We start from the raw sequence: 41,249 nt of genomic DNA on the forward strand, positions 1-41,249 counted from the left end.
ACCCGGAAGCTAAGCCTCTCAGCGCCGATGGTACTGCCCCGGAGACGGGGTGGGAGAGTAGGACGCCGCCGGACATCCTTTCCCGAACGGGGCCCCAGCCACAGGCTGCGGGCCCCGTTCGCATGTCGCCGCCCTCCGCTTTCCGCGCCGAGAACGGCACCGCTTTCCGCGCCGAAAGCGGAGGGGTCAGCGGCGGGGTTCCTTCGTCGTCGCGCCCACGTTGTCGGCCAGCCAGGCGTTCATCGTCCGCAGCTCCCGCCAGGCGGCGCGCACCTCGTCCAGGGCGCGGCGCCCGTGCAGCCAGTCGGCCGGCTCCCAGTGGCGCGAGGCGTGCAGCGACTTGTGCTTCAGCAGCTCGACGCGCGGGCTGTCGGCCGCATGGCCCGACGGGACCCGCATGAGGCGCTCGCCGCCGATCTCGAAGCCGAGGCCCGCCAGCCGGTCCACCTCCGCCTGCAGGCGCGGGCCCTGCACGTCATCGGCGACCGCTCGCCGGTACCGGTCCACCTGGTCCGACTCCAGCCGCCAGGCCCCGCCGGCCACGTACAGCCCGTCGGCGGAGATCTGCACGTACCAGGAGCCGGCGCCGCGGCCCTCCGGGGTGACCACCGCACCCTGGTGGGTCTTGTACGGCGTCTTGTCGTTGCTGAAGCGGACGTCCCGGTACGGGCGGAAGACCTTCGCCGGACCGAACTCCGGACCGAGCTCCTCCACCAGCGCCAGCAACGGCTTGCGGACGAAAGCGTCGTAGTCGCCCTTGTGCCGGGTCCAGTACGTCTTCGTGTTGTCGGCCTCCAGGCCCTCGTAGAAGACGAGGCCCTCGTCCGGGAACCCCTCGAACGTCACCGGGTCTCCTCCCCGTCGGTGGGGGCGTCCAGCACCGTGTGCCAGCGGACCTCCCGCAGCGGCGCCCCTCCGGTGTCCAGCGTGCGCGCCCAGCCGTGCTCGGCCCACCCGGCCGACTCGAGAAAGCGCGCGGAGACCCGGTCGGCCTCCGGCAGCCACGTCTGCAGCCGGCCCGCACCGGTCGCCCGCGCGAGGTCGGCCACCGCGGCCAGCAGCCGGCTGCCGTGCCCGCGCCGTCCCCACCGCGGCTCCACCAGGAGCGTCACGACCTCGGTCGTCGGTCCGGCCGGGTCGGACGCCTCCCCGGGCGCCAGCTCCGCCGGCCCGTACGCGGCGAAGCCGACGACCTCGTCGCGCTCCAGCGCCACCAGCACGCCGTGCCCCGGCGTGGGCGGTGCGGTGATGGCCGCCCGCCACGCGGCGGCCGCGGCGTCGTCGTCCCACTCGTCCAGCACGGCGAGCGGCAGCACCTCGCGGTACGCGGTCCGCCACGTCACCACCTGCACCCGAGCGACCGCCGCGGCGTCGTCCGGGCGCGCCGGGCGCACCGAGACGTCCGCCGTCCCGGTGAGCCGGGGAAAGGGGGTCGCGGCGTCCACCCGGGCAGCGTAGGACCGCGCGCCGACCGGACGGGACCGTGGTGCTGGAATCGGGTCGTGACGACGACGCCCGAGACCCGCCCGCGGCACCCGGCTCCCGTCCGGTCGGCGCCGGGGTCATCGGGGCGCTGCTCATCGTCTACGTGGTCTGGGGCTCCACCTACCTGGCGATCAAGTACACCGTCGCCGACCTGCCGCCGCTGCTGGCCATGGGCACCCGCTTCCTGATCGCGGGCGCCCTGCTGCTGCTCGTCGTCCTGGCCACCCGCGGCCGGCAGGCGCTGCGGGTGACCCGGGCCCAGGTCACGACCGCCGTCGCGTGCGGCCTGCTCCTGCTGGTCGGCGGCAAACGGCCTGGTCGCCGTCGCCGAGCAGTACGTGGACTCCGGGCTCGCGGCGCTGCTCATCGCCGCGACCCCGCTGTGGGTCGTCGTCCTCCGCGCCCTCTTCGGCGACCGGCCGGCCGCGGCGACCGTCGGCGGGCTCGTCCTCGGCATGGTCGGGGTGGGGGTGCTGCTGCGCCCCGGGTTCGGCGGCGCCCACGGGATCGGCCCGCTGCTGCTGGTCTGCGCGAGCTCCCTGCTGTGGTCGATCGGCACGGTGCTCGCCACCCGCCGCCCGCTGCCGGCCGACCCGTTCACCACCACGGTCGTCGAGATGGCGGCCGGGGGGACGGCGATGGTCCTGCTCGGCTCGATCGGCGGCGAGTGGGGGCGGCTCGACCTCGGCTCCGTGGACGCGCCGTCGTGGCTGGCCTTCGGGTACCTGGTCCTCGTCGGCAGCCTGGTCGCCTACAGCGCGTACGTGTGGCTGCTCGCGCACGCACCCGTCTCCCTGGTCACCACGTACGCCTACGTCAACCCGGCCGTGGCGGTCGGCCTGGGCGCGCTGTTCCTCGGCGAGCCGCTCTCCGCGCCGGTGCTCGTCGGCGGTGCGGTGATCATCGCGGCGGTCGCCCTGGTCATCACCGCGGAGTCCCGCAGCGCCCGGCGGGCGCTCCCGGACCGGGACGAGGGCGCGCTGCCGGTGGAGCTGACCTAGACCCCGACAGGAGGCTGTCGTACCCGCGCGGCAGGATCGGGCAGGTGAGCACCCGACCGGAGCGGCTGCCGGCCGCCCTGGCCCGGCGCATCGCCCTGGCCGCGCAGGGGTTCGCCGAGCCGCGTCCCACCGGCGTCGTCGACACCCGGCAGCTGCGCCGGCTGACCTCGCGGCTGGCGGTCGTGCAGATCGACTCGGTCAACGTCCTCTCCCGCTCGCACTACCTGCCGGCCTTCAGCCGGCTCGGCCCGTACCCGCGGGAGTCGCTCGACGCGCTCGCCGGTCACCGGCGGCACCTCTTCGAGTACTGGGCGCACGAGGCATCGTTCCTGCCGGTCCGGCTGCAGCCCTACCTCCGCTGGCGCATGGCCGCCGCGGAGGAGCACGCGTGGGGGTCCATGGTCCGCATCCAGCGCGAGCGGCCGGGCTACGTCGCCGAGATCCTCGAGCGGGTCCGCGAGGATGGCCCGCTCAAGGCCAGCGACCTGGTCGAGCCGAAGCCCGAGCGCCCCGGGACCATGTGGAACTGGCACGCCGGCAAGGTCGCCCTCGAGTGGCTCTTCTACACCGGCGCCCTCACCGCCCGGCACCGCACGGCCGGCTTCGAGCGGGTCTACGACCTCACCGAGCGAGTGGTCCCCGCCGAGGTGCTCGCCGTCCCCACCCCCGAGCCCGCCGACGCGATCCGCGAACTGGTACGGACGGCGGCGCGTGCCCTCGGCGTCGCCACCGAGCGCGACCTGCGCGACTACTTCCGCCTCAAGCCGGCGCCGGCGCGGCAGGCGATCGCCGAGCTGGAGGAGGCCGGCGAGCTGCTGCCGGTCGACGTCCACGGCTGGGGTGCCCCCGCCTGGCTCGACCCCGGCGCCCGCCGGCCCCGCTGGATCCGCGCCCGGGCGCTGCTCAGCCCCTTCGACTCCCTGGTCTGGGAGCGGCCCCGCGTCGAGCGGATCTTCGGCTTCCGGTACCGCATCGAGATCTACACGCCGGCCGAGAAGCGCGTGCACGGCTACTACGTGCTGCCCTTCCTCCTCGGCGACCGGCTGGTCGGCCGCGCCGACCTCAAGGCCGACCGCAAGGCCGGGGTGCTGCGGGTCCAGGCCGCCTACACCGAGGACGGGGTCGACCGGTCCCTGGTCGCCACCGAGCTGGCCGGCGAGCTGGCGCTCATGGCCGGGTGGATGGAGCTCGACGCCGTCGCCGTCAGCGACCGGGGAGACCTGGCGCGCGACCTGCAGACGGTCCTGGGTCCGGCGGCCGAGGCCGGCTGAGCCCGGCGGGCCGGCCGCTGAGCAACCGGCGCAGCAGCACCTGGCTCACGCCGGCACCGCCCGCACGATGCGCTGGTCACCGGAGACGGTCCGCACGGCGAGCGTGAGCTGCGCCGGCCCCTCGCCGCCGGCACCGTCGTCGAGCTGCGACTCCATCCGGCCGGAGATGCTGGAGAGGTCCAGCCAGACCCGCAGGCCCGGGGCGACCCCGATCGAGACGTCCCCCGACACCGTCTTCACGCCCACCGTGCCGCCGGTGGCCCGCACGATGCCGACGTCGCCCGAGGCGGTGGTCACCGACACGTCCCCGGCCAGGGTTCCCACCTCGACGTCGCCGGAGGCGGTCCGCACCTCGAGCCCGCCGCCGACCGAGTCGACCCGCAGGTCGCCCGACGCCGAGCCGACCGTGGCGCGGCCGGCGACCGAGCCGATGCGCGCGTCCCCGCTGGCGGTCCGCAGCTGCAGGTCGGCGCACGACTCCACCACCGACTCGCCGCTGGCACCGGTGAGCTCCACCCGGCCGAGGTCGCCGCGCAGGTCGACGTCGGCCGACGCGACCGCGACCCGGGCCGCGGTGCCGGTCGGCGCGGTGACCCGCACGGCGAAGGCCGGCGTGCGCAGCAGGCGGCGCTCCGGGACGTGCACCCGCAGCCGCGACCCGACCAGGAACAGGTCGACCTTGTCCACCAGCTCCTCCGCGGCGCTGTCGAGCGGCGCGATCTCGACCACGAACTCGGCGCCGTCCGGGACGGCCTCGACCGTGACCGTGCCGGCGGGGTTGCGGATCTCGACCGCGTGCGGGCCGGCGCCGACGGGGAAGCGGTGCGTCCGTGTCTCCACGGGGTCCTCCGGGGATGGTGGGTGGGGGAGTGGTCAGCTGTTGGCGAAGCCCGAGAAGCGGCGGGGGCCGCGCCCGGACGAGGGGGTGGGGCGGGGCTCGCGCAGCGCGCCGGAGACGGCGCGCACGAGCCAGGCGTTGAGCGAGACGCCGGACGCCGCCGCGGCGGCCTCGGCGCGGGCCTTGAGCGGCTCGGGCAGCCGCAGGCTGATGCGGGCGATGGAGCCGTCGTCGTCGGCGTCGTCCGCCTCCGGCTCCGGTTCCTCGGCGGGCTCGTGGTGCACCGGCGGGACGACGACCACCTCGGGGTCGCGGCCCCGCACCCGGATGTCGACCAGCGCGCCTTCCAGGGCCGCGGTCACCTCGGCCGCCATGTCCGACAGCGCGTCGATCACGGTCAGCCGGACCGCGGGCTCGATCGTGTCGGCGAGCAGCCGGGCCGTCTCGCGGGCCTGCTCGCCGCCGGCGGCCGCCGCCCGCGTGAGCGCGGTGCGCAGGGCGTCGACGTAGTCGCTGAGATCCATGGACGCCATGGTGGCGTCAGTCCCCCCGCACGACGGTGTCGGGACCGGCCGCGTGGCGGCGCCACGGTGACAGCAGCCGGGCGACGTCGCGGTCGTGGTCGCGCCCCGGACGCCGCCCGTGCGCCCGGCGCAGCTGCGCCCGGAGCTCCTCGGTGTACGTCCAGTTCTCCATGGCGTCAGCATGACACCATTTTGACGCCATGACAATGCCATCACGCTGTCACGGTGCAGTCGCGGTGGTTCGCCGTAGGCTCGGCGCCGTGCCACCCCTCGTGCGGCTGCAGGCCCTGGTGATCGCGCAGACGCGGTTCGACCCGCCGGCCGACGTGCCGTGGGCGACCGACGTCCAGGGCGGGCAGGCGCTCGCCGAGTTCGCCGGACGGGCCTGCTACCAGTCGTGGGACAAGCCGAACCCGGCCACGGCCACGAACGAGGGCTACCTGCGGCACATCCTCGAGGTGGGCCACCTCTCCGTGCTCGAGCACGGGACGGTGAGCATGTACCTGACCGGCGTCTCCCGGTCGCTCACCCACGAGCTCATCCGCCACCGGCACTTCTCCTACAGCCAGCTCTCGCAGCGCTACGTGCCCGAGGACGACGCCGGTTTCGTCGAGCCCGCCGTCATCGCCGAGGACCCGGAGCTGCACGAGAAGTTCGTCGCCGCCACCGAGGCCGCGCTGACCGCCTACCGGGAGCTCCTCGAGGGGCTGGAGAAGCGGTTCGCCGACGTCCCCAACGGGACGCTGCGCCGCAAGCAGGCCCGGCAGGCGGCCCGGGCCGTGCTGCCCAACGCCACCGAGACCCGGATCGTCGTCACCGGCAACTACCGCGCCTGGCGGCACTTCATCGCCATGCGGGCCAGCGAGCACGCCGACGTGGAGATCCGCGAGCTGGCGATCGCCTGCCTGCGCGAGCTGCAGGCGGTCGCCCCGCACGTCTTCCGCGACTTCCGGATCAGCCGGCTGACCGACGGCAGCGAGGTGGCCGCGAGCCCCTACGTGGCCGAGGGCTGATCCGCGCCTACAGTCGACCCCCGTGGCAGACCGGACGACCGACACCCAGTACGAGGACCTGCTGCGCCGGGTCCTGGAGACCGGCACCCCGAAGTCGGACCGCACCGGCACGGGCGCCACCAGCCTCTTCGGCGAGCGGCTGCGCTACGACCTCTCCCGCGGCTTCCCGCTGGTGACGACGAAGAAGGTGCACTTCAAGTCGATCGCCTACGAGCTGCTGTGGTTCCTGCGCGGCGAGGGCAACGTGAAGTGGCTGCAGGAGAACGGCGTCTCCATCTGGGACGAGTGGGCCGACGCCGACGGCGGTCTCGGCCCGGTGTACGGCGTCCAGTGGCGGTCCTGGCCCACGCCCGACGGCCGCAGCATCGACCAGATCTCCGGCGTCCTGGAGACCCTGCGGACCGACCCCGACTCCCGCCGCATGGTGGTCTCGGCCTGGAACGTGGGGGCCCTCGAGGAGATGGCGCTCGCCCCCTGCCACGCGCTGTTCCAGTTCCACGTCGCCGACGGCCGGCTGTCGTGCCAGCTGTACCAGCGCAGCGCCGACCTCTTCCTCGGCGTGCCGTTCAACATCGCGAGCTACGCCCTGCTGACCCACATGGTGGCCCAGCAGGTCGGCCTCGAGCCCGGCGACTTCATCTGGGTCGGCGGCGACTGCCACGTCTACGCCAACCACGTCGAGCAGGTGCGCGAGCAGCTCTCCCGCGAGGTGCGGCCGTTCCCGCGGCTGACCGTCGACCCGGCGCCGTCGCTGTTCGAATACGAGTACGCCGACTTCCACGTGCACGACTACGACCCGCACCCGCCCATCCGCGGCGCGGTCGCGGTGTGAGCGTCCGGCTCGTCTGGGCGCAGGACACCGGCGGGGTCATCGGCGCCGGGGGAGCGCTGCCCTGGCACCTGCCCGAGGACCTCAAGCTCTTCCGGGCGCTCACCCTCGGCTCCACCGTGGTCATGGGCCGCCGCACGTGGCTGTCGCTGCCGCCCCGGTCCCGCCCGCTGCCGGGCCGGCGCAACGTCGTGCTCAGCACGACGCTGGACGCGGCCGGGGCCGGCGTGGAGGTCGCCACGTCGGTGGACGAGGTGCTCGCCGCGCACGACGAGCCGTGGGTGATCGGCGGCGGCGGGGTCTACGAGGCGTTCCTGCCGCACGCCGCCGAGGCCGTCGTCACCGAGGTGGCCGGCCGCTTCGACGGCGACACCTGGGCCCCCCGCCTGGACGGCGGCTGGAGCCCGGCGCTGCGGCTGCCGGAGGAGGGCATGCTGCCCTCGTCCTCGGGGCCGGCGTTCTCGGTGTCCTGGTGGCGCCGGGACGGCGCCGGGGACGCGGCCGGTCCGGTGCGGGCGGCGCTGACGGGCTGGCTGGACGAGGTCGCCGCCGGCCGCGCCGCGGGTCGGTAGATTCCACCCATGAGCACCGACCCCGCCCGGCCGTTCGGGCGCGTGCTGACGGCCATGGTCACCCCGCTGACCGAGGACGGGTCGATCGACCTCGCCGGCGCGCAGGAGCTGGCCGCCCACCTGGTCGACCGGTGCGGCCACGACGGCCTGGTGATCGCCGGGACGACGGGCGAATCGCCCACCGTCACCGACGCCGAGCAGCGCGCGGTGCTGGAGGCGGTGCTCGACGCGGTCGGCGACCGCGCCGTCGTCGTCGCCGGGGTCGGCACCTACGACACCGCGCACACCATCGACAAGGCCCGGGACGCCGAGCGGCTGGGGGCGCACGGCCTGCTGGTCGTGACGCCGTACTACAACAAGCCCCCGCAGGCCGGCCTGCTGCGGCACTTCACCGCCGTGGCCGACTCCACCGACCTGCCGGTGATGCTCTACGACATCCCGCCGCGCTCCGTCGTGCCGATCGAGGTCGAGACGCTGGTCCGCCTCGCCGAGCACCCGCGGATCGTCGCGGTCAAGGACGCCAAAGGCGACCTGGGCGCCGTCTCCTGGACCCTCGCCCGCACCGACCTCGCCTACTACAGCGGCGAGGACATGCTGAACTTCCCGCTGCTGGCGATCGGCGCCGTCGGCATGGTCAGCGTCGTCGGCCACGTGGTGGGGCCGCGGCTGGCCGAGATGGTCGCCGCCGTCGAGTCCGGCGACCTGCTCAAGGCCCGGGCGGTGCACGAGCGCCTGCTGCCGGTCTACACCGGCATCATGGGCGGCGGCCAGGGCGTGATGATGGTCAAGGCCGCGCTGCGCGCGCTCGGGCTGCCGGCCGGGCCGGTGCGGCCGCCGCTGGTCGACGCGAGCCCCGAGCAGGTGGAGAAGCTGCGCGCCGACCTGACCGCCGGAGGTCTGACCCTGTGAGTGTCCCGGTGCAGCCCCACCTCGGCCTCCAGGCGCCGCCACCGCTGCCCGACGGTGGCCTGCGCGTCATGGCCCTGGGCGGGCTCGGCGAGATCGGCCGCAACATGGCCGTCGTCGAGTACGACGGCGCGCTGCTGGTGATCGACTGCGGGGTGCTGTTCCCCGAGGCCGAGCAGCCCGGCGTCGACCTGATCCTGCCCGACTTCGGGGTCATCGAGCACCGCCTCGGCGACATCGCCGCCGTCGTCCTCACCCACGGGCACGAGGACCACATCGGCGCGGTGCCCTACCTGCTCCGGCTGCGGGGCGACATCCCGCTGGTCGGCTCCCGCTTCACCCTCGCCCTGGTCAGCGCCAAGCTGCGCGAGCACCGCATCGACCCGGTGCTGGTCGAGGTGACCGCCGGCGACGACCACGTCGCGGGGCCGTTCCACTGCGAGTTCATCGACGTCAACCACTCGATCCCCGACGCGCTCGCCGTCGCCGTCCAGACCCCGGCCGGGACCCTGGTGCACACCGGGGACTTCAAGATGGACCAGCTGCCGCTCGACGGCGTCCTCACCGACCTCGGTGCCTTCGCCCGGCTGGGGCTGCAGGGCATCGACCTGCTGCTGGCCGACTCCACCAACGCCGAGGTGCCCGGCTTCGTCGTCCCGGAGCGCGCGATCGGCCCGGTGCTCGAGGACGTCTTCCGGCGCGCCACCCAGCGGCTGATCGTCTCGAGCTTCGCCAGCCACGTGCACCGCATCCAGCAGGTGCTCGACGCCGCGGCGCTGCACGGTCGCAAGGTGGCCTTCGTCGGCCGGTCGATGGTGCGCAACATGGGCGTCGCCCGCGACCTCGGCCTGCTGCGGGTGGCGCCGGGGCTGATGGTGTCGCTGGACGAGGCGACGTCGATGCCGCCGGAGCAGGTCGTGCTGGTGAGCACGGGGTCGCAGGGCGAGCCGCTGTCGGCCCTGGGGCGCATGGCCCGCGGCGAGCACCACCAGGTCACCATCGAGGCCGGCGACACGATCGTGCTGGCGTCCTCGCTGGTGCCGGGCAACGAGACCGCCGTCTACAAGGTCATCAACGGCCTGGCCCGGCTCGGCGCCACCGTCATCCACAAGGAGACGGCGATGGTCCACGTGTCGGGGCACGCCCCGGCCGGCGAGCTGCGGACCCTGCTCAACGTCGCCAAGCCCCGCTACCTGATGCCGGTGCACGGCGAGTGGCGGCACCTGCGCGCGCACGCCGCGCTGGCCGAGCAGACCGGCATGAACGGCGACCGGGTGCTGCTGGCCGAGAACGGCGTCGTCGTCGACCTCGTCGACGGCAAGGCCGCGATCACCGGCCACGTGCCGGTGGGCGACGTCTACGTCGACGGGCTCAACGTCGGCGACGTGGGGGAGGAGTCCCTGCAGGCGCGGCGCATCCTCGGCGACGAGGGCTTCGTCGCGCTGACCGTCGTCATCGAACCGTCCACGCGGACGATCGTGCGCCCGGTGCACCTGTCCACCCGCGGCTTCTCCGACGACCCGTCGGCCTTCGACGAGGTGCTGGGCCTGGTCGAGGAGAACCTCAAGCGGGCGCTGGCCGACGACGAGGTCGACCCGCACCGGCTCTCGCAGCTGATCCGCCGGACCGTGGGCAAGTGGGTCTCCGACACCCACCGCCGCCGTCCCATGATCATCCCGACCGTCCTCGAGGTCTGAGCACGGGAGACCCCCCGGTCCGGGGCGCGGACCGCTAGCGTCCGGCCACCTGGCCGCTCGCTCGAGGAGGAGCGCGGCCGTCGGGAGCGGGGGACCGCCATGGCTGGGCACGCGACGACGATCCGCAACCACCGGCTGCTGGCCGCGGGCCTGGCGCTCGGGGTCCTCGTGTCCCTGCTCGTCGTCGCCCGGTCCGCCGCGCCCGCCGCGGCCGCTGTCCCGGCGGGTTTCGCGGAGGTGACCGCCTTCCGCGGGCTGGTCAACCCCACGGTGGTCCGCTTCGCGCCGGACGGACGGGTCTTCGTCGCGGAGAAGCGCGGCACCGTCCAGATGTACGACAGCCTCTCCGACACCACCGCGACCCAGGTCGCCGACCTGCGCACCGAGGTGCACAACTTCTGGGACCGCGGCCTGCTCGGGCTGGAGATCGACCCCGCGTTCCCGACCCGCCCGTACCTCTACGCGCTGTACACGTTCGACGGTCCGGTGGGCGGGAACGCGCCCCGGTGGGGCACCGCCGGCTCCGACAGCGACCCCTGCCCCACCCCGCCGGGGCCCACGACGGACGGCTGCGTCGTCAGCGGCAAGCTGGTCAGGCTCACGCTCGACGGCAGCACCACGACCAAGCAGGACCTGATCCACGACTGGTGCCAGCAGTACCCGAGCCACAGCGTCGGCGACCTGATGTTCGGGCGCGACGGCGCGCTGTACGTGACGGCGGGCGACGGCGCCAGCTTCGACTTCGTCGACTACGGCCAGGACGGCAACCCGGTCAACCCGTGCGGCGATCCGCCGGGCGGGGCGATGACCCCGCCGGGCGCGCAGGGCGGGGCGCTGCGCTCCCAGGACCTGCGCACCTCGGGCGACCCGGTGACGCTCGACGGCACCGTCATCCGCGTCAACCCGGACACCGGCGCCGCCGCGGCCGGGAACCCGAACGCCGCGGCGACCGACCTCAACGCCCGGCGGATCATCGCCTACGGCTTCCGCAACCCGTTCCGCCTGGCGCAGCGGCCGGGCACCGACGAGGTGTGGATCGGCGACGTCGGGTGGAGCACGTTCGAGGAGATCAACCGGCTGGCCAGCCCGACCGCGGGCGTGGCGAACTTCGGCTGGCCGTGCTTCGAGGGCAACGGCCGGCAGCCCTCGTACGACGCCGCCAACCTCTCGATCTGCGAGAACCTCTACACCCAGGGTGGCGACAGCAGGCCCTTCTTCGCCTACCGCCACGGACAGCCGCTGGCCAGCAGCGACACCTGCAACACCGCGGCCGGCTCGTCGGTGTCCGGGGTGTCGTTCCAGTTCTACTCGGGCGGGCCCTACCCCTCGGAGTACGACGGCGCCCTGTTCTTCGCGGACTACTCGCGCAACTGCGTCTTCGTGATGACCCGCGGCACCAACGGCCTGCCGAACACCCTGGCCGCGCGGCCGTTCGTCACCCAGGCCGCGGGACCGGTCAACCTGGAGCTGTCACCGAGCGGGGAGCTGTTCTACCCCGGGTTCAACGACGGGACGATCCGCCGGATCGTCTACACCGGCGGGCCGACGTCCTGCCCGGCGGGCCAGTACCTGGCCGAGTACTTCCCGAACCGGACGCTGTCCGGCGGGGCGGTCGCCACGGCCTGCGAGGCGCCGCCGCTCAACCACGACTGGGGCCTCGGCGGCCCGGCCGGGATGGGCACGGACAACTTCTCCGGCCGCTGGACGGGCACGTTCTCCTTCCCGTCCGCCGGCGAGTACACGTTCCGGGCGCTCAGCGACGACGGCATCCGGGTGTGGGTCGACGGGACGCTGCTCATCGACCAGTGGCGCGACCAGGGCCGGACCTGGTTCTCCGGCACCCGGACGCTGACCGCCGGCTCCCACTCGGTGCGGGTGGAGTGGTACGAGGCGAGCGGCGGCGCCGTCGTCTCGCTGGACTGGACCGGCGGCACCGTCGGCTCCCCGCCGGTGCCGCGGATCGACACACCGGCGGCCGGCACGACCTGGCAGGTGGGGGACCAGATCAGCTTCACCGGCTCGGCCACCGATCCGGACGACGGCGCCCTCGCGGCGAGCGCGCTGTCGTGGGAGATGGTCCTGCAGCACTGCCCGTCGGCGTGCCACGCCCATCCGCTGCAGTCGTGGACGGGCGTGGCCGGGGCGTCGATCAGCGCGCCCGACCACGAGTACCCGTCCTACCTGGAGCTCCGGCTGACCGCCACCGACAGCGACGGCCGGACCGCGACCGTCTCCCGCCGGCTGGACCCGCGGACGGTCGCGGTCACCGTCGACTCGGTGCCCCGCGGGCTGCAGCTCACGTTCGGCCAGCGCACGGCGGTCACGCCCTTCACCAGCACGGTGATCGCCGGCTCGACCACGAGCCTGTCCGCGCCGTCGCCGCAGACCCTGTCCGGCACCTCCTACCAGTTCACGCGCTGGTCCGACGGCGGCGGCCAGTCGCACAACGTGACCGTGGGCTCGACGGCCGCCACCTACACGGCCACGTACTCCGCGGTCAGCAGCAGCAGCTGCCCGGGCGGCCAGTACCTGGCGGAGTACTTCCCGAACCGGACGCTGACCGGGACCGCCGCTGCCCGGGGCTGCGAGGCGGCGCCGCTGAACCACGACTGGGGCCTCGGTGGGCCGGCCGGGGTGGGCACGGACAACTTCTCCGGCCGCTGGACGGGCACGTTCAGCTTCCCGACGGCGGGCACCTACACCTTCGCCGCGCTCAGCGACGACGGGATCCGGGTGTGGGTCGACGGGACGCTGCTCATCGACCAGTGGCGCGACCAGGGCCGGACCTGGTTCTACGGCACGCGGACGCTGACCGCCGGGTTCCACTCGGTGCGGGTGGAGTGGTACGAGGGCGGGGGCGGTGCGGTGGTGCGGCTCGACTGGGCGCCCGGCTGCCCGGTGGGGCAGTACCGCGCCGAGTACTTCCCGAACCCAGCGCTCACCGGCTCGCCGACGACCACGCGCTGTGAAGCTGCGCCGCTGGACCGGAACTTCGGCTCCGCGGCGCCGACGGGGACGAGCCTGCCGGCGGACAACTTCTCCGCCCGGTGGACGGGCACGTTCTCCTTCCCCGGCGGCAGCCGCACCTTCACGGCGGTCAGCGACGACGGGGTGCGGGTGTGGCTGGACGGGGTGCTGATCATCGACCGGTGGGGCGGGCCCGGGACCTGGACGACGACCCGCACCGTGCCGGCCGGGCAGCACAGCGTGCGCGTGGAGTGGTTCGAGGGGGCTGGCAGCGCCTACGTCCGCCTCACGTGGTGACGCGACCGCCGACGACCTCGATCGGGGGGATGCCCTCCTCGGCGGGCAGCTCGAAGCCCCACACCTGGGCGTAGAACGACAGCTCGCCGTCGAGGGCGGCGCGGATGTTCTCCGCCCGGCGGAAGCCGTGCTGCTCGCCCGGGAACAGCACGTAGGCGTGCGGCACACCGGTGGCGCGCAGCTGCGCGACGATCGCCTCGGCCTGCGCCGGCGGCACGATCTCGTCCTCGGCGCCCTGGAAGACCGCCAGCGGGGTGTCCAGCCGGTCGACGTGCGTGATCGGCGAGCGCTCGGCGTACACCTCGGCACCCTCGGGGTACGGCGCCACCAGCCCGTCGAGGTACCGCGACTCGAACTTGTGCGTCTCGGCGGCCAGCGCGGCGAGGTCGGCCACCCCGTAGTGGCTGGCGCCGGCGGTGAAGACGCCGGGCCGCAGCGTGAGCGCCGCCAGGGTCGTGTAGCCGCCCGCCGAGCCGCCGCGGATCGCCATGCGGGCCGGGTCGACCCGGCCGGCGTCGGCCAGGAACCGTGCGCAGGCGACGACGTCGTCGAGGTCGACCACGCCCCACCGGCCCTTGAGCGCCTCGCGGTAGCGGCGGCCGTAGCCGGTGGAGCCGCGGTAGTCGACGTCGGCCACGCAGAACCCGCGCGAGGTCCAGTACTGCACCCCGAGGTCGAGCACGGACGACGCCGCCGCGGTGGGCCCGCCGTGCACCACCACGAGCAGCGGCGGCTTCCCGCGGGCGGGTGCGGTCACCTCCGGGTTGGTCGGCGGGTAGACCAGCGCGTGCGCGACGCCGATGCCCGTCCCGCGGTCCTCGGTCGGGAACGTGACGTGCTCGGGGCGGGAGAACCAGGCCGGGTCCAGCCCGAGGTCGCGCGCCGGGCGCAGCACCTCGGCGGAGCCGTCGTCCACGCGGACCCGCAGCACCACCGGCTCCGACGTCGGGCCGCCGGCGACGCACACGACGTCGGTGCCCGCCGCGGTGACCGAGCCGAACGCCGCGTACGGCAGGTCGAGCTCGCGCAGCACGCCGTCCGGGCCGAGGACGCCCAGCCGGTCGCCGCCGTCCCGCCCGAAGGCCAGCGCGATCCTGCCGTCGGCCAGCAGGGCGAAGCGGCGCTGGCCGAACACCCACTGCGGCCCGGCGATGTCGCTGCCGACGTCGAGCACCAGCTCCACGCCCCCGTCGGGGCGCCGGCGGTGCAGCGACCACACGTCGGTGGTGTCGCAGAGGAACCACAGCGAGCCGTCGGGTGCCCACGTCGGCTGCACCACCGAGACGCCCGGGCCGCCGGCCACCACGGTCTCGGTGCCGTCGGGCGCCCGGACCACGAGCTGCGCCGCGTCCCAGGGCATGTCCGGGTGGTCCCAGCGCAGCCAGGACAGGGTCGCGCCGTCCGGCCCGAGGGCGGGGTCGGAGACGAAGTCGGGGCCGGAGACGAGGACCGTGACGGAACCGTCCGCCGCGACCCGGACCACCTCGTTCACCACGTCGGCGGCCGCGCCGCCCGCCGGGTGCGTCTCCCGGACAGCGAGGACGCCGTCGCCACCGGGCAGCACGCGCAGGTCGGCGTAGCGCACCCCCGACGGGACCTCCGGGGCCGGCGTCACGGCGACCGGCCCGGCGTCCCCGGGCGCGAGCCGGTGCAGCCGCTGGTCGCGGAAGTCGGTGAACCACAGCGTGCCCCCGCCGACCGCCCACGCACCGCCGCCGTACTCGTGCACCCGCGTGCGGGCGTTCCACGGGGCCGGCAGCACGTCGGCGCCGTCCCGCACGACCGCCGTCCGGCCGCCCTCGCCGGGGCGGGCCTCGGCCCACCAGACGGCGTCGCCGTCGACCACGACACCGGTGGGCCGGGCCGCCGCGCGGACGACCAGCGCGGAGGTGATGGGCGTCGGCCAGCTGCCGTGGGGGAGGGTCACGGGCCCACGCTAGGTGGCGGACACGACCGCTCGCCTGCCCGGTCGGGGGTCCCGGCGCCATTACCGTCTGACGCATGCCTGCCCGCACCACGCCGAGCCGCCGGCCGGCGTCGTCGTCCCGGGGCCGCTCCGGGTCGACGGCGTCCCGCAAGCGGCCACCCGCCAAGCGGTCCACCGCTGGCACCCGCAGGCCCGCCGCCAAGAAGCAGCAGTCCAGCGGTGGCCTGCTCCGCCTCGTGGGCAGCAGCTGGTCGCTGCTGGCGCGCGGCGCCGGTGGCCTGGCCCGCTCGATCGCCCGGCCGGAGGAGCGCGAGCCGCTCGCCCCGGAGCACCGCCGCGACGGCGTCGGGCTGGCCGTCCTCGGCCTGGCCGTGGTGCTCGGCGCCGCGGTCTGGACCAACGGCATCGGGCCGTTCGGCGCGGTCATCGCGAGCGGCTCGCGCTGGCTCGTCGGGTCGGTCGTCGTCGTCCTGCCGGTGTTCTTCTTCCTCGTCGCGCTGCGGCTGCTGCGCCACCCGGCCAACCCCGAGGCCCGCGGCCGGCTGCTGATCGGCTGGATCTCGCTGGTCGCCGCCGTCCAGGGCACCGTCTCCGTCGTCGGCGACGGCGCGACCGACGGCCCCGCCCAGGGGCGCCCCGGTGCCGGTGGGCTGCTCGGCTGGGCCGCCGGCACGCCCCTGGCGGCCGGCGTCGGCGAGGTCGTCGCCGTGGTGCTGTTCGTGCTGCTCGCCTTCTTCGGCCTGCTCGTGGTCACCGCCACCCCGGTGCACCAGATCCCCGAGCGGCTGCGCGAGCTCGGTGACCGGATGCTCGGCCGCGGCGACTACGCCGACGAGTACGACGAGGACGGGTACGACGACGAGGACGTCGACGAGGTCGAGGAGGAGAAGCCCCGCCGCGGCCGGCGCAAGGCCGCCCCGCTCAGCGAGGACCTGCTCGCCACCGGGCCGATCGATCACGAGGCCTACGCGCAGGCAGCGGAGGCGACGACTACGACGGAGCCGGACTACGTCGCCGTAGTTCCGGCGAAGCCCCGTCCAGCCGCCGTCGACCTCACTCCGCCCCCGGAAGAGCTGCCGCCCATCGAGGAGCCGGAGCAGCTGTCCATCCAGCCGGTCGAGGGCGAGTACGCACTGCCGTCCCTCGGCATGCTGCGCCCCGGTACCCCACCGAAGGCCAGCACGGGTGCCAACACGGTGGTGCAGCAATCCATCAACGGGGTCCTCGAGCAGTTCAACATCGATGCAGACGTCGTCGGCTTCACGCGGGGTCCGACCGTCACGCGCTACGAGGTCGAACTCGGCAACGCGGTCAAGGTCGAGAAGATCACCGCGCTGACGAAGAACATCGCCTACGCGGTGGCCAACGACAACATCCGCATCCTCGCGCCGATCCCGGGCAAGTCCGCGGTCGGCGTCGAAGTGCCGAATGCGGACCGCGAGACGGTCAGCCTCGGCGATGTCCTCCGCTCGCAGAAGGCCAGGCAGGACCCGCACCCGATGGTCGTCGGCCTCGGCAAGGACATCGAGGGCGGCTTCGTCACCGCGAACCTGGCCAAGATGCCGCACCTGCTGGTTGCCGGTGCGACCGGTGCCGGCAAGTCGAGCTGCATCAACTCGCTGCTGACCTCGCTGTTGCTCCGGGCCACCCCCGAGCAGCTGCGGATGATCCTGGTCGACCCGAAGATGGTCGAGCTGACGCCGTACGACGGCATCCCGCACCTGATCACGCCGATCATCACCGATCCCAAGAAGGCCGCCACCGCGCTGGCCTGGCTGGTCGAGGAGATGGAGCAGCGCTACCAGGACATGCGGGCCACCGGCGTCCGGCACATCGACGACTTCAACCGCAAGGTCGAGAAGGGCGAGATCACCGCCCCGCCCGGCAGCGAGCGCGTGTACCGGCCCTACCCCTACATCCTCGCGATCGTCGACGAGCTCGCCGACCTCATGATGGTCGCCCCGCGCGACGTCGAGGAGTCGATCGTGCGGATCACGCAGAAGGCGCGTGCCGCGGGCATCCACCTCGTGCTGGCCACGCAGCGGCCGTCGGTCGACGTCGTCACCGGTCTGATCAAGGCCAACGTGCCGTCGCGGCTGGCGTTCTCCACCTCGAGCATCACCGACAGCCGGGTCATCCTCGACCAGCCGGGCGCGGAGAAGCTCATCGGCATGGGTGACGCGCTGTTCCTGCCCATCGGGGCCGGCAAGCCGCAGCGCGTCCAGGGGGCCTACGTCTCCGACGCCGAGATCGAGGCGGTCGTCGAGTTCACCAAGCGGCAGGCCGAGCCGGACTACCGCGAGGAGGTCTTCACCGCCGCGGCGGGCGAGGCCAAGGAGATCGACGAGGACATCGGCGGCGACCTCGACCTGCTGCTGCAGGCCGTGGAGCTCATCGTCACCAGCCAGTTCGGCTCCACCTCGATGCTGCAGCGCAAGCTGCGGGTCGGGTTCGCCAAGGCCGGGCGGCTCATGGACCTCATGGAGAGCCGCGGCATCGTCGGGCCGTCCGAGGGGTCCAAGGCCCGCGACGTCCTGATCAAGCCCGACGAGCTCGAGGCCACGCTGTTCACGCTGCGCGGCGGTGCCTGACCCGGCGTCCCCGGGTGGGGTGGCGGACGGCGCTTACGATGGTTCGGTGACTTCGCTGCCCCGCCATGCCCGCACCGTGGCGGTGGTGACCCTCGGGTGCGCCCGCAACGAGGTCGACTCCGAGGAGCTCGCCGGCCGGCTCGCCGCCGACGGCTACGAGCTGGTGGACGACGCCGACGGCGCCGACGCGGTGCTGGTGAACACCTGCGGCTTCATCGACAGCGCCAAGAAGGACTCGGTCGACGCCCTGCTCTCCGCCGGTGACGGCGGGGCGCGGGTGGTCGCCGTCGGCTGCATGGCCGAGCGCTACGGCAGCGAGCTCGCCGGCGCGCTGCCCGAGGCCACCGTGCTCGGCTTCGACGACTACGGGCAGATCGGCGACCGGCTCGACGACGTGCTGGCCGGGCGGCCGCTGGTGCCGCACACGCCGCGCGACCGGCGCACCCTCCTGCCGATCAGCCCGGTCGAGCGCACCCGCGCGGCCGAGGTCGCCGCCATCCCGGGGCACGACTGGCTGCGCCGCCGGCGGCTGGCCGGCGGTCCCTCCGCCGCGCTGAAGCTGGCCTCCGGCTGCGACCGCCGGTGCGCGTTCTGCGCTATCCCCACCTTCCGCGGCGCCTTCGTCTCCCGCCCGCCGGCCGAGGTGCTCGGCGAGGCGCGGTGGCTGGCCACCCAGGGCGTCACCGAGCTGGTGCTGGTCAGCGAGAACTCGACCTCCTACGGCAAGGACCTCGGCGACCTGCGGTCGCTGGAGCGGCTGCTGCCGCAGCTGGCCGCCGTCGAGGGCATCGCCCGGGTGCGGGTGGCCTACCTGCAGCCGGCCGAGCTGCGGCCCGGCCTGCTCGAGGTCATCGCCGGCACCGAGGGCGTCGCGCCGTACTTCGACCTGTCGTTCCAGCACTCCTCGCCGACACTGCTGCGCCGCATGCGGCGGTTCGGCGGCACCGACGACTTCCTCGCGCTGATCGAGCGGGCCCGCGCGCTCGCCCCGGCGGCCGGGTTCCGCACCAACGTCATCCTCGGGTTCCCCGGCGAGACCGGGGACGACGTCGCCGAGCTCGAGCGCTTCCTGGTCGAGGGCCGGCTCGACGCCGTCGGCGTCTTCGGCTACTCCGACGAGGAGGGCACCGAGGCGCTGAACCTGCCGGGCAAGCTCGACCAGGACGAGATCGACGCGCGGGTGCGCCGGGTCACCGACCTGGTCGAGGAGCTCACCGCCCAGCGGGCCGAGGAGCGCGTCGGCGAGCGCGTCGACGTCCTGCTGCTGGAGGAGCTCGGCGACAGGGAGTGGACCGGCTCGGCCGCCCACCAGGACCCCGACAGCGACGGCACGACGACGGTCACCGGTGTGCCCGCCGACGCCGTCGCCGGGCAGGTCGTGGCCGCCGACGTCGTCGCCGGCGACGGCGTCGACCTGGTCGCGGCCGCCCTCGTACCCGCCGCCACCCCGGCCGGGCGGTGACCGCGGTGAGCGACGTGGCCCCCGACCCGGCTGCCACGCCGCCCTCGTCCGTGCGCCTGGTGAACCTGCCGAACGCGCTCACCGTGCTGCGGCTGGCCGTCGTCCCGGTGTTCGCCGTCCTGCTGCTGTCCGACCACGGCTCCTCCACCGCGGGGCGCTACTGGGCGACGGTGTTCTTCGCGGCGGCGATCATCACCGACCGCTACGACGGGCTGATCGCCCGCCGCACCGGCCAGGTGACGGAGTTCGGCAAGCTGGCCGACCCCATCGCCGACAAGGCGCTCACCGGCACCGCGCTCATCGCGCTGTCGGTGCTGGAGCTGCTGCCGTGGTGGGTGACCATCACGATCCTGGCCCGCGAGGTCGGCGTCACCCTGCTGCGGTTCTGGGTGATCCGGCACGGTGTGATCGCCGCCAGCCGCGGCGGCAAGGCCAAGACCGTGCTGCAGGCCCTGGCGATCGGGCTCTACATCCTGCCGCTGACCGGCGTGCTGGCCAGCGCCCGCTGGTGGGTCATGGGCATCGCGCTCGTGCTCACCGTGGTCACCGGCCTCGACTACGTGTACCGGGCGCTGACCCTCCGGCGCACGAGCGCCCGCGCGATGGCCGCCGCGGCCGAGCGGCGAGCGGCGAAGGAGAACCCCGGCCCCATCGCCGACACCGCCGCGTGACCGATCTGCGCGCCGCCCGCGTCCACCGCGCGCTGCTCGCGCGGGGCGAGACGGTGGCCGCCGCCGAGTCGCTGACCGCGGGGCTGTTCTGCGCCACGCTCGCCACGGTGCCCGGGGCGAGCGCCACCCTGCGCGGCGGCGCCGTCGTCTACGCGACCGACCTCAAGGCCGTCCTCGCCGGCGTGCCGGAGGACCTGCTCGCCGCGCACGGGCCGGTCGCCCCGGAGACGGCGGCGGCGCTGGCCGAGGGGATCCGCGCGCGCTGCGGGGCCACGTGGGGCGTGGGGCTCACCGGGGTGGCCGGGCCGGACCCGGTCGACGGGCACGACCCCGGGCGCGTGTACCTGGGGCTGTCCGACGGGCGGCACACCGACGTCGTGCAGCTGGACCTGCCGGGCGAGCGGCAGGCGGTGCGCGAGGGCGCGGTCACGGCCGCCCTCGACGGGCTGCTCGCCCGGCTCGGGAACGCCGGGTCCGACCTCGGCGTTACGCCATGAGCGGACGCGGCCCGGTCGGGTGGGTTCCCGGGGGTGGCGCCGCGTACCGTGAGCGCACGGTGCCTCGGCGAGGCACCGCCGCTTCCCACAGGCAGGACAGGAGACGGCCATGACGCTGCTGCGCACCCAGCTCGGGAACACCCTGCGGGGGCACCGGCTGCGCCAGCGCCGCACGCTGCGCGACGTCTCCGGCAAGGCGCGGGTCAGCCTGGGCTACCTCTCCGAGGTGGAGCGGGGGCAGAAGGAGGCGTCCTCCGAGCTGCTCGCCTCCATCTGCGACGCCCTCGAGGTCGAGCTGGCCGACCTGCTCGCCGAGGTCAGCACCTCGCTGCGGCGCGGCGACGGCGCGGCCACCGTCCGCCCGCTGACCCCGTCGGCCGAGCCCGCCGAGCAGGCCGCCGTCCCGGCGCAGGAGTCCCCGGCCCCGGAGCCCGCCCTGGCCCTCGTCGGCGCCGGCTCGCCGGCCCGTGCCACCACCCGCCGCGGGGCGGTCTCGCTCGCCGCCTGAGCGGCCGGTGCCCGCCCCGGGGAGCGCCCGCAGCCGGGCCGAGCAGACCCTCGCCCGCACCCGGCAGGGTCTGCTGGACGGCGCCGCGCGGGCGTTCGCCGACGCCGGCCCGCGGCGGGCGACCATGCAGTCGATCGCGGCCGCGGCCGGCGTCGCCAAGGCCACCCTCTACAACCACTTCCGGACCAAGGACGAGGTCGCCCGCGCCCTGCTCACCGCCGAGCTGGACCGGGTGACCGCGCTGGCGGCCGCGCTGCCGCCGGCCGACGCCCTGGCCGCGCTGGCCGACGAGGCCGCCGGCCACCCGGTCCTGCGCCGGCTGGCCGAGAGCGAGCCGGCGGTGCTGGCCGCGCTGCTGGGCGCCGACGCCGAGCGGTGGGCCGACCTGACCGCCCGCCTGGCCGCCGCGCTGGGCGTGGACGACGAGGGCGCCGAGCTCGCCGGCCGGTGGCTGCTCGGCGTCGTCCTGCAGCCGGGCCGGTCGGGGCTGCGGCACCGCGCCGCCGGCCGCCTCGCCGCCACCCTGGCGCCGACGGCGACGATCAGCTGACCTGATCGTGAGAGCTCCTCCCTCACGCTGCGGCGTGAGGGAGGACCCCTTCGGATCAGGTGACCTGATCGTGGCTCAGCGGGCCGCCTTCGCCGCGTCGAGCTCGGCGCGGGTGGGCGGGTCGGCGCCCACCCGGGTGCAGTTGAGCGCCGCCACCAGCAGCGCGTCGTCGACGATCGCGGTCAGCCGGTCGTCGTCCAGGCCGTCGAGCGCGGCGCGCGCGGTCACGCCGGCCGCGAGCAGCCCGCTGAGCACCCCGGCCGCCAGCGAGTCCCCGGCGCCCACCGTGTCGGCGACGGTCACGACCGGCGGCGTGCGGGACTGCACCGGGCGCCCGGGCCGGGCCACCCGCAGCGGCGCGCCGCCGTCGGTGAGCAGCACCAGGCCGGGGCCGCGCTCCGCCCAGCGGGCCGCCGCCTCGTCCAGGTCGGTGGTGCCGGGCTCGAGCCACGCCAGGTCCTCGGCGCTCACCTTCACCACGTCGGCGCGGGCCACGAGCCGGTCCAGCCGCGCGCGCACCGCCGCGGCGCCGTTGCCGAGGCTGGTCCCCACCGGCCCGTCGGCGAGCATCGGGCGGATGTTCGGGTCGACGCTCACCAGCGTCGCGCCGTCGTCGGCCAGCCGCTCGACCAGCCGCGCGATCGCGTCGCACCCCGGCGGGGTCCAGCTGGAGATCGACCCGACGTGCACGATGCCCGGGGTGTCGCCGTAGACGGCGGCGAGCTCGGCGTCGTCCCACTGCCAGTCGGCCGCGCCGAGCACGTGGAAGCCGTAGTCGGGGGAGCCGTCGGGGCCGAGCCCGACGACGGCCAGGCTCACCGGCTCCGCGGCGGCCACCAGGCCGTCGAGCGCCACGCCGGACAGCTCCGCGTGCCGGCGCAGCGCCGGGGCCAGCGGCCCGGTGCCGAGCCGGGCGAGCAGCCGCACGGGCGCGCCCAGCCGGCCGGCGGCCACCGCGACGTTGAGCGCGTTGCCGCCCGGACGGGCCACGTACCGCGGCGCCGTCCCCTCGGGGCCGGCGTCGCCGGACGGGTCGGGGATCAGGTCGACGACGAACTCACCGAGGACGCTCAGCACCGGGTTCCCAGGAGGCACGGCGCGACCCTAGCCGTGGGAACCCTCGGGGGAGCCGAGCAGTTGCCCGCGGTAGCGGAAGACCTGCGACGATGAACCGGACGACATCTGCTCGTGGTCCGGCCGGACCTCGCGCCGGACAGGAGGAACGAATGCCCAACCCGTTCGTGAAGTTCTGGAAGTACCTCACGGCCTCGGCGAACGCCAAGATCGACGAGAAGGCCGATCCCAAGATCCAGATCGCCCAGGCGATCGAGCAGGAGCAGCAGCGCCACCAGGCGCTGGCCAACCAGGCGGCCGCCGTCCTGGGCAACCAGCGCCAGCTGGAGATGCGGCTGAACCGTCAGCTCGGCGAGGTCGAGAAGCTGCAGGCCTCCGCCCGGCAGGCGCTGGTGCTGGCCGACCAGACCCGCGCCAAGGGCGACGCCGCCAAGGCCGCCGAGTACGAGAACGCCGCGCAGGCGTTCGCCACGCAGCTGGTGGCCGCCGAGCAGGCGATGGAGGACCTCAAGCGCAGCCACGACGAGGCGCTGCAGGCCGCCGAGCAGGCGCGCGGCGCCGTCGAGCAGAGCCGCATGCGGCTGCAGACGACGCTCGCCGAGCGCACCAAGCTCATGAGCCAGCTCGAGCAGGCCAAGATGCAGGAGCACGTGGCCGCCTCGCTCAAGCAGGTCAACGAGCTCTCCGCGCCGGGCAACACCCCGAGCCTGCAGGAGGTCCGCGACAAGATCGAGGCCCGCTACGCCAACGCGCTCGGCCAGGCCGAGCTGGCGCAGACCTCGGTCGAGGGCCGCATGCTCGAGGTGCAGAAGGCCACCCTCGACGTGGCCGGCGCGTCGCGGCTGGACCAGATCCGCGCCTCGATGGGCGGCGGTCCCGCGGCGGTCGAGAGCGGCACCGGGGCCCAGGCCATCGAGCAGGGCACGCCGCCGGTCGAGCAGCCGGCCCAGGCGCCGGTCGCCGAGCCGGCGCAGCGCCAGGATCCGACGGCCTGAGCCGGCCGGGGTGTCCGGCTTCGGCTATCCCCCCGACGTCCACGCGGGCGACGGCGGGGAGGTCAGCGCCGTCCTGCGGCGGGCCGACACCCCGCCGGAGCTCTCGCACGGTTCCGGTGGCGGGGCCTCCTACCTCGCCACCGGGGCCGGCACCCGCGGCGCGTTCGGGCTCTACCGGTGGGACATGGGACCGCGGCCCAGCGGCCCGGCCCCGCACTTCCACCGCAGCATCACCGAGTCCTTCTACGTGCTGTCCGGCACGGTGCGGCTGCACGACGGCCGGGGCTGGGTCGACGCCGGTCCCGGTGACTTCCTGTTCGTCCCCGAGGGCGGCGTCCACGGCTTCCGCAACGAGTCGGGGGAGCCGGCGTCGCTGCTGCTGCTGTTCACCCCCGGCGCGCCGCGCGAGGACTACTTCGAGACGCTGGCCGACAAGGTCCGCCGCGAGGCGATGACCGCCGACGACTGGACGGAGTTCTACCTCCGCCACGACACCTTCTGGGTGGACGGCGGCTAGTCAGCGCACCGTCAGCGGCGGCGGCCGGCCCGGTTCGCCGGTGCGCGCCCGCGGGTCGACCGGCGAGCGGGCCGCCTGGCAGCGGGGGCACCACCAGGTGACTCGCTCCTGCGTCTCGGGCCCCTGCTCGCCGAGCAGGATCGGGGTGCCGCAGCGGCGGCACGGCCGGCCCTTGCGGCCGGCCACCCAGTGGTCCTCGCCGCGGCGGAGGACGCCGGTGGTGCTCTGCTCGGGGTGCTCGCGGTTGGCGAGCATCAGCGTGCGGGCGCGTTCCACGAGCTCCCGCAGGTTGCCGACGTCGCCGACCCGCGCCCACGGGTGGACGCCGCAGAGGAACAGCGACTCGACCTTGTAGAGGTTGCCGATGCCGGCCAGGTTGCGCTGGTCGAGGATGGCGACCCCGACCTGCTCGTCGGGGTCGGCGCGGAGGCGGCGCAGCGCCTCCTCCAGGTCCCAGTCGGGGCCGAGCACGTCGGGCCCGAGGTGGCCGACCAGGGTGTCCTCGTCGGCGGTGGGCACCAGCGTCATGTCGTGCAGGCGGTACCCGACGGCCTCCCAGTCGTCGGTGGCCAGGACGGCGCGGATGTCGTAGGCGGGCCCGCCGCGCCACTTCGCCCCCGGGCGGTACAGGTGCCAGCTGCCGTCCATGCGGAAGTGCGTGCGCAGGGTCCGCTCGTCGTCGAGGCGGATGAGCATGTGCTTGCCGCGCGGCACCACCTCGCGCACGCCGACGCCGGCGAGGTCGACGGCGGCCAGCTGCGGCACGCGGAACTCCCCGCGGCGCAGCGTCGCGCCGGCCAGCGCCTGCTGCATGCGCTTGGCGGCCAGCCAGACGGTGTCTCCCTCGGGCACGTCCCCCAGTCTCCCCGCCGGCCGTCGTCCCTGCTCACGCAAGCTGTGAGACCGCTGACAGCGGGATGACGGCGACCCGTTCCCGCGCTGTCCAGCGACGTGGACGGAGCGATGCGACTGCGCAGCCTGCTGGCCGGTGGGACGGCGGCCGAGCCCGAGGCCGAGCCGGTCACGGTGACCGTCGCCCGGGTCGTGCGCCCCGAGCACCGCGCCGAGTTCGAGCGGTGGGCGGAGGACGTGCTGGCCCTGGCCGCCCGCTTCCCGGGCAACCTCGGCACCTCGCTGCTCCACCCGGGGCCGGGCAGCCGCGAGTACCACCTGGTGTACCGCTTCGCCGACGGCGAGTCGCTGGCCGGCTGGGAGCGCTCGGCGGAGCGCCGCGCGGCGCTCGAGCGCCTCGACGCGATGGTCGACGAGGTCCGCTACGCCCGCGTCGCCGGCCTGGAGAGCTTCTTCACCCGGCCCGCCACGCCCGGGCCGCGCTGGCGGTCGACGCTGCTGACGATCGCCGCGGTCTTCGCGATCACCTCGCTGCTGCAGCTGTTCGTCCTCCCGCACCTGGCGAGCTGGCCGCTGCCGGCCCGGCTGCTGCTCTCGGCCGTCGTGGTCGTCGTCCTGCTCGGCTACGTCGTCATGCCGGGGCTCACCCGGCTGTTCCACCGCTGGCTGCACCCGCGCCGGGACTGACGCACGGACGTCCTCCCGCCCTACGGTGGGGGGCATGGCCAGCCCGGCGATCTGCGGCCCCTGCGGGCGGCCGGGCCGCGCCTGGCAGGTGGCCGTCTGCGGGACCCGCGCGCGCCTGCACCAGGACGACGCCGTCGCCGAGTTCGCCCGCTTCGTCACCGTCGGGGTGTCCAGCAGCCTGGTCTACTTCGCGCTCTTCCTCGCGCTGCGGGGCACCGGGGCGCTCCCGGCCAACGCGGTGGCCTTCGTGGTGTCCACGGTCCTGGCCAACGAGCTGCACCGGCGGGTGACGTTCCACGCCGGCGGCCGGGTGGGCTGGTTGGCCGCGCAGTGGGAGAGCGGCGGGCTGGCGGTGGCGGGGCTGGCGGCCACGAGCCTCGCCCTGGCCGCGCTCGACGGCACCCTGGGCACCGCGTGGTGGGCGGACGTGGTGCTGATCGCGGCCGTCACCGGCGCGATCGGCCTGGTGCGCTTCGCCGCGCTGCGGCTCTGGGTCTTCTCCGGGCACGCCCACCGTCCCGCACCCTCGCCGTCCTGACGGTGGCGCTGGTTACCGTCTCGCCGTGCTGCAGACGGTCGCGGTCGAGGGCTACCGCTCGCTGCGCAGCCTGGTGGTGCCGCTGGGCCGGCTGACCGTCGTCACGGGGGCCAACGGCTCGGGCAAGTCGAGCCTGTACCGCGTGCTGCGGCTGCTGGCCGCCACCGCGCACGGCGGGGCGGTCCGCGCGCTGGCCGCCGAGGGCGGCCTGGAGTCGGTGCTGTGGGCGGGCCCGGAGGTGTTCGGCGAGGGTGTGCGCAGCGGCCGGCACCCGGTCACGGGCACGGTGCGGACCCGCCCGGTCGGGCTGCGGATCGGCCTCGGCGGCGACGACCTCGGCTACGCCGTCGACTTCGGGCTGCCGCGGCCCGACGAGACGTCGATGTTCGACCGCGACCCGGAGATCAAGCTCGAGGTGGTGTGGGCCGGCCCGGTGCTGCGGCCCGCGGCGGTGCTCTGCCGGCGGGCGGGGCCGGCGGTGCTGACGCGGGCGGGCCGCAGCTGGGCGGACACCGGCCGCCGGCTGGAGCGGCAGGACAGCCTGCTGGCCGAGGTGTCCGACGCGGTGGCCGCGCCCGAGGTCCTCGCGGTGCGCAACCGGGTGCGCAGCTGGCGGTTCTACGACTCCTTCCGCACCGACCCGGAGGCGCCCGTCCGCGGCGCCCGCACGGGCACCTTCACGCCCGTCCTGGCCGACGACGGCGGCGACCTCCCCTCGGCGCTGCAGACGGTGCGCGAGCTCGGGCACGACCGCGAGCTCGACGAGGCCATCGAGGGGGCGTTCCCGGGCAGCCGGCTGGAGGTCGTCGACAGCGCCGGGCTGTTCCGGCTGCAGCTGCGGCAGACCGGTCTGCTGCGCCCGCTGGACGCCGCGGAGCTCTCCGACGGCACGCTGCGCTTCCCTGCTGTGGGCGGCGGCGCTGCTCACCCCGCGGCCGCCGGAGCTGTTCGTGCTCAACGAGCCGGAGACCAGCCTGCACCCCGACCTGCTGGCGCCGCTGGCCGGGATGGTGGCCCGGGCGGCGGCCCGCACGCAGGTCGTCGTCGTCACGCACTCGGCGCGGCTGCGGGAGCGGCTCGCCGACGCCGCCGCGGACCTCGACCACCGCGACGTGCAGCTGGTCAGGGTCCGCGGCGAGACGACCATCGAGGGGCAGGACCCGCTCGACCGGCCGGCCTGGCACTGGCCGGAGCGCTGAGCCCTAGTCGAGCGGGCGGACGCCGGTGGCGCTGGTGCCGCGGTCGCCGCTGGTGCGGGTGAACTCGACCCGCTGCCCCTCGGAGAGCTCGCGGTAGCCGCCGGTGTCCTCGATCTCCGAGAAGTGCACGAAGACGTCGTCCCCGCCGTCGTCGGGCGAGATGAACCCGAAGCCCTTGTCGGGGTTGAACCACTGCACCGTGCCCTGGGCCGCGCCGCCGGCGGCGGGTCGCCGGCCGGCGCTGCGGTCGTCGCGCCGGTCGCCGCGGTCGCGGTCCCGGTCGCGGCCGGCCGGCCGCAGGTCGCGGCGGGACGGCGCCAGGAAGCGGACGGCGTCGGCCTGCAGCCCGCGCGGTCCCTCCACCAGCTCGAACTCGACGCGGTCGCCCTCCTCCGGCTCCTCGCCCCGGCCGCGGACCGCGGAGACGTGCACGAAGACGTCGTCGGGGACGATGAACCCGAAGCCCTTGTCGCCGTCGAAGCGCGCCACCGTGCCGGTGAGCACCGGACCGCGGCCGCCGGACCCGCGCCCGGCGTCACGGCCGCCGCGCGGCTCCCGCCGGTCGTCCCGCCGGTCGTCGCGGCGGTCGTCGCGCCGGCCGCCGCGGCTGTCACCACCCAGCGGTCGCACCTCGTCCGCCTGCGGGCCGCGCGGGCCGGGCGACGCCGCGTACTCGACCCGCTGCCCCTCCTCGAGGGTGCGGAACCCCCCGGTGTCGGCGATGGCCGAGAAGTGGACGAAGACGTCGTCCCCACCGCTCTCGGGTTCGATGAACCCGAAGCCCTTCTCCGGGTTGAACCACCGCACCGTGCCGACTGCCATCTGCTGCTCTACTTCCCGCGGGCCGGTGCCCGCGTCCTCCGACGCGCCCGCCTCCGGGCGCGATCTTCCGTACCCAGCGTCCCAGCGTCGGGCCGTCCGTGCGCGGGCGGGTCAGCCGCGCAGCCGCAGACCGCGCGGGGTGGCCGCGAAACCGGCCGCCTGCAGCGCCGCCGACAGCGGCGTCGACTCGTGGACGGAGGCGCCGTCGGCCTTCTGCACGACCATGCGGCCGAGCGCCCCGGCGGCCACCGCGCCGGACAGGGCCGTCGCCGCCTCCTTGAGCACCTGCTCGTCCTCGGTCCAGGACAGCAGCGTCTTGCCGCCCCGCTCGACGTAGAGCACCAGCTCGCCGTCGACCAGCACGACGAGCGCGCCGGCCTTGCGCCCGGCCCGGTGGCCGCTGCCCCGGCGCCCGGTGCCCTCCCCGATGTCGACGGCCTCCTCGCCGTCGGGTCCGCCCCGCTCGGGCCAGGGCAGGGCGGCGCCGTAGACGTTGGCGGGATCGGTCGCCGCCAGCACGACCGCGCCGGCCGGCACGCGGTCGGGTGCGGCGAAGCCGCGCAGCCGGTCGACCGCCCCCGCGGTGCCGAACTGCGCGGCGCCGAGGGTCTCGACGAAGTAGCCGCGGCGGGCCCGGCCGTTCTCCTCGAAGGCCCGCAGCACCGGGTAGACCGCGGAGAAGCCGCCGACCACCTGCTCGGCCTGCACCGCCCCCCGGGTGAGCACGCCGTGCCGCTCGAGCAGCGCCTCGGCGCGGGCGGTGGTGCGCTTCGTCGCGTTGGCCTCGCGGTCGGGCAGCCGGGACCAGCGGCCGGCGACGGTGGGCGGTCCGGTGCGCGACGGCATCGCGGGCCGGCCGAGCCGGGGGCGGCCGTAGCGGGAGCGGGTCAGCCGCGGCTGGGGTGCCGCCGCGCGCTTGTGCGTGCCGCCGCCGGCCAGCCGGGTGCGCAGCGGCGCCAGCGTGTCGTTGGTGAGGTGGCCCGACCACACGAGGTCCCACACGACGTCGGCCAGGGCGGTGTCGTCGGTGGCGCCGACCAGGTCGGACAGCCCGCGGAAGAACAGCGCCTGCCCGCCGGCGAGCTGACCGAGCACCGCCGCCCCGACCGACTCCGGCTCGGGGCTCTCCAGCGGCTCGGGCAGCAGCACGTCGGCGAGGTCGGCGGGCACGAGGCTGATCCAGCCGTCGCCGCCGGGCAGCCCGCCGGCGCCGGCCCAGAGCACCTCACCGGCGCTGGTCAGCTCGTCGAGCATCGCGGGGGAGTAGTCGCGCACCCGGGTGGGCAGCACCAGCGACTCCAGCGCGGACGCCGGCACGAGCGCCCCGGCCAGCTGCTCGACCACGGCCAGGACGCCGTCGGCACCCCGCTGCCGGCTGCCCACCGACTGCCAGGACGGCGTGAACCGGGCCAGGGTGCCGATCGGCACCGGCTCGACCTCCTGGCGCAGCTTGGCCAGGCTGCGCCGGCGGACCGCCCGCAGCACGTCGGCGTCGCACCACTCCTGGCCGACGCCGCCGGGCCGGAACTCACCGGTGACCAGCCGGCCGGTGCCGACCAGCCGCTGCAGCGTCGCCGTCACCACCGCGACGCCGAGCCCCAGCCGCGCGGCCACCTCGGCCGGCTGGAAGGGGCCGTGGGTGCGGGCGTAGCGGCCGATGACGTCGCCGAGCGGGTCGGCGACCGGCTCGGTGAACACCTCGGGCACGCCGACGGGCAGCGCGGTGCCCAGGGCGTCGCGCAGCCGGCCGGCGTCCTCGATGGCGACGTAGCGCTCGTGCCCGGCGATGCGCACCTCGAGCGCGCGCCGCGAGGCGACCAGCTCCTCCAGCCAGGCGGGGGTGACCCCGCGGGCCATGGCCTCGGCGGCGGTGAGGTCGCCGACGAAGCGCAGCAGGTCGGCGGCCCCGTCGAGGTCGCGCGGGTGCCGCTCGGCGGGCAGCCGCTGCAGCTCGCGCTCGATCTCGGCCATCGCCTCGGCGTCGAGCAGCTCGCGCAGCTCGGAGCGGCCGAGCAGCTCGGCCAGCAGGCCGGTGTCGAGCGCCAGCGCCTGGGCCCGCCGCTCGGCCAGCGGTGCGTCGCCCTCGTAGAGGAACTGGCCCACGTAGCCGAACAGCAGCGACTGCGCGAACGGCGAGGCGCTCTGGGTCTGCACGTCGGCCACCCGGACCCGCCGGGCCCGCACGTCGCGCATGAGCTCGACCAGGCCCGGCACGTCGTAGACGTCCTGCAGCACCTCGCGGGCGGCCTCGAGCGTGATCGGGAAGCCCGGGAACTCGCTGGCGACGCCGAGCAGCTGCGCGGCGCGCTGCCGCTGCTGCCACAGCGGGGTGCGCCTGCGCGGGTCGCGGCGGGGCAGCAGCAGCGCGCGGGCGGCGCACTCGCGGAACCGGCTGGCGAACAGCGCGGAGTTGCCGACCTCGGCGGTGACCTCGCGCTCGACGTCGTCGGGGTCGAGGACGGCGAGGTCGGCGTCCGGCGGCTCGCCGGTGGTGTCGGGCAGCCGCAGCACGATGCCGTCGTCGGAGTGCATCGAGGCGACGTCGACGCCGTAGCGCTCGCGCAGCCGGGCGGCGAGCACCAGCGCCCACGGCGCGTTGACCTGCGCGCCGAAGGGGGAGTGGACGACCAGCCGCCAGTCGCCGAGCTCGTCGCGGAACCGCTCGACCAGCAGCGTGCGGTCGTCGGGGAGGTGCCCGGTCGCCGCCTTCTGCTCGGCCAGGTAGGCCTGCAGGTTGGCCGCGCCCCACTCGTCCAGGCCGGCCGCGCGCGCCCGCTCGAGGCCCGCCTCCGGCGTCGCCGACCCCACCTCGCGTAGGAACGCGCCCAGCGCGCGGCCCAGCTCCAGCGGCCGGCCGGGGGCGTCGCCGTGCCAGAACGGCATCTTGCCGGGCTGCCCGGGCGCCGGGCTGACCAGCACCCGGTCGTGGGTGATGTCCTCGATCCGCCAGGACGACGAGCCGAGCAGGAAGACGTCGCCGACCCGCGACTCGTAGACCATCTCCTCGTCGAGCTCGCCGACCCGGCGGCCGCCGGTCTCGCCGGCGCCGGCGACGAGGAAGACGCCGAACAGGCCGCGGTCGGGGATCGTCCCGCCGCTGGTGACCGCCAGCCGCTGGGCGCCGGCGCGGGCGGTGAGCGTGTCGGTGACGCGGTCCCAGGTCAGCCGCGGCCGCAGCTCGGCGAACGCGTCGGAGGGGTAGCGGCCGGCCAGCATGTCGAGGACGGCGTGCAGCGCCGACTCCGGCAGCGAGGCGAACGGCGCCGACCGCCGCACCAGCGCGCCGACCTCGTCGACCGTGCGCGGCCCCTCGGAGACGATCGCCACCACCTGCTGCGCCAGGACGTCGAGCGGGTTGCGCAGGTAGCGGATCGACTCGATGGCGCCGGCCTTCATGCGCTCGGCGACCAGGGCGCACTGGACGAGGTCGCCGCGGTACTTCGGGAACAGCACCCCGCGGCTGACGGCGCCGACCTGGTGGCCGGCCCGGCCGACCCGCTGCAGGCCGGAGGCCACCGTCGGCGGGGCCTCGACCTGGACGACCAGGTCGACCGAGCCCATGTCGATGCCGAGCTCGAGGCTGGAGGTGGCGACGACGGCGGGCAGCCGGCCGGACTTGAGCGCCTCCTCGACGATCGCCCGCTGCTCGCGGGACACCGAGCCGTGGTGCGCGGCGGCCACCGGCTGGAAGGCCTCGGGCAGCCCGCCGCCGGAGCCGGCCTGCGCCATGAGCGCCGCGGCGTTGGTGCCCGGTGGCACCGGCTCGCCGGTGGACCGCTCGTAGGACAGCTCGTTGAGCCGGCTGGTCAGCCGCTCGGCCAGCCGGCGGGAGTTGGCGAACACGATCGTGCTGCGGTGCGCCTCGACCAGGTCGAGGACGCGCTCCTCGACCGCCGGCCAGATCGACGTCCGCGGCTCGGCGCCGGCGGCGGAGCCGGAGAACTCGCCGCTCGGCTGGCCCAGCTCGCTCATGTCCTCGACCGGGACGACGACCGAGAGGTCCCACTGCTTCCTCGCCTCGGGGGCGACCACCTGCACCGGGCGGCCGCCGGCGAGGAAGGTGGCGACCTCCTCGATCGGCCGCACCGTCGCCGACAGGCCGATCCGCTGCGCCGGGCGCTCGAGCAGCTCGTCGAGCCGGTCGAGGGTGACGGCCAGGTGCGCCCCGCGCTTGGTGTCGGCGACCGCGTGCACCTCGTCGACGATCACCGTCTCCACGCCGCGCAGCGCCTCGCGGGCCGAGCTGGTGAGCAGCAGGAACAGCGACTCCGGCGTGGTGATGAGGATGTCGGTGGGCCGGCGGGTGAAGGCGCGGCGCTCGTCGGCCGGGGTGTCGCCGGACCGGATCGCGACCGTCACCTCGGGCCGGGGGAGCCCCAGCCGCAGCGAGGCCTGGCCGATCCCGGTCAGCGGCGCGCGCAGGTTGCGCTCGACGTCGACCGCGAGCGCCTTGAGCGGGGACACGTAGAGGACCCGGCAGCGCGCCTGCTCGTCGGCCGGCGGCGGCGTGCTGGCCAGCCGGTCGAGCGACCACAGGAACGCGGCCAGCGTCTTGCCGGAGCCGGTCGGGGCGACGACGAGCGCGTGCTCGCCGCTGCTGATCGCCGACCAGGCACCCTCCTGCGCCGGCGTCGGCGCCACGAACGCACCGGTGAACCAGGCCCGGGTGGCCTCGGAGAACCGGTCGAGAGCGGACACGCCGACCAGTCTCCACGGGGGGACGACAGTTCGCCGGGGACCGACGGCGCCCGCACCGCCTACGCGCGGGCGCACCGGTGACGTCGGGCACACTGCCTGGCATGCGGCACGACCTGTACGAGACCGAGCACGACGAGTTCCGCGACATGGTGCGGGCCTGGGCCGAGAAGAACGTCGCGCCCTTCCACGCCGAGTGGGAGAAGGCCGGCATCGTGCCCCGCGAGGTGTGGCTCTCCGGCGGGCAGCAGGGGCTGCTCGGCATGGACGTCGACGAGCGGTACGGCGGCGGGGGCGTGCGCGACTTCCGCTACAACGCCGTCCTCGACGAGGAGATGACGCGCATCGGCGCCAGCGGCGTCGGCTTCGGCCTGCACAACGACGTCGTCGCCCCGTACCTGCGCGACCTGGCCACCGACGAGCAGAAGCAGCGCTGGCTGCCGCGGTTCTGCAGCGGCGAGCTGATCACCGCGATCGCGATGACCGAGCCGGGCACCGGCAGCGACCTGCAGGGCATCACGACCAACGCCCGCCGGGACGGCGACGGGTGGGTGCTCAACGGGGCGAAGACGTTCATCACCAACGGCATCAACGCCGACCTGGTCATCGTGGTCGCGCGCACCGACGCCGACGCGCCCGCGGCCAAGGGCACCAGCCTGCTCGTCGTCGAGCGGGACATGCCCGGCTTCAGCCGCGGCCGGAACCTGGAGAAGGTCGGCCTCAAGGCGCAGGACACGGCCGAGCTGTTCTTCGACGACGTCCGCGTGCCGGCCGAGAACCTGCTCGGCACCGAGAACCGCGGCTTCTACCACCTCATGGAGAACCTGCCGCAGGAACGGCTGTCGATCGCGGTCGGCGCGGTCGCCTCCGCGGAGACGGTGCTGGCGCAGACCCGTGAGTACGTCACCGGCCGCACGGCGTTCGGCAGGCCGGTCGGCTCGTTCCAGAACACCCGCTTCGTGCTGGCCGAGCTGCACACCGAGACCACGATCGCCCGCACGTTCGTCGACGAGTGCGTCCGCCAGCTCAACACCGGCGACCTCACCGCCGTCGACGCCGCCATGGCCAAGTGGTGGACGACGGAGCTGCAGAACAAGGTCGCCGACCGGTGCCTGCAGCTGCACGGCGGCTACGGCTACATGGACGAGTACCCGGTGTCCAAGGCCTGGCGGGACGCGCGGGTGCAGTCGATCTACGGCGGCACCAACGAGATCATGAAGGAGATCGTCGGGCGCTCGCTCGGCCTGTAGCGGACAGGGCCCGATCCGGTCGGTGCCCTCTGCCAGACTCCGGCCGTGACGACGCTGCCCGCCCCCGACACCCTCGCCGTCCAGCGGCGCACCGTCGGGGTGCTCTCGGGCGCGGTGGCGCTGGCCGGTCTGGGCGTCACCGTCGGGATCACCGTCGGTGGATTGCTCGCCCGGGACGTCGCCGGCACCGACAGCGCGGCCGGGCTGGGGCAGACCGCGGGCGTGCTCGGCGCCGCGGTGATCGCGGTGCCGCTGGCGCGCCTGTCCGACCGGTCCGGCCGGCGGGCGGGGCTGGCAGCGGGGTACGGCGTCGCCGTCCTCGGCGCGGTGCTGACCGTGGTCGCGGCCGCGCTGTCGTCGCTGGCGCTGCTGCTGGTCGGCCTGTTCGCGTTCGGCGCGGCCACCGCCTGCGGGCTGCAGGCGCGCTACGCGGCCGCCGACCTCGCCGCGCCGGTGCGGCGCGGGCGCGACCTCTCCCTGGTCGTGTGGGCCACCACGGTCGGGTCGGTGCTCGGCCCCAACCTCGCCGGCCCGGGCGACGACCTCGGGCGGGCCCTCGGCCTGCCGGCCCTCGGCGGTGCCTTCGTCGTCTCGGTCGCCGTCTTCGGCGTGGTGGCCGCCGGCCTGGTGCTGTTCCTGCGGCCCGATCCGCTGCTGCTGGCGCGGCGCCTCGGCGGCTCCGGCGGGCCGGTCGGCCGCCCCCGCGGCGCGACGGCCGCGGCGCTGCGGGCGGTGTGGGCCGAGCCGGGCGGCCGGCTGGGGCTGACCGCCGTCGTCGTCGCCCACTCGGTGATGGTGGGCGTGATGGTCATGACCCCGGTGCACATGGGGCATGCCGGCGGCGACGAGGGCGCCACCCTGCGCGTCATCGGCCTGGTGATCAGCGTGCACGTGGCCGGCATGTACCTGTTCTCACCGCTCGTCGGGCTGCTCGCCGACCGGGCGGGTCGCACGGCGACGGTCGCCGTCGGTGCGGTGCTGCTGCTCGCCGCGACCGCGCTGGCCGGCACCGCGGCGCCCGGTGCCGCCGTCCAGCTGGGCGCCGGGCTGTTCCTGCTCGGCCTGGGCTGGTCGTGCGGGCTGATCGCCGGCTCGACGCTGGTCACCGAGGCGGTCGCGGTCGAGCTGCGGCCGCGGGCACAGGGCGGCACCGACCTGCTCATGGGCCTGGGCGCCGCGGTCGCCGGGGCGGTCGGCGGCCCGCTGCTCGCCGTCGGCGGGTTCGGGCTGGTCGCCACGGTCTCGGCGGTGCTGGTGCTGCCGCTGGCGGTCGTCTGGGCCGGGCGGCTGCTGGCCGCTCAGCGGTCCCGGTAGCCGCGGATCAGCAGCACGATCGTCACCACCAGGCAGAGCGCGATCCCGACCTGCAGGACGGCGTCCCAGAAACCCGAGCCCGTGCTGAGCCCCATGGCAGGAGAGTAGTCCCGGCTGATATCGTGAAGGTACTTCACGGTGAAGGGACTTCCGCATGCATGGTGATGCGACGGCGGTGCTCGACCGCATCCTTGAGCTCGTCGCCGTGCTCGAGGTGGACACCCGCGAGGGGCTCGCCCGTGACGGGCTGACGCCGGCCCGCGCGCACCTGATCTGGGAGCTCCAGCACCGCGGTCCGCTGCCGCAGCGCGCGCTGGCCGAGGCGCTCCGGGTCAGCCCCCGCAACGTCACCGGCCTCGTCGACGGGCTGGTCGAGAGCGGCTTCGTCACCCGCGAGCCGCACCCGACCGACCGGCGCGCAACGCTGGTCTCCTTCACGCCCCACGGCGCGGAGGTGGCCGCCCGGCTCGAGCGCGAGCACGACGAGTTCGCCCGCATCCTCTTCGCCGACCTCCCCGCCGACCGCTTCCGCGCCTTCGCCGACGTCCTCGACCACGTGCTGGCCCGGCTGCGCGAGCACGGGGTCTCCCTCGACGCGCAGGCCGAGCGGTGAGCGGCCGGCTCGCGGCCGCCGGCCGCCTGGCGCGGATGGCGCTGGTCTACGAGATCGGGATGTGGCGCAGCCTGTTCCGCTGGGTCACCCGCCGGCCGGCCGTCGGCAGCGGGACGGCGTTCCCCTACGCGGGCGTCGTCACCCCCGTCATCTGGGCGTTCATCCTCGTCTCGGCGATCGAGATCCCGGTCTTCCACCTGCTGGTGCCCTGGGAGACGGTGCGCTTCGCCGTGGACCTCGCCGGGGTCTACGGGCTGCTCTGGATGGTCGGGATGCTCGCCGGCCTCAAGGTGCACCCGCACGTCGTGGAGGACGGCGGGCTGCGGGTGCGCAACGGCACGGCGGTCGACGTGCTGCTGCCCTGGGCGGACATCGCGTCGGTGCGGCTGCGCACGCGCTCGCTCGAGGGGATGCGCAACATCCAGGTGGCGGGCGAGGGGCCCGGCCGCGCGCTGTCGGTCGGCGTGGGCAGCCAGACCGCCGTGGACGTCGAGCTGCGCGAGCCGCGCGTGCTGCCGGTGCGCCGGACCGGGGGCGAGCCGGTCGCCGTCGTGCGCCTCTACGCCGACGACGCCAAGGCGCTGGCCGCCCGGCTGCGGGCCGAGCTGTCGGCGCGGGCGCCGTCCTGACGTCCCGGCGGGCGGCCGTCCCGACGGGTTAGCGTCGGGGTGTGCGCCTGCAGGAGTTCTGGTCCCGCCTCCGCGACCACTTCGGCACCATGCGGGCCGAGAGCGTGGCGCGCGACCACGTCTTCGCCTCCCTCGGTGGGCGCAGCGCGGTCGACGCGATCGACGCGGGGGTGCCCGTCCGGCGGGTCTGGCTGGCCATCTGCGAGGAGTTCGAGGTCCCCGCGAAGCTGCGGTGACCGATGTGCGCGTGACCGCTGTGACGGGTGGCGTGTCGACATGGCGATCGAACGCCTGTTCGGTCTAGAGTGCGTCCACAGGTGACCTCGCTCTCCACAGGTCCACCCGATCACCCGAAAGTGTCGGACCCCCGCCCTAGCGTCGATCCCGACCGCTCCACGTGACTTCCCGAAGGTGAGCACCATGGCAACGCTCGACCGCGACAAGGCCCTCGACATGGCCCTCGCCCAGATCGACAAGCAGTTCGGCAAGGGCTCCGTCATGCGCCTGGGGGACAGCACCGCCCAGGCCATCAAGGTCATCCCGACCGGCTCGATCGCCCTCGACATCGCGCTGGGCATCGGGGGCCTGCCCCGCGGCCGCGTGATCGAGGTGTACGGCCCCGAGGCCTCCGGCAAGACCACGGTCGCCCTGCACGCGGTGGCCAACGCCCAGGCCGCCGGCGGCATCGCGGCCTTCATCGACGCCGAGCACGCGCTCGACCCCGAGTACGCCCGGGCCATCGGCGTCGACACCGACGCCCTGCTGGTCAGCCAGCCCGACACCGGTGAGCAGGCGCTGGAGATCGCCGACATGCTCATCCGCTCCGGCGCGCTCGACATCATCGTCATCGACTCGGTCGCCGCGCTCGTGCCGCGGGCCGAGATCGAGGGCGAGATGGGTGACAGCCACGTCGGCCTGCAGGCCCGGCTGATGAGCCAGGCGCTGCGCAAGATCACCGGTGCGCTGAACAACTCCGGCACCACCGCGATCTTCATCAACCAGCTGCGCGAGAAGGTCGGCGTCGTCTACGGCTCGCCCGAGGTCACCACCGGTGGTCGCGCGCTGAAGTTCTACGCCTCCGTCCGGCTCGACGTGCGCCGCATCGAGACCCTCAAGCAGGGCACCGAGGCGGTCGGCAGCCGGGTGCGGGTCAAGGTCGTCAAGAACAAGGTGGCCGCCCCGTTCAAGCAGGCCGAGCTCGACCTGCTGTGGGGCACCGGGTTCAGCCGCGAGGGCGGCTTGATCGACGCCGGTGTCGAGAACGGCTTCATCCGCAAGTCCGGCGCCTGGTACACGTACGAGGGCGACCAGCTGGGCCAGGGCAAGGAGAACGTCCGCGCCTTCCTCCGCGACAACCCCGACCTCGCCGACGAGATCGAGAAGAAGGTCAAGGAGAAGCTCGGCATCGGCGCCACCCTCGACGCCCCCGTCGAGGCGCCGGCCCCGGTCGACTTCTGAGCTCGCCGATGACCTCCCGGACGACCCGCCGGCCGCGTGCCGGCGGGTCGCGCCGCCGGGGTCCCTCCGAGGGGGACGCCGGAGCGCCGCCATCCAGGTCTGCTCCCGGGGCCCGGCCAGAGCGTGCGCGGGACGGGGAGGAGCAGGTCCTCTCCTCGGTCGACGCGCCCGGCGCCCCCGAGGACGAGCCCGGCGACCCGGAGGCCGTCGCCCGGGCGATCTGCCTCCGGGCGCTGACCGGCGCGGCCAAGACCCGCCAGCAGCTGGCCGACCTGCTGGCCAAGCGCGGTGTGCCCGACGAGGCGGCCACGGCCGTGCTCGACCGGTTCACCGAGGTGGGCCTCATCGACGACGCCGCGTTCGCCCGGGCCTGGGTGAGCAGCCGGCAGGCCGGTCGCGGGCTCGCCCGGCGGGCCCTGGGCGCCGAGCTGCGCGCCAAGGGCGTCGCGCCCGAGGTGGCCGCCGAGGCGCTGGAGGAGGTCGACCCGCAGGACGAGTGGGACGCCGCGCGCCGCCTGGTGGCCCGGCGGCTGCCGTCCATGCAGCGGCTCGACCGGCAGACCGCCGAGCGCCGGCTGATCGGCATGCTCGCGCGCAAGGGCTACGGCGGTGGGCTGGCCGCCCACGTCGTCCGCGAGGCGCTCGACGAGCGGGGCACCGAGGACGACGCCGACGCATCCCACCCCGACCTCGGCCTGGACGCCTTTCTCCCCTGACGCCGGGCGACCTGCCGGAACGGCCCCCGGCAGGGTCCGCCGCGAGCGTGCGAGCGGTGAGGGCAGGGGGGCGTTCGGCTAGGTGGGGTCGGGGTCCTTCGGGCCCTGCCGGCGGCCCTCCGACGCCCCGATCTCGCTCACGCCGCCGTACGGCTCGTGCCGCTTGCCCATGTGCGCCTCCGCGTCGAGCCGCTCGATGAGGTGCGGGTAGTGCGCCTCGAACGCCGGGCGGTTGGACCGGATGCGCGGGATCTCGAGGAAGTTGTGCCGCGGCGGCGGCGAGGACGTCGCCCACTCCAGCGAGTTGCCGTGGCCCCAGGGGTCGTCGCGCAGCGCCAGCGGCCCGTGCCGCCACGACTTCACCACGTTGAAGAGGAACGGGACGATCGAGGCGCCGAGCACGAAGCTGAAGATCGACGAGATGGTGTTCAGCACCGTGAACTCGTCGGTGGGCAGGTAGTCCACGTAGCGGCGCGGCATGCCCTCGCTGCCCAGCCAGTGCTGCACCAGGAACGTGCCGTGGAAGCCGATGAACGTCATCCAGAACTGAAGCTTGCCCAGCCGCTCGTCGAGCATCCGGCCGCACAGTTTCGGGAACCAGAACGCGATGCCGGCGTTGGCGGCGAACACGACGGTGCCGAAGACGACGTAGTGGAAGTGCGCGACGACGAAGTAGCTGTCGTTGAGGTGCCAGTCCAGCGGCGGTGAGGCCAGCAGCACGCCGGTGAGGCCGCCCAGGAGGAAGGTCACCAGGAAGCCGACCGCCCACAGCATGGGGGTCTCGAAGCTGAGCTGGCCCTTCCACATGGTGCCGATCCAGTTGACGAACTTGATACCGGTCGGGACGGCGATCAGGTAGGTCAGGAAGCTGAAGAACGGCAGCAGAACCGCGCCGGTGGCGAACATGTGGTGCGCCCAGACCGCGAACGACAGGAAGCCGATCGAGATCGTCGCGAAGACCATGCCCTTGTAGCCGAACAGCGGCTTGCGGCTGAACACCGGGATGACCTCGGTGATGATGCCGAAGAACGGCAGCGCGATGATGTAGACCTCGGGGTGGCCGAAGTACCAGAACAGGTGCTGCCACAGCATCGGGCCGCCGTTCTCGTCGGAGTAGACGAGCGCGCCGAGGTTGCGGTCGGCCAGCAGGCCGAACAGCGCCGCGGTCAGGATCGGGAACGCGATCAGCACGAGCAGGCTCGTGATCAGGGTGTTCCAGGTGAAGATCGGCATCCGGAACATGGTCATGCCGGGTGCGCGCAGGGTGACGATCGTGGTGGCGAAGTTGACCGCGCCGAGGATCGTGCCCAGGCCGGAGACGGCCAGGCCGGCGATCCAGAGGTTGGCGCCTGCCCCCGGGCTGTGCACCACGTCTGACAGCGGCGTGTAGGCGTACCAGCCGAAGTCGGCTGCACCGCCCGGGGTGAGGAAGCCGGCCACCGCGATCGAGCTGCCGAAGAGGAACAGCCAGTACGAGAACGCGTTCAGCCGCGGGAACGCCACGTCGGGCGCGCCGATCTGCAGCGGCATGATCAGGTTGCCGAACGCGAAGAACAGCGGCGTCGCGAAGAACAGCAGCATGATCGTGCCGTGCATGGTGAACAGCTGGTTGTACTGCTCGGGTGAGAGGAACTGCAGGCCCGGCCGGGCCAGCTCGCCCCGGATGAGCATCGCCATGAAGCCGCCGACGACGAACCACACGAACGACGTGACCAGGTACATCAGGCCGATCGTCTTGTGGTCGGTGGTCCGCAGGAGGTTGGAGAGCCGCGACCCCTTGACGGGGTGAGCGGACGGGCTCGGCCGGCTGACGATCGGCTTCGGGGCGATCGCGGTCATGCCGCCACCTCCACGCGGCCGCCGGGAGACGGCCACCCAGGACCAGCCGCGTGAGGGCTGCACGCGGCGCAACCATCGTGGCGCACTCGGGCGGCGAGCGAAACTCGTGCGCCCGCGGGGATTCAGGCGCCGGCGACCCAGGCGAGCAGGTCGACCGCGACGCCGTCCGGCGCGTCGGCGTCCGCCACCAGCCAGGCGGGGTCCCGCGGCGCGCCCGCGGCCAGCCACCGCCCGATCTGCACCTCGAAACCCCGGCCGGGCCGGCCGGCGGGCCCGAGGAGCGCGACGTCGACGACGGTGCCGTCCGCGCTCCGCAGCACCACGCGGCACCGGCAGCGGGGGGGGGGGGGGGCGGGGGGCCCCCCCCCCCCCCCCCCCCCCCGCCCGCCCCCCCCCCCGGGGGCCCCCCGCGCCGCGGCCCCCCCCCCCCCCCCCCCCCCGCCCG

38 protein-coding genes, 1 rRNA gene and 1 pseudogene are annotated in these 41,249 nt (G+C 74.9%); 28 read left to right on the forward strand and 12 right to left on the reverse strand.

Translation table 11 applies throughout. The annotated features are described in order from the left end of the window. Positions 1-74: ribosomal RNA gene (rrf, locus tag ACI797_RS25000) — 5S ribosomal RNA — on the forward strand; the annotation flags it as partial. 112 nt (positions 75-186) lie between these two features. Here the strand turns inward: rrf and ACI797_RS25005 are convergent. Together ACI797_RS25005 and ACI797_RS25010 are read right to left on the reverse strand one after the other, a co-directional pair. After that, positions 187-846 carry a DUF2461 domain-containing protein gene (locus ACI797_RS25005; protein ID WP_456862478.1) on the reverse strand — a complete coding sequence of 220 codons (660 nt, stop codon included), beginning with the start codon at positions 844-846 and terminating at the stop codon, positions 187-189. After that, on the reverse strand, positions 843-1,445 hold the full coding sequence (locus tag ACI797_RS25010; RefSeq protein ID WP_456862480.1) for an N-acetyltransferase family protein: 603 nt from the start codon (positions 1,443-1,445) through the stop codon (positions 843-845). Before ACI797_RS25010 ends, ACI797_RS25005 begins: the two co-directional genes overlap by 4 nt. A 378-nt stretch (positions 1,446-1,823) precedes the next feature. On the opposite strand from ACI797_RS25010, the gene ACI797_RS25015 reads away from it, so the two are divergent. Continuing rightward, positions 1,824-2,486: an EamA family transporter gene (locus tag ACI797_RS25015; protein ID WP_456862482.1), complete on the forward strand. Its 663-nt coding sequence runs from the start codon at positions 1,824-1,826 to the stop codon at positions 2,484-2,486. A gap of 44 nt (positions 2,487-2,530) precedes the next feature. After that, a complete protein-coding gene (locus ACI797_RS25020) occupies positions 2,531-3,757 on the forward strand; it encodes a winged helix-turn-helix domain-containing protein (RefSeq protein ID WP_456862484.1) in 1,227 nt (408 codons plus the stop codon). A gap of 45 nt (positions 3,758-3,802) precedes the next feature. Here ACI797_RS25020 and ACI797_RS25025 read toward each other — a convergent pair whose 3' ends face one another. From ACI797_RS25025 to ACI797_RS25035, 3 genes are read right to left on the reverse strand one after another with little or no spacing between them, the layout of a single operon-like run. Continuing rightward, positions 3,803-4,597 carry a DUF4097 family beta strand repeat-containing protein gene (locus ACI797_RS25025; RefSeq protein WP_456862486.1) on the reverse strand — a complete coding sequence of 265 codons (795 nt, stop codon included), beginning with the start codon at positions 4,595-4,597 and terminating at the stop codon, positions 3,803-3,805. Positions 4,598-4,630: 33 nt separating this feature from the next. Then, positions 4,631-5,119 (reverse strand): toxin-antitoxin system HicB family antitoxin, encoded by a 489-nt coding sequence (locus ACI797_RS25030; RefSeq protein ID WP_456862488.1) that lies wholly within the window; start codon positions 5,117-5,119, stop codon positions 4,631-4,633. Between the two features lie 16 nt (positions 5,120-5,135). Beyond that, positions 5,136-5,291 carry a hypothetical protein gene (locus ACI797_RS25035; protein WP_456862490.1) on the reverse strand — a complete coding sequence of 52 codons (156 nt, stop codon included), beginning with the start codon at positions 5,289-5,291 and terminating at the stop codon, positions 5,136-5,138. An 88-nt stretch (positions 5,292-5,379) separates the two neighbouring features. Between ACI797_RS25035 and thyX the strand changes: the two genes are divergently transcribed. From thyX to ACI797_RS25065, 6 genes are all read left to right on the forward strand, one after another. Further along, positions 5,380-6,132 carry an FAD-dependent thymidylate synthase gene (gene thyX, locus ACI797_RS25040; protein WP_456862492.1) on the forward strand — a complete coding sequence of 251 codons (753 nt, stop codon included), beginning with the start codon at positions 5,380-5,382 and terminating at the stop codon, positions 6,130-6,132. A 22-nt stretch (positions 6,133-6,154) separates the two neighbouring features. After that, positions 6,155-6,964: a thymidylate synthase gene (locus ACI797_RS25045; RefSeq protein WP_456862494.1), complete on the forward strand. Its 810-nt coding sequence runs from the start codon at positions 6,155-6,157 to the stop codon at positions 6,962-6,964. Next, positions 6,961-7,533, forward strand: a complete 573-nt coding sequence (locus ACI797_RS25050; RefSeq protein WP_456862495.1) for a dihydrofolate reductase — start codon at positions 6,961-6,963, stop codon at positions 7,531-7,533. Before ACI797_RS25045 ends, ACI797_RS25050 begins: the two co-directional genes overlap by 4 nt. A gap of 9 nt (positions 7,534-7,542) precedes the next feature. After that, on the forward strand, positions 7,543-8,442 hold the full coding sequence (dapA, locus tag ACI797_RS25055; RefSeq protein ID WP_456862497.1) for a 4-hydroxy-tetrahydrodipicolinate synthase: 900 nt from the start codon (positions 7,543-7,545) through the stop codon (positions 8,440-8,442). Next, positions 8,439-10,136 (forward strand): ribonuclease J, encoded by a 1,698-nt coding sequence (locus ACI797_RS25060; protein WP_456862499.1) that lies wholly within the window; start codon positions 8,439-8,441, stop codon positions 10,134-10,136. The genes dapA and ACI797_RS25060 overlap by 4 nt, the downstream gene beginning before the upstream one ends. Positions 10,137-10,235: 99 nt before the next feature. After that, entirely contained in the window at positions 10,236-13,400 is a 3,165-nt protein-coding gene (locus ACI797_RS25065) for a PA14 domain-containing protein (protein ID WP_456862501.1), read from the forward strand. Here ACI797_RS25065 and ACI797_RS25070 read toward each other — a convergent pair. After that, positions 13,390-15,327, reverse strand: a complete 1,938-nt coding sequence (locus tag ACI797_RS25070) for a dipeptidyl-peptidase 5 (protein WP_456862503.1) — start codon at positions 15,325-15,327, stop codon at positions 13,390-13,392. The two genes, ACI797_RS25065 and ACI797_RS25070, sit on opposite strands and share 11 nt — an antisense overlap. Positions 15,328-15,401: 74 nt before the next feature. Here ACI797_RS25070 and ACI797_RS25075 point away from each other — a divergent pair, with 74 nt between their 5' ends. The 6 genes from ACI797_RS25075 (at position 15,402) to ACI797_RS25100 (ending at position 21,606) form a co-directional block, all read left to right on the forward strand. After that, the gene (locus ACI797_RS25075; protein ID WP_456862505.1) at positions 15,402-17,918 is read left to right on the forward strand and encodes a DNA translocase FtsK; all 2,517 of its coding nucleotides are present in this window, start codon (positions 15,402-15,404) and stop codon (positions 17,916-17,918) included. Positions 17,919-17,964: 46 nt separating this feature from the next. Then, on the forward strand, positions 17,965-19,380 hold the full coding sequence (locus tag ACI797_RS25080) for a MiaB/RimO family radical SAM methylthiotransferase (RefSeq protein ID WP_456862507.1): 1,416 nt from the start codon (positions 17,965-17,967) through the stop codon (positions 19,378-19,380). Positions 19,381-19,385: 5 nt separating this feature from the next. Further along, positions 19,386-20,051, forward strand: a complete 666-nt coding sequence (pgsA, locus tag ACI797_RS25085) for a CDP-diacylglycerol--glycerol-3-phosphate 3-phosphatidyltransferase (protein WP_456862509.1) — start codon at positions 19,386-19,388, stop codon at positions 20,049-20,051. After that, positions 20,048-20,548: a CinA family protein gene (locus tag ACI797_RS25090; protein WP_456862511.1), complete on the forward strand. Its 501-nt coding sequence runs from the start codon at positions 20,048-20,050 to the stop codon at positions 20,546-20,548. The genes pgsA and ACI797_RS25090 overlap by 4 nt, the downstream gene beginning before the upstream one ends. Positions 20,549-20,657: 109 nt before the next feature. Beyond that, positions 20,658-21,056 carry a helix-turn-helix domain-containing protein gene (locus ACI797_RS25095; RefSeq protein WP_456542391.1) on the forward strand — a complete coding sequence of 133 codons (399 nt, stop codon included), beginning with the start codon at positions 20,658-20,660 and terminating at the stop codon, positions 21,054-21,056. 7 nt (positions 21,057-21,063) lie between these two features. After that, positions 21,064-21,606 (forward strand): TetR family transcriptional regulator, encoded by a 543-nt coding sequence (locus ACI797_RS25100; RefSeq protein WP_456862514.1) that lies wholly within the window; start codon positions 21,064-21,066, stop codon positions 21,604-21,606. 75 nt (positions 21,607-21,681) lie between these two features. On the opposite strand, the gene ACI797_RS25105 is transcribed toward ACI797_RS25100, so the two are convergent. Continuing rightward, the gene (locus ACI797_RS25105; protein ID WP_456862516.1) at positions 21,682-22,701 is read right to left on the reverse strand and encodes a carbohydrate kinase family protein; all 1,020 of its coding nucleotides are present in this window, start codon (positions 22,699-22,701) and stop codon (positions 21,682-21,684) included. 131 nt (positions 22,702-22,832) lie between these two features. Between ACI797_RS25105 and ACI797_RS25110 the strand changes: the two genes are divergently transcribed. Next, positions 22,833-23,675 carry a PspA/IM30 family protein gene (locus ACI797_RS25110; RefSeq protein WP_456862518.1) on the forward strand — a complete coding sequence of 281 codons (843 nt, stop codon included), beginning with the start codon at positions 22,833-22,835 and terminating at the stop codon, positions 23,673-23,675. 10 nt (positions 23,676-23,685) lie between these two features. Further along, complete coding sequence (locus tag ACI797_RS25115) at positions 23,686-24,192, forward strand: cupin domain-containing protein (protein WP_456862519.1); 507 nt, start codon at positions 23,686-23,688, stop codon at positions 24,190-24,192. Here ACI797_RS25115 and ACI797_RS25120 read toward each other — a convergent pair whose 3' ends face one another. Beyond that, positions 24,193-25,044, reverse strand: coding sequence for a DNA-formamidopyrimidine glycosylase family protein (locus ACI797_RS25120; protein ID WP_456862521.1), 852 nt, complete (start codon positions 25,042-25,044; stop codon positions 24,193-24,195). A gap of 111 nt (positions 25,045-25,155) precedes the next feature. Between ACI797_RS25120 and ACI797_RS25125 the strand changes: the two genes are divergently transcribed. From ACI797_RS25125 to ACI797_RS25140, 4 genes and pseudogenes are all read left to right on the forward strand, one after another. Continuing rightward, positions 25,156-25,731 (forward strand): antibiotic biosynthesis monooxygenase, encoded by a 576-nt coding sequence (locus ACI797_RS25125; RefSeq protein WP_456542385.1) that lies wholly within the window; start codon positions 25,156-25,158, stop codon positions 25,729-25,731. Positions 25,732-25,765: 34 nt separating this feature from the next. Further along, complete coding sequence (locus ACI797_RS25130) at positions 25,766-26,269, forward strand: GtrA family protein (protein ID WP_456862523.1); 504 nt, start codon at positions 25,766-25,768, stop codon at positions 26,267-26,269. A 76-nt stretch (positions 26,270-26,345) separates the two neighbouring features. Further along, positions 26,346-26,441 (forward strand): annotated as a pseudogene (locus ACI797_RS25135) (AAA family ATPase); the annotation flags it as partial. Positions 26,442-27,219: 778 nt separating this feature from the next. Then, complete coding sequence (locus ACI797_RS25140) at positions 27,220-27,468, forward strand: AAA family ATPase (protein WP_456862546.1); 249 nt, start codon at positions 27,220-27,222, stop codon at positions 27,466-27,468. A gap of 3 nt (positions 27,469-27,471) precedes the next feature. Here the strand turns inward: ACI797_RS25140 and ACI797_RS25145 are convergent, their stop codons facing one another. Both ACI797_RS25145 and ACI797_RS25150 read right to left on the reverse strand, forming a co-directional pair. Continuing rightward, positions 27,472-28,290: a cold-shock protein gene (locus ACI797_RS25145; RefSeq protein WP_456862525.1), complete on the reverse strand. Its 819-nt coding sequence runs from the start codon at positions 28,288-28,290 to the stop codon at positions 27,472-27,474. 111 nt (positions 28,291-28,401) lie between these two features. Continuing rightward, positions 28,402-32,988 carry an ATP-dependent helicase gene (locus ACI797_RS25150; protein ID WP_456862527.1) on the reverse strand — a complete coding sequence of 1,529 codons (4,587 nt, stop codon included), beginning with the start codon at positions 32,986-32,988 and terminating at the stop codon, positions 28,402-28,404. A gap of 101 nt (positions 32,989-33,089) precedes the next feature. On the opposite strand from ACI797_RS25150, the gene ACI797_RS25155 reads away from it, so the two are divergent. The 7 genes from ACI797_RS25155 to ACI797_RS25185 all read left to right on the forward strand — a co-directional run bounded on the left by ACI797_RS25155 (position 33,090) and on the right by ACI797_RS25185 (position 38,965). Then, complete coding sequence (locus ACI797_RS25155; protein ID WP_456862528.1) at positions 33,090-34,235, forward strand: acyl-CoA dehydrogenase family protein; 1,146 nt, start codon at positions 33,090-33,092, stop codon at positions 34,233-34,235. Positions 34,236-34,280: 45 nt separating this feature from the next. Beyond that, positions 34,281-35,549 carry an MFS transporter gene (locus ACI797_RS25160; RefSeq protein WP_456862530.1) on the forward strand — a complete coding sequence of 423 codons (1,269 nt, stop codon included), beginning with the start codon at positions 34,281-34,283 and terminating at the stop codon, positions 35,547-35,549. Positions 35,550-35,703: 154 nt separating this feature from the next. Next, positions 35,704-36,162 carry a MarR family winged helix-turn-helix transcriptional regulator gene (locus tag ACI797_RS25165; RefSeq protein WP_456862532.1) on the forward strand — a complete coding sequence of 153 codons (459 nt, stop codon included), beginning with the start codon at positions 35,704-35,706 and terminating at the stop codon, positions 36,160-36,162. Further along, on the forward strand, positions 36,159-36,791 hold the full coding sequence (locus ACI797_RS25170; RefSeq protein WP_456862534.1) for a hypothetical protein: 633 nt from the start codon (positions 36,159-36,161) through the stop codon (positions 36,789-36,791). Before ACI797_RS25165 ends, ACI797_RS25170 begins: the two co-directional genes overlap by 4 nt. A gap of 41 nt (positions 36,792-36,832) precedes the next feature. Next, positions 36,833-37,027, forward strand: coding sequence for a DUF3046 domain-containing protein (locus tag ACI797_RS25175; protein ID WP_456542375.1), 195 nt, complete (start codon positions 36,833-36,835; stop codon positions 37,025-37,027). Between the two features lie 184 nt (positions 37,028-37,211). Next, positions 37,212-38,249 carry a recombinase RecA gene (gene recA / locus ACI797_RS25180; protein WP_456542374.1) on the forward strand — a complete coding sequence of 346 codons (1,038 nt, stop codon included), beginning with the start codon at positions 37,212-37,214 and terminating at the stop codon, positions 38,247-38,249. An 8-nt stretch (positions 38,250-38,257) separates the two neighbouring features. Next, the gene (locus ACI797_RS25185; protein WP_456862539.1) at positions 38,258-38,965 is read left to right on the forward strand and encodes a regulatory protein RecX; all 708 of its coding nucleotides are present in this window, start codon (positions 38,258-38,260) and stop codon (positions 38,963-38,965) included. Positions 38,966-39,043: 78 nt separating this feature from the next. Here ACI797_RS25185 and ctaD read toward each other — a convergent pair whose 3' ends face one another. Further along, a complete protein-coding gene (gene ctaD, locus ACI797_RS25190; RefSeq protein WP_456862540.1) occupies positions 39,044-40,804 on the reverse strand; it encodes an aa3-type cytochrome oxidase subunit I in 1,761 nt (586 codons plus the stop codon). Positions 40,805-40,926: 122 nt separating this feature from the next. Continuing rightward, complete coding sequence (locus ACI797_RS25195; RefSeq protein ID WP_456862544.1) at positions 40,927-41,124, reverse strand: hypothetical protein; 198 nt, start codon at positions 41,122-41,124, stop codon at positions 40,927-40,929. Positions 41,125-41,249 lie beyond the last annotated feature (125 nt).

This window comes from Geodermatophilus sp. SYSU D00691, assembly GCF_054050275.1.

Coding starts and splice junctions, on each gene's coding strand:
- ACI797_RS25030 (WP_456862488.1), bottom strand. CDS start 5,119: ATGGATCTCAGCGACTACGTCGACGCCCTGCGCACCGCGCTCACGCGG.
- ACI797_RS25035 (WP_456862490.1), bottom strand. CDS start 5,291: ATGGAGAACTGGACGTACACCGAGGAGCTCCGGGCGCAGCTGCGCCGG.
- dapA (WP_456862497.1), top strand. CDS start 7,543: ATGAGCACCGACCCCGCCCGGCCGTTCGGGCGCGTGCTGACGGCCATG.
- ACI797_RS25065 (WP_456862501.1), top strand. CDS start 10,236: ATGGCTGGGCACGCGACGACGATCCGCAACCACCGGCTGCTGGCCGCG.
- ACI797_RS25075 (WP_456862505.1), top strand. CDS start 15,402: ATGCCTGCCCGCACCACGCCGAGCCGCCGGCCGGCGTCGTCGTCCCGG.
- ACI797_RS25095 (WP_456542391.1), top strand. CDS start 20,658: ATGACGCTGCTGCGCACCCAGCTCGGGAACACCCTGCGGGGGCACCGG.
- ACI797_RS25110 (WP_456862518.1), top strand. CDS start 22,833: ATGCCCAACCCGTTCGTGAAGTTCTGGAAGTACCTCACGGCCTCGGCG.
- ACI797_RS25125 (WP_456542385.1), top strand. CDS start 25,156: ATGCGACTGCGCAGCCTGCTGGCCGGTGGGACGGCGGCCGAGCCCGAG.
- ACI797_RS25130 (WP_456862523.1), top strand. CDS start 25,766: ATGGCCAGCCCGGCGATCTGCGGCCCCTGCGGGCGGCCGGGCCGCGCC.
- ACI797_RS25145 (WP_456862525.1), bottom strand. CDS start 28,290: ATGGCAGTCGGCACGGTGCGGTGGTTCAACCCGGAGAAGGGCTTCGGG.
- ACI797_RS25155 (WP_456862528.1), top strand. CDS start 33,090: ATGCGGCACGACCTGTACGAGACCGAGCACGACGAGTTCCGCGACATG.
- ACI797_RS25165 (WP_456862532.1), top strand. CDS start 35,704: ATGCATGGTGATGCGACGGCGGTGCTCGACCGCATCCTTGAGCTCGTC.
- recA (WP_456542374.1), top strand. CDS start 37,212: ATGGCAACGCTCGACCGCGACAAGGCCCTCGACATGGCCCTCGCCCAG.
- ACI797_RS25185 (WP_456862539.1), top strand. CDS start 38,258: ATGACCTCCCGGACGACCCGCCGGCCGCGTGCCGGCGGGTCGCGCCGC.
- ctaD (WP_456862540.1), bottom strand. CDS start 40,804: ATGACCGCGATCGCCCCGAAGCCGATCGTCAGCCGGCCGAGCCCGTCC.